Genomic DNA, 54,732 nt, shown 5'->3' on the forward strand with positions numbered 1-54,732 from the left:
CGGGGGGACAAACACAAAAAAATAAAAAGACGAGAACCATGGAGACGGGAGGGTTGGCGCGCCCCCCCTCCCCCCCGGGGGGCCCCCCCCCCCCCCCCCCCCCCCCCCCGCCGCAATCGCTTTCCCCGGGCCCCCGCCCCCGCCCCCTCCCCTCCCTCCACCTCCCCCACCCCCTACCCCTTCCCTGCCCCACCGTGTGGAGGGAGGAGGAGAGCGGGGGTCACCGGGGCGGGGCGCGGGGGCCGGCGGCCGAGTGGGCCTCGCGGGTGGAGTGGGCCGCGTGGCGGCCGTGGGCGGGCTGGGGCTGGACGGCGACCGCCAGGGTGGACGGGGAGTCACCGGTCACGGCGATGTCACCCGCGCGGTCGGTGCGCAGGACGGTGGCGCCCAGTGCGCGAAGCCGGTCGACCGTGCGCGGCGAGGGGTGACCGTAGGCGTTGCCCTCGCCGCAGGAGATCAGGGCCAGGCGGGGCCGCAGGGCGGCGGTCAGGTCCCAGTCCTGGTGGGCCGAGCCGTGGTGGGCCACCTTCAGGACGTCGACCCGGCCAAGCCGGCCCAACAGGGCTGATTGGGCGGGTGGTTCGAGGTCGCCGAGTAGTGCCATCCGCAGTCCGCCCGCCAGCGACACCAGCAGTGCCACACTCGCGTTGTTCGCGCCGGGCGCGTCGACGGCCGCCCCGGGATCCGGCCACACCACGTCCCACACCAACTCCGCACCCGCCGAGCGGCGTTCGCCACGCCCCGCGCGCAGCAGCGGCACCCCGGCCCCGGCCGCCCAGGCGGCCACCCGGGCCGCCTCGCCCGGTGGGTCGTCCAACGCCGTGCCCTCGACCGCACCGACATCGCGCCCCCGCAGCACTCCCGGCACCCCCTCGACATGGTCGGCGTGGAAGTGGGTCAGCAACAGGAGGGGCACCGTGTTGACTCCCAGATCGCGCAGGCACCGGTCGGCGGCGCTCGGGTCCGGTCCCGTGTCGATCACCACCGCACTGTCCGGGTCACCGGTTCGAAGGGCCAACATGTCGCCCTGCCCGACGTCGCACATCACCAGCCGCCACCCGGGCGGGGGCCAGCCGGTGGCGATCCGGGTGAGCTGTGGCGGCCGCAGCAGGACGGCCAGGAGCACCACCAGCAGGGCGCCGGTCACCAGCACCCGGGTGGGGCGGCGACGGCTGTGCGCGGCACCGCCGGGCTCCGTCCGTCGCGGCAGTAGCAGAGGTGCCGCCCAGCAGGCCGCCAGGGAGGCGAGGGCGACCGTCGCCGTTCCGAACCATCCACCCGGCCAGGACAGTTGGCCGCCCGGCAGTTCGGCTCCGCGACGGGCCACGAGGGCCAGCCAGCCGGCCGGCACTCCGGCCGGATCGGCGAGCAGTCGGGCCGCGGAGGGGAGGAACGGCTGCAGGACGAGCACCCCGGAGCCGAGCAAGGTGGCCGGGGCGACGGCGAGTTCGGCCAGCAGGTTGCACGGGATGGCGACCAGACTGATGTGCCCGGACAGCACCACTGTCACCGGCGCGCACAGCGTCTGCGCCGCCGCCGTCGCCGCCAGCGCGCCCGCCAGGTGGTGCGGCCAGCGTCGGGCCCGCAGGGCCTCGGCCCACCGGGGCCCGAGGACCAGCAGCCCCGCGGTGGCGAGCACCGAGAGCAGGAAGCCGAAGGAGCGGGCCAGGAACGGGTCCAGCAGGACCAGGACCAGCACGGCCCCGGCGAGGGCCGGTACGGCCTGGCGGGGGCGGCCGGTGGCCAGGGCCAGCATGCCGATCAGCCCCGTCCCCGCCGCCCGCAGCACGCTGGGCTCGGGTCGGCAGACCGTGACGAAGGCCAGCGTCAGGGCCGCGCCCAGCAGGGCGCTGGTGCGAAGCGAGAGGCCCAGCAGCGCGGCCAGACCGCGCCGTTCGGGCGTGCCGGCCTGCCCGGGCGCGCCGAGCAGCGCCCCCAGGACGATGGCCAGGTTCGCCCCGCTGACGGCCACCAGGTGCACCAGGTCGGTGGCTCGGAAGGCGTCCACGAGGTCGTCGGGCAGCCGGGAGGTGTCCCCGACCACCAGTGCCGGGAGCAGCCCGCGCGCATCGGCGGGCAGCCCGTCGGATGCCGTGCGCAGCCCCTCGCGCAGCCGCCCGGCGATCCGCTGCGGCAGGCTCGGCGGTGCGAGTCGCCGAGGCGGGCCGTGGACGACCAACAGGCCCGCGGACTCGGTGTCGTGGCCCGGCGGCCGGACCTCCGCCTCCGCGGCCAGCCGCTCGGACGGGAGCAGCCGCAGCCAGGGCTCGCTGTCGCGTCCTCGGGCCATGACGGTCACGGGAGTATGGATGCGGGTGGCGTGCCCGTCCGGGAGGACGGTGACGCGGTCGGCGACGGCCTCCACGGTGAGGAGGGCCTGCCCGCCGGTGGTGCCGCCCCGGGAGCTGTGGACCTCCGGATCCCCGGTGACGGTCAACTCCACCTCCGCCGCGGGCGCTTGCGTGCTCGGTGGCTGCGGCACGGCGTGTCCGGCCGCGTGGGCGAGTTCCGGCAGTGGCCCCCGGTGCAGGTCGGCGGTGTGCAGGGGGGTCGCGATCGCGGCCGCCGCTCCGGTGAGCAGGACGGCGGCCAGCGTCACCGCGGCCCCGCGCCGGCGCAGCAGGTTTGGTCGGACGAGCAGGAGGACGGCCGCGAGCGCGGCGGCCCCTGCGAGTGCGAGGAGCAGGGCCGGGGAGCGCGGTTCCAGGGGCAGGAGGGCCGCCGTGACCACCCAGGCCGAGACGGCGGGGAGCAGCAGTCGGAAGTCGGCGTGCGAGGAGCGGGGGCGTGGGAGTGCGGTGGTGGCGGTGGGCATGGCGGTACCTCCCTTCGGGGATGGAGGGGTCAGGGCTCGGGGATGGGGGTGTGTCAGAGCGTCAGCAGTGGGCGGAGTTCGGCGAAGGTCCGGGCCCCGATGCCGCTGACCTGTCGGAGCTGGTCGACCGTGCGGAACGGGCCGTGCGAGGTGCGGTAGGCGAGGATGCGCTGGGCGAGGGTCGGGCCGACGCCCGGCAGGGTGTCGAGCTGTTCGAGGGTGGCGCGGTTGAGGCTGACGGGTGGTCGGGGCATGCCGCCGCCGGGAGGCCCGTTGGCTCCCCCGGAGACCGGGACGGGGGCGGCCTGGGCCGGCTCGCCGACCAGGATCTGCTCACCGTCCGTCAGTACCCGGGCGAGGTTGAGGCCTCTGGTGTCCGTGTCCGGCAGTGGACCGCCGGCCGCCCGCAGGGCGTCGGCCACCCGGGAGCCGCCGGGCAGGGTGTGCAGGCCTGGTAGGTGGACCCGCCCGCCGATGTCGATCACGACGGCGGCGGCCTCGACGCCCTGGCCTCCGGTCGCCCCGGGCGGTCCGGGTACTCCGGGCGGTCCGGGCACTCCGGGCGGTCCGGCTCCGGAGGGGCCCGAAGCAGCGGCGCCGGCTGCGGTGGCAGCTGTGGCGGCGGAGGGCTGGCCGGACTCCGTCGGCGCCGAGGCGACCGCCAGCGCGGGAACGGCCACCGCCTCCGGCCTACCGAGCCAGAAGTGCTGCACGGCGTAGCCCACCGCGAACAGCAGCAGGATCACCAGCCCGGCCACCGCCCGCCGGTCGAGCGCCAGCGCAGCGGCGAACCGCGGCCGGGCTCCGCCGCTCGGCAGCGGCTCGGCGAAATGGACCGCATCCGGCGGCGCCGCCCCGGCAGGCGCGGGCGGCGAGGTGGCCGGGGACGGAGGCGAGGGCGGAGGTACACCCTCGGAGGAGCCGGCCACCCGCTCACCGCCCGCCCGGCCATCGACCACCGGCTCGCCGGGCACCCACTCCCGACGCACCGACTCGTCGCGCGCCCACTCGCCGCGCACCGGCTCGTCGCCCGTCGGCAGCAGCGCCGCCATCCGCAGCCGTACCGCCTCGTTGATCGTCTGGCGCTTCGCCGCGCCCAGGTTCAAGGTCGTCATGGCGAGCACGCTAGGAGTCCGACGGCCGGCGCGCGGAAATGAGCGAAACCCTGTGGATAACCCGGGGGTTGTGGATAAAAAACGTCACTCACACGAGTGGCGGGCACCCACGGAAATTGATCACCCCGCCAGCCGCGTCAGCGCGGCGAGACCACCACCGCGAGCAGCCCCGGCCCGACATGCGCGCCGATCACCGCCCCCACCTCGCCGACGTACAGCTCCCGCAGCCCCGGTACCCGCGCCCGCAGCCGCTCGGCGAGCGGCTCGGCCCGGTCCTCGGCCGCCAGGTGGTGGACGGTGATGTCCACCTCGCCCTCCCCCGACCGCTCGACCGCGATCTCCTCCAGCCGCGCGATCGCCCGCGAGGCCGTGCGCACCTTCTCCAGCGGCTGGATCCGCCCCCCGTCCAGGTGCAGCAACGGCTTGACCGCCAGCGCCGACCCGAGCAGCGCCCGGGCCGCCCCGATCCGGCCGCCCCGGCGCAGGTGCTCCAGGGTGTCCACGTAGAAGAAGCCGCTGGTCCCGGCCGCCCGCCGCTCCGCCGCCCCGGCCGCCTCGGCCAAGCCCTGACCGGCCGCGATCGCCCCGGCGGCCGCCAGCACCCCGTACCCGAGCGCCATGCCGACCAGCCGGCTGTCCACCACCCGCACCGGTACGGGCGCCTCGGCGGCCGCCAGCCGGGCGGCCTCGACCGTGCCGGACAGTTCACCGGAGATGTGCACCGAGACGATCCCCTTGGCCCCGGCTTCGGCGGCCGCCCGGTAGGTGGCGGCGAAGGTCTCCGGGTTGGGCCGGGACGTGGTCACCCGCTGCTTGGCGCGCAGCGCCTCGGCGACGTCCTTCGGGGAGATCTCCACGCCCTCGCTGAGGACCGAGTCACCGACCGCGACGCTCAGCGGGACCACCGTGATCCCGTGCCGGTCGAGGGCCTCCTGCGGCAGATAGGCCGTCGAATCGGTGACAAGTGCGAGGTCGGAGGGCATGAGCCGGAGGTTACTCCCCACGCGTCCGGGAGAACAGCGCGCTCCTCGGCGCACCGGGGAGGACGCGGTGCGCCACCGGAGGAGACACGGTGGGTCCACCGGGAAGGAGCGGTGGGTCAGCTCGCCGAGGGCCCCGTCGAGGGCCCGGCCGACGGCCTCCGCCACCGCTGCGCCAGCTTCACCAGCGGATCGGCCAGCCCGAGCAGTTCCTCCGCGCTCGGGCGCCCCTTCCCGTCCGTCAGCCCGGGCCTGGCCGCACCGGCGCCCGCGCCCGCGCCCGCACTCGGAGCGCCGGCACCCGCACCCGAACCGGCACCCGCACCGGCGGAGTCCCAGTGCCGCAGCGCCCCCGCCTCGCTCTCGCACTCCTGGCTCAGCCGGCTCAGCTCGTCGTCCGCGAACCGCTGCATCCGGTCCTGCGCCGCCCAGCGCATGGTCTCCGCCGAGTGGGTGATCCGCTCGGCCCGCTCCCGCAGTTCCGGCAGCTTGGCCGCGATCCGCGCGGTGTCCGGCTCGCGCTCCAGCATCCGCAGTTCGCCGTCCAGCTCTGCCGCATGGGCGTCGAGCCGGGTGAGCAACGCCAGGGCCTCGCTGAGCTGACCGTCCTGCGACAGCCCGGTCTCCAACACCTGTCGGGTGCCGTCCAGCGAGGTCCGCAGCTTGAGCCGGACGTTGGCGATCTGCGCCGGCGGGCCGACCTTGGTGTACGTCCTGGCCTTGAGGGCTGCGGTCTCGACGGCGCGCCGGGCGTTGGCCTCGTGCTTCCCCACCTTCACGGTGACGGCCTTGGCCGCCTTGACCGTGCCGACCACGGCCAGGGCGAGCACCGCGATCCCGAAGAGCAGGACCAAGCCGATCACCACGCCGAACACGTCCATCACGCGCCACCTTCCGCCGCCGTTCCGGCCCCCACCGGGCCCCACCGGGCTTCCGCCGGGCCCCAAGGGGACCGCACTGCCCAGGGTTCCACCGTAGCCGCCGCATCCGGGCCGGGAACGGTCCGGAAGGACCGGCGAGCGGAGATCAGGGACAGATCCGGGATCTCCCCGAGTGCCGGCAGGACGCCGGCAGCACCCCACGGACGAGGAAAGCACCGGGCGGACGCCCCGAAGGACGCCCGCCCGATCAAGTCGGCCTCAGCCAGTCGCCTCAGCTTCGAAAACCGAAACCTCGGCCAGCCAGCCTCAACCTCGAAAGCCGGAAACTCAGTCAGCCGGCCTCAGCCTCGAAAACCGAAGCCTCAGCCGGTCACGATGTTCACCAGCTTCGGCGCCCGCGCGATCACCTTCCGCACCGCCGCGTCGCCGATCGCCGCGACCACCGCCGGGTCCGCCAGCGCCAGCGCCTCCAGCTCGGCGTCCGTGATGGTGGGGGCGACCTCCAGCCGGGCCTTCACCTTGCCCTTGATCTGCACGACGCAGGTCACCGACTCGTCGACGACGTACGCCGGGTCCGCGACCGGGTAGTCGGCGTGCGCCAGCGACTCGGTGTGGCCCAGGCGGCGCCACAGCTCCTCGGCGATGTGCGGGGCCAGCGGCGCGACCATCAGCACCAGCTGTTCGGCCACCACCCGCGGCGTGGAGCCGCGCTTGACCAGGAAGTTGTTCAGCTCGATCGCCTTGGCGACGGCCGTGTTGAAGCGCAGCCCGGCCATGTCGCCGCGGATGCCGTCGATCGCCTTGTGCAGGGCGCGCAGGGTCGCCTCGTCCGGCTCCTCCTCGGTGACGACCAGTTCCCCGGTGGTCTCCGAGACGACGTTGCGCCACAGCCGCTGCAGGAAGCGGTACGAGCCGACGACGGCGCGGGTGTCCCAGGGGCGGGAGACGTCCAGCGGGCCCATGGACATCTCGTACAGGCGCAGGGTGTCCGCGCCGTACTCGTCGGCGATGTCGTCCGGGGCGACGGCGTTCTTCAGGGACTTGCCCATCTTCCCGGCCTCACGCTTGACCGGCTCGCCCTGCCAGAAGTACCTGCCGTCGCGCTCCTCGACCTCGGCGGCGGGCACCGGGAAGCCGCGCTCGTCGCGGTAGACGTCGGCGGTGATCATGCCCTGGTTGAACAGCTTGTGGAACGGCTCGACGGACGAGACGTGCCCCAGGTCGTGCAGCACCTTGTGCCAGAAGCGCGCGTACAGCAGGTGCAGCACCGCGTGCTCGGCGCCGCCGACGTACAGGTCGGCGCCGCCGGCCGGCTTGGCGGCGGTGGGGCCCAGCCAGTACCGCTCGTTGGCCGGGTCGACGACGGCCTCGGCGTTGGTCGGGTCGACGTAGCGCAGGTCGTACCAGCAGGAGCCCGCCCAGTTGGGCATGGTGTTGGTCTCTCGGCGGTACTTCTTGACGCCGTCGCCCAGGTCCAGTTCGACGTTGACCCAGGCTTCGTTGCGCGACAGCGGGGTCTCCGGCGAGGAGTCGGAGTCGTACGGGTCGTAGGTGCGCGGCGAGTAGTCGTCGACCTCGGGGACCTCCACCGGCAGCATCGACTCGGGCAGCGCGTGCATCACGCCGTCCTCGTCGTAGACGATCGGGAAGGGCTCGCCCCAGTACCGCTGGCGGCTGAACAGCCAGTCGCGCAGGCGGTAGTTGACGGTGCCCTCGCCGATGCCGCGCTCGGCCAGCCAGGCGGTGACGGCGGCCTTGGCGTCGACCACGCTCAGCCCGTCCAGGGTCAGCCCGTCGCGGGAGGAGTTGACGATGACGGAGTCGTAGGTGTCGAAGGCGTCGTCCCACTGCGCCGGGTCCTCGCCGCGCCCGTCGGTGGGCTCGACGACGCAGCGCATCGGCAGGCCGAAGGCGCGCGCGAACGCGAAGTCGCGGTGGTCGTGGGCGGGGACGGCCATGATGGCGCCGGTGCCGTAGCCCATCAGCACGTAGTCGGCGATGAACACCGGGACAGACTCGCCGCTGACCGGGTTGACGGCGTAGGCGCCGGTGAAGACACCGGTCTTGACCTTGGCGTCGACCTGCCGCTCGACGTCCGACTTGGCGGCGGCCTCGGCGCGGTAGGCGGCGACGGCCTCGGCGGGGGTGGCGGCGCCGCCGGTCCACTCGGCGGGCACGCCCTCGGGCCAGGCGGCCGGGACGATCGAGTCGACCAGGCCGTGCTCGGGCGCCAGCACCATGTAGGTCGCGCCGAACAGGGTGTCGGGCCGGGTGGTGAAGACGGTGATCGTCCCGGCGTCGACGGCGAAGTCGACCCGGGCGCCCTCGGAGCGGCCGATCCAGTTGCGCTGCTGCAGCTTGATGGCCTCGGGCCAGTCCAGCAGGTCCAGGTCGGCGATCAGGCGGTCGGAGTACGCGGTGATGCGCATCATCCACTGGCGCAGGTTCGACTTGAACACCGGGAAGTTGCCGCGCTCGGAGCGGCCGTCCGCGGTGACCTCCTCGTTGGCCAGCACGGTGCCCAGGCCCGGGCACCAGTTGACCGGCACCTCCTTGGCGTAGGCCAGGCGGTACTCGCCCAGTACCTCGTCGCGCTCGGCGCCGGACAGCTCGGCCCAGGCACGCCCGCCCGGCAGCGCACGCGCGCCGGACTCGAACTGGGCGACCAGCTCGGTGATCGGCCGGGCCCTGCGCGCGTCCTCGTCGTACCAGGAGTTGAAGATCTGCAGGAAGATCCACTGGGTCCAGCGGTAGTAGTCCGGGTCAATCGTGGAGATCGAGCGGCGCGGGTCGTGGCCCAGGCCCAGCCGGCGCAGCTGCTGGCGCATGTTGGCGATGTTGGCCTCGGTGGAGACCCGCGGGTGGGTGCCGGTCTGCACCGCGTACTGCTCGGCGGGCAGGCCGAAGGCGTCGTAGCCCAGCGTGTGCAGCACGTTGTGGCCGGTCATCCGCTGGTAGCGGGCGAAGACGTCGGTGGCGATGTAGCCCAGCGGGTGGCCGACGTGCAGGCCCGCGCCCGAGGGGTACGGGAACATGTCCATGATGAAGCTGTGCGGCTTCGCGGCGACGTCACCGGCGGACGGGTCGGCCAGCGCACCGGTGGGGTTGGGGGCGTGGAAGGTGCCCTCCTTCTCCCAGAGGTCCTGCCAGCGGGACTCGATGTCCGCCGCCAGCGCGGCGCTGTACCGGAACGGCTCGGTCGCGGTCTCGGCCGCGCCGGACGCAGGGGTCGTCTCGCTCATGGTCCTTCAAGCTCCATCGATGTCAGTTGGCGAACCGCGCCACGCGGCGGCCCGTGGACCCGTCCCACGACGCGGGCGGGGGCGGAAAACAAAAAATCCCCTCGCAGGAGGGGACGCCACGCCGACTCCGGCACCGCCCGAGGGCGCAGCCGGTCCTGGTCAGCGCGGCCGGCTAAGGAGCAGGCGCACGGTTCGCATGGGCTCAGGGTACCGCAAGCAGGTCAGGGCACTCCCGGGTGTACCGCCCGTCGGGACCGGGCGCGGCCGGGCCGGAGCGGGCCGGAGCGAGCCGCCGCGCGGCAGCGCCACCGAGCAGCAGTCCGGCCGCCGCCACCCCGGCCCGCCGCCTCACCGCGCGGCGGCCCGCCCCGCCGCGTCGAAGTCCCGCAGTGCCTTCGCCAGCCGCTCCGACTGCATCCCCGCCGCGAGCGCGCGCGCCTGCGCCGCCGTACGGGCCGCCTCCCGCTGGTCGCCGAGCCGCCGGTGGGCCTCCGCGAGCCGGACCATCAGCAGCGCCTTGGAGCGGGCCCGCCCCGGCCCCAGCCCGGCGACGGCCTCGGCCAGCAGCGGCTTGGCCATCCGGCACCGGCCGAGGGCGAGGCGCCCCTCCCCCACCATCCCGGCGAGGTCGGCCCGGGCCTCCTCGGTCCCGGCGACGCCGTCCAGTTCGGCGAAGGCCCGGGCGGCGGCGGCCTCGGCCTGTTCCGCCTCGCCGCGGCGGCCGTGAGCGCGGGAGATCCGGCCGAGCTGGCGCGCCCGGGAGGTGGGGCTGAGCACGGGGCCGTGGGTCTCCAGGGCGGTGCGCAGCGCGGTGACGGCGTCCAGGCCGCGCCCGCCGGTGCCCTGGGTGGCGAGCACCACCAGCGCGCCGAGCCCGGCGACGCCGAGCCGGGGGTCGCCGCTGACGTGGGCGGCGCGCAGTGCGGCGACGAAGGCCCGCTGGGCGGCCGCGTCGTGGCCGAGGTCGTACGCGGCCCAGCCGGCCAGCCGGGCGAGCCTGCTGGCTGTCCCGTACAGTTCGCGGCCCAGCCGTTCGTCGTAGGCGCCGAGCTCCAACAGCTTGGCCAGCATGGCGAGTTCGGCCCGGGTGGGGCCGAGGACGAGACCGCCGCCACAGGAGCGTTCGAGCCGCTGCTTGCTGCGGAAGGAGAGGCCGAGTTCGCCGACCAGGCCAGGGTCGACGCGCAGCGCGCCCTCGCCGCCGCCAACGGGCGGCGGAGCGGAGGCGAGCCGCTCGGCGGCATGGTCGAGGTCGGCGCTGCGGAACAGGTCGGTGAGGCGGACGGGCCCGGCGTCGGTGGCGGCCTCGCGCAGCGCGGTCTGGGCGGTGTCGGCGGTCCACGGGTCGGTCAGCAGCCGGGGGGAGAGGATCTTGGCGCCGCGGTGGCCGCCCATCCGGCCCCAGAGCTGCTCGTAGGTGACGGCGATGCCCAGGGTGCGGCTGAGCACCTCGCAGACGGTCTGGTCGTGCGGGCTGCGCGGCACCATGCCGCGGTCGCGCCACTTGTACGGGGCGGTGGAGCTGATGGCCAGGCCCGGCGGCAGGGCGAGGCTGACCTCGCGGGCCAGCCGCTCCGGACTCCAGCCGAGCTGGTGCAGTATCCGGGCCAGCTCCTCGTTCCGCCTTCGCTGCAGATCGGCCATGCCACGACGGTAGCGGTCTTCCCGGCCCGCCCGCCGGTGGCATGGACACAACGGCGAAGAGCCGCCCCCCGGGAACGGGAGGCGGCTCTGGATCGCTGTGGAGCTATGGGGAATTGAACCCCAGACCTCTTGCATGCCATGCAAGCGCTCTACCAACTGAGCTATAGCCCCTTGACCTGCGATGTCACCGGGTTCCTCGGCCGTTTCCGTCCGTTTCCCTCGGCGACATCGACTACTTTACACGGTCGTGGGCGTGCTCCCGAAATCCGTTTCCCGAGGTACCGCCCGCACCGATGGCCGCGCCCGGGAACGAACCCGGCCGTGCCCCGGCGCACCCGACCGCAGCCGACGCACCCGACCGCGGCCGAGGAACCAAGCCGTGCCCCGACGCGCCCGGCCACGCCCCGGGGCACACCCGACCGTCCGCGCCCGGGCGCACCCGACCGTCCGCGCCCTACCGGGCCACCCGCCGGCTGCGCGCCGCGAAGCCCGCGGCGAGGAGCACCCCGACGGCGTTGACCAGGAGGGTCACCTCCAGCGCGTGCCCGGACGCGCCGGCCGGCGCCGGCAGGTCCACCTGCCCGAGGAACACCGAGCCGAGCACCGCCACCCCGACCACCTGCCCGAGCTGGATGACCGTGACCATCGCCCCGCTGGCATCGGCCGCGTCCCCGGGCGCCACCCCCGCGAGGGCCCGGGCGAACAGCGGCGCGTACGCGCAGCCGGCGATCAGACCGAGGGCGGCCATCTCCGCCAGCGCCACTGCCCCGATCTCGGCGCCGCCGCCGAGCAGCACGCCCAGCAGCAGGTAGCCGCCGCCGAGGGCCACGGAGGCGAGCACCGGCAGCACCCCGTGCAGCCGGCCCGGCAGCCGGTGCCAGTACAGACTGGACAGCCCGAAGCCGACCGCGACGGGAGCCGAGCAGAGGCCGGCCCGCAGCGCGCTGTGGCCGAGCGCGGCCTGCTGGTGCAGGGCGAAGGAGAACATGAAGCCCGCGAAGGCCGCCATGATCGCGAACAGTCCGGCCGCCGCGGGCCGCAGTCCCGGGGCGCGCAGCACCCGCCCGGGGATCAGCGGCTGCCCGCCGCGCCGGGCGACGCCCCGCTCGACCACCGTGAACAGGCCGAACAGCAGCACGCTGCCGGCGATCATCCCCCAGCCCCAGGCCGGCCAGCCGAGTTCGTGCCCGAGCACCAGCGGCACCACCAGCAGGCCGAGCGCCGCGCCCAGCACCACCAGGCCGGGGAGGTCGAAGCCGCGCGAGGGGTCACCGGGCAGCCGCGGCAGCAGCCGGGCCCCGGCCGCCAGCAGCACCACTCCCAGCGGCACGTTCACCAGGAACACCGGCCGCCAGCCGGCGCCGAACAGGTCGGCGCTGACCAGCACCCCGCCGAGCACCTGCCCGAGGGCCATCCCGCCGGCCAGCACCGCCGAGTACAGGCCGAGCGCCCGGGTGCGGGCGGCGCCGGTGAAGGTGCGCTGCAGCAGGCTCATCACCTGCGGCACCATCAGGGCCGAGCCGGCGCCCTGGAGCAGCCGGAAGGCGATCAGCCAGCCGGTGGACGGGGCGAGCCCGCAGGCGAGCGAGGTGGTGGTGAAGGCGGCCAGACCGAGCTGGAAGAGCCGGCTGTAGCCGTAGCGGGCGCCGAGCCGGGCACCGGTGATCAGCAGGACCGCGTAGCTGATGGTGTAGCCGGCGATCACCAGTTGCAGGGCGGCGCCGGAGGCACCCAGGTCGGTGCGGATGGTGGGTACCGCGACGTTGACGATGGAGACGTCGAGCACGGCCATGAACTGCCCGCACAAGACGAGTGCGAGGAGGAGTCCCGGCCGTACGGCCGGGACCCGGGTGGTTCCTCCGGCCGCGTGGGGCCGGATCTGAAGGTCCGTCATGGCCACCATCCTGGGCGGATCCGGGTACTGGTGGTTAGAGCCTGTCGATCCTGGTACCGGCAGCACCTGTATCGCCCGGGCGCTCTGCGGCACGATGGACGGCATGACCGTGCTGGAGGAGCTGCCCGCCGCGGCGGACGGCCGCAACCGCCGTCGCACCGAGCTGGCCCGTTTCCTGAAGGCCTGCCGGGCGCGCGTGACCCCCGAGGACGTCGGCCTGCCGCCGGGGCTGCGCCGCCGTACGCCGGGCCTGCGCCGCGAGGAGGTCGCGCAGCTCGCCGGGGTCGGGGTCACCTGGTACACGTGGCTCGAGCAGGGGCGCCCGATCAACGCGAGCGAGCAGGTGCTGCTGGCGGTGGCCCGGGCACTGCGGCTGGACGGCACCGAGCGCGAGCACCTGTTCCGGCTGGCCGGGATGTCCCCCTCGCCGCTCGGCCGGCCCGCCGCGCCGGAGCTGAGCCAGTCGATCCAGGTGATCCTGGACTCGCTCGCCCCGCTGCCGGCGGCGGTCTCCAACACCCGGTTCGACGTGCTGGGCCACAACGAGCCGTACCGCCTGCTGTTCGGCACCGAGCGGATGCGTGCGTCCCACGGGGTCGCCTTCAACAGCCTGTGGTGCATGCTGACCGCGCCGTCGTGCTGCAACCCCTGCGAGAACCCGGAGGAGACCCTGCCGCGGATGGTGGCGGTGCTGCGCTCGGCGTACGGCAAGCACGTCGGCGAGCCGTCCTGGGAGGCCCACGTGCAGCGGCTGTCGGCGCGCAGCGAGCTGTTCCGGCGGCTGTGGGAGCGCCAGGAGGTGGCGCCGACGGAGACCCTGCTGCGGATCTTCCGCCACCCCCAGGTCGGCGTGCTGAACCTGAACGCCACCTATCTGACGATGCCGGGCGTGCCGGAGTGCTACATCGTGGTCTACGTGCCGGTGGCCGAGCAGGACCGGGAGCGGGTGGAGGCGCTCAACTCGCTGCCGCAGGGCGGCTGGGTGCACACCTGCCTGACCTGATCCGCCGGAGGGGCGGCGCGGGCCGGCCCCACGGGCAGAACGCCGAAGGCCGCCACCCGATGGGTGACGGCCTTCTGAACTGCTGTGGAGCTATGGGGAATTGAACCCCAGACCTCTTGCATGCCATGCAAGCGCTCTACCAACTGAGCTATAGCCCCGCGACACGGACGACCCTGGATTTCCACGACCGCCGATGCGGAGTGGAGCTATGGGGAATTGAACCCCAGACCTCTTGCATGCCATGCAAGCGCTCTACCAACTGAGCTATAGCCCCGCACTCACCGGATCCCCCGCTTCCCTCCCGGGCCGCGTTCCCTCCGTGCGAACGAGGAAGACTCTAGCCGGTCAGGCCCGGAACTGCGAAATCCACCCCCGCCCGGGCCCCCACCGCTGCCCCCACCGCCGTTCCCCCGCCGTTCCCCCGCGACCTCCGGAGCAGGCCCCGAGAGCCTTCCCGGGAAGGCTCTCGGAGTAGCCCGCGAGGACCCGCACCGGCCGGTGCCGCCCCCGGCCGGAGCCGTCGGGTGTCGCTGGGTGCCGTCAGGTGTCGTCGCCGATGACCGGCTGCGGGAGGGTGCCCGCGTTGTGCTCCAGCAGCCGCCAGCCGCGCGCACCCTGGCCGAGGACCGACCAGCAGCAGTTGGACAGCCCGCCGAAGCACTCCCACAGCCCCGGCTCCAGGCCGAGCAGCTGCCCGAGCATCGTGCGGATGGTGCCGCCGTGGCTGACCACGACCAGCGTGCCGTTCTCCGGCAGCTTGGCGACCGCCTCCAGCACCACCGGCACCGAACGGTCGGCGACCTCCGTGGACAGCTCGCCGTCGCCACCGCGCCGCACCGGCTCCCCGGCCGCCCAGGCCGCGTACTCCTCCGGGTAGCGCTCGCGGATCTCGGCGTTCGTCAGGCCCTGCCAGGAGCCCGCGAAGGTCTCCCGCAGGCCCTCGTGGTGCTGCACGTCCAGGCCGGTGACCTTGGCCAGCTCCTCGGCGGTGCGCCGGGCGCGCTTGAGGTCCGAGGAGACCAGCAGGTCAGGGCGCAGGCCGAAGAGCAGCCGGGCGGCGCGCTGGGCCTGCACCACGCCCTGGCCGGTCAGCTCGATGTCCGTGGTGCCCTGGAAACGCGACTCGAGGTTCCAGGAGGTCTGGCCGTGCCGCCAGAAGACGATGCGCGGCCCCCGCGCCCCCCGGCTCAGTGCAGGTCCTCGGGCTTGCCGAAGTCGTCGGCCGGGGCGACGGCGTTGCCGGCCTCGTCGGTGATGGCGTCGGGGCGGTTGCGCGAGGCCATGGCGTCCTCGGGCAGCGGCAGCTCGGGGCAGTCCTTCCAGAGCCGGTCCAGCGAGTAGAAGGAGCGCTCCTCGGAGTGCTGGACGTGCACCACGATGTCCAGGTAGTCGAGGAGGATCCAGCGGCCGTCGCGCTCGCCCTCGCGGCGCACCGGCTTGATGTCCAGCTGCTCGCGCAGCTGGTCCTCGATCTCCTCCGCGATCGAGCGGACCTGGCGGTCGTTGTTCGCGGAGGCGATCAGGAAGGCGTCGGTGATCGACAGCACCTCGCTGACGTCGAAGGCGATGATGTTGTGCGCGAGCTTGTCGGCCGCCGCCTGGGCGGCGACGGTGATGAGCTGCTGGCTGTGGTCGGTGACGGTCACGGTGTTCTTCCGGCTCGGCGGCTTTGGGGCGGCCCCGGCACACGGCCGGGGGTCGCCTTCCAGGATCTCACGCCGCTCCGGTGGGCCCGGAACCGTTTTTCCGGGCCCACCGGCGCCGGGCGGGCTCGGGCCCCGGCCCGGACCGGCCGACGGCTACTGCTTGGGCGGCTGGTAGTCCTTGCCGAGCACGACGACCAGGTCCGCGTTCTGGGCGTCGCCCACCTTCTTCACCGCCGAGTCCGGCAGCCCCAGACTGGTCGCCAGCGACTTCGCCGCGGCCTGCCGGGCGTCGTCGGTGTAGCGGATCTCACTGGTGGCCTGGGCCGCGGTCTTGGCTCCGCCCGGGATGAAGGTCAGGCCCGCGTTGACGATCTGGACCTGCGCCGCGGCTGCGGCCGCGTCGTTGCCGGTGGCGTCCTGCAGCGAGACCCGGGCCGCCGCGCCGCCGGCCGCCGCGGACTTCACGGTGCCGCCGAGCACGTCCTTGACCTGCTTGCCCGCGGTCGCCTCGTCCAGGCTGCCGTCCGGCTTGACGGTCAGCGCCGTGGTGCCCAGGTGGCCGTCCTTCGCCTGCTGGGCGAGCTGGGCGAGCACCCCGGCGAGGGCGTCCTCGGGCAGCGAGGGGTCGAGCACGGCGTTCATCCGGTGCACGTCGTCCTTGGCGTCCTTGAACTCGGTCGGCATGGTGCGCACCACCGCGTCCATCACCTGCCCGAAGCGGGCCAGCTGGGCGTCCCGGTTCTCGCCGGGCCCCTGCAGGGTCGCGTACGCGACCGCCGCCTTGCCGCTGAGCAGGGTGTTCTTGCCCGCCGCGGACAGCAGCTTGCCGTCCGGCTTGCCGCCCTCGTGGGTCTCCGCGTTGGTGTCCACCCGGACACCGCCGAGCTGGGAGACCAGCATCTCCAGGTACGGGGTGTCCAGCCGCCAGGTGCCCGCCACCGGGGCGCCCAGCACGGTGGACAGGCCGTCGCGGGTCGCCGAGGCGCCGACCGCGTCCATGGCCTGGCCGACGGTGGTGACCGGCGGGTCACCCGGGCCGGGCAGCCGCAGGTTGTCGGGCAGCAGCAGGACCGTGCCCTTGTGCCCGGAGGCGTCGTTGACCAGCAGCGCGGTGGACACCTTGCCCTGCAGGTCGCGCAGGTGGACGACGTTGACCTGGCGGCCGCCGGCCGCGGCGGCCGCGGTCGGCTTGTCACCGGTGAACCACAGGTAGCCGCCGACGCCGCCCGCCACGAGCGCCACCGCCACACCGAGCCCGATCAGCCGGTTGCGCAGCTTGCGGCGGCGTTCGGCGCGCACCTCGCTGCGCGACTCGGCGAACTTCAGCCAGTCGATGACGTCCTCGGACTCCTCCGCCTCCTCGTCGACGAAGGTGAACTCGCCCGTGGCGTAGGCGTCCTTGGGCGCCCGGGAACCGGCCTTGCCCGACCGGGCACCGGAGACCTGCTCGGAGGGCGGCTCGGGCTTGGCCGGGGCCGCCTCGGCGGCCGGCCGGGACGTGCGCGGGCGCGGCGGCCGCACGGCGGCGGGCGCGGCGGGCTCCGCCGGGACGGCGGGGGCTGCGGGGGCGGCGGCCCCGGGCTGCGACTGCGGCTCGGCGACCGGCGGCGCGGCGTCCGGGTACGGCTGCAGGTAGCCCTGGTGGTACCCCTGCTGCTGGTAGCCGCCGTACGGGTCCTGGGTGTACACCGGCTGCCCGTACTGGTCGTACTGCGCCGGCTGCGCGTAGCCCTGCTGCTGCGGGTACTCCTGGTACGGCTGCTGGTACGGCTGCTCCTGGTAGCCCTGCTGGTGGCCGGCGTAGGGGCCCTGCCCGTACACCGGCTGCCCGTACTGGTCGTACTGGTCGTACTGGTCGTACTGGTCGTACTGTGCCGGCTGCTCGTGCCCCTGCTGCGGATAGCCCTGGTACGGCTGCTGGTGCTGCCCGGTGGTCCACTCCTCCGGCTGCTGACCGTTACCCCCGCTCACGCTCCCACCTCGCTACGCACGGCAGTCGCTCCGCGAAACGCGCACCTTCCACAGGCTCGCTCGCTGCGCTCGCTCACTGGCACTCCCGGCTCAGGTCCCGTGCGGCGCGTACAGCGCCCGCTTGTCGATGTAGCGGACCACGCCGTCCGGGACGAGGTACCAGACCGGCTCGCCCTTGGCGACCCGGTTGCGGCAGTCCGTGGAGGAGATGGCCAGCGCCGGGACCTCCACCAGGGAGACCCCGCCCACCGGAAGTCCGGCGTCCGACAGAGTGTGCCCCGGGCGGGTGCATCCGATGAAGTGGGCCAGCGAGAAGAGTTCGTCCGAGTCGCGCCAGGACAGGATCTGGGCGAGCGCGTCGGCGCCGGTGATGAAGAAGAGGTCGGCGTCCGGGTGCAGCGCGTGCAGGTCGCGCAGGGTGTCGACGGTGTACGTCGGACCCTCGCGGTCGATGTCGATCCGGCTGACGGAGAACTGCGGGTTCTCGGCGGTGGCGATGACCGTCATCAGGTAGCGGTCCTCGGCGGGGCTGACCTGCCGGTCGCTCTTCTGCCAGGGCTGTCCGGTCGGGACGAAGATCACCTCGTCCAGGTGGAACGCGCTCGCCACCTCACTGGCGGCGACCAGGTGGCCGTGGTGGATCGGGTCGAACGTCCCGCCCATCACGCCGAGGCGCTTCTTCACCGGTTCCGGTCCGCCGGGAATCCCGGCCTGCTCTCCCATGCCGCCACACCTTACGCGACACCCGTTACGGTGCGGGAACGGCCGTGTGGGGGTTGCCCGCAGATGCGTGAGGGAGCGGCCGGCCCGGTGGCCGGACGCTCCCCGAGCGGTCCGTGGACGAGGCTCAGCGGTCCCGGTTGAAGCGGGTGGTGATGAAGAGCAGGAGCAGCAGGATGAACAGCGCGGCGCCACCCGTCAGGGCCGGGTTCAGGCTGTCGTGGTTGCCCCCCTCGCCCTCGGCGAGCAGGTTCAGAACGGGGAGTGCGGCAGCAGTGCTCATGGTCGGCGGGACCTTCTCGGCTCGGTGAACGGACCTGGGGGTGGTTCCGGGCCGGTGAGGGCCCACCCGTCATCGTACGGGGGGTCACGCGGCAACCGCTCGGCGGCCCACTGCCACTGACCGGGCGTGAGCCCGCGGGGGCGGGCGGGCCGGCTACTGGCCGCGGAAGGCGCGGGCCATGGCCCAGACCAGCAGGCCGATCCCGACGAAGGACGCGATCACGATGATCCGCAGGAACAGGCCCGGGCCGGACTCGCCGGAAATGGGGGCGGCCAGGCTGACCAGCGCGTCGGTGGACATCTGAGGGCTCCTCGAACTGCTCGGTACCGCGGCCGGGTCCGGTCTCGGTTCTCCAGGGCATTCAGGGTAAACCCGCCTCACACCGGCGCCGCCCACCGGCCCCTGCGGCGCGGTCCGCCCCCCGTCTACGCTGAGCCCCGGGGGACGAGTACGCAACCGCGGACGTTGCACAGACAGTCGTTGCAGGCGAAGAGCAGCGGGGGGCCGGCGCCGTGCCGGGACCGCCGTTCGACCAGGAGGTACTCAGACCATGACCGACACGTTCGAGAAGACCCCGAGCCGGCGCCGCCAGCGCTTCCCCGAGATCTCCACCCGGGCCTGGGAACACCCCGCCGACCGCTCGGCCCTGGTCGCCCTGCGCAAGCTGTCGGGCTTCGACGACGTCCTGAAGAAGCTCGCCGGGCTGGTCTCCGAGCGCGCGATCCGGCTGATGTTCCTGGCCACCGCCGTGAAGACCTCCGAGCGCCAGTTCCCCGAGCTGTACGACATGGTGCGGGACGCGGCCTACGCGCTCGACCTGGAGCAGGTGCCGGACCTGTACGTGACCCAGGACCCGACGGCCAACGCGTACACCATCGGCATCGACACCCCGATCATCGTGATCACCAGCGGCCTGGTCGAGCTGATGGACGAGGAGGAGCTGCGCTTCGCCATCGGCCACGAGGTCGGCCACGCGATGTCCGGCCACGCCGTCTACCGGACGATGCTGATGATCCTCACCAACATCGCCACCCGGATCGCCTGGGTGCCGCTCGGCAACCTGGCGATCATGGCCCTGGTCACGGCGCTCAAGGAGTGGTTCCGCAAGGCGGAGCTGTCCAGCGACCGGGCCGGCCTGCTCGCCGGGCAGGACCTCCACGCGTCGATGCGGGCCCTGATGAAGCTGGCCGGCGGGCACGACCTCGCCGAGATGAACGTCGACGCCTTCCTGGAGCAGGCGGAGGAGTACGAGAAGGCCGGGGACCTGCGCGACGGCGTCCTCAAGCTGCTCCAGCTGCTGCCGCAGACCCACCCGTTCGCGGTGGTCCGGGTCGCCCAGCTGAAGAAGTGGGCGGAGAGCGACGAGTACCGCTCGATCCTGGCCGGCGCCTACCCGCGCCGCTCGGACGACCGGGACGCCTCGGTCGGCGAGCAGTGGAAGGCCGCCGCCGAGCACTACACGACCTCGGTGAAGGAGAGCAAGGACCCCCTGATGGGCCTGCTGCGGGACGTGGCCGGCGGCGCCGCGACCGTCGGCGGCAAGCTGCGCGACACCTTCACGGGCGGCACCTTCACCAACGGCAACCGCGGCTCGGCCGCGGACCGCGACGGCAGCTGAGCCCGCACGGCGACCGCGGCCCGGCGATCGGGCTGCGGTCGCCACCCGTCGCGGTCGCCACCCGTCGCGGTCGCCACCCCGGGCGGTCGCCACCCGGCCGCGGCCGCCGCGCCGTCACGGCCGCTCAGCCTCCTCCCAGCACCCCGCACACCTGCCAGGCCGGCCGCGCGTGGTTGCCCGGGTCGACCGGTGGCGGCGGCGCCACCACGGTGCCCTGCGCGGTGGCCAGCACCGGCTGCAGGAAGCCCGCCATCGAGGCGGTGCACGGCGCCGGCCCGGCCTGCACCACCGAGTCCACCAGCCGCAGTTGCGCCGAGGCCAGGTCCACCCGGTCGAACTGGAAGGTCAGCTCCCGCCGCACCGTCTCCAGGGTGACCGGCGCCCCGGCCGGGGCCCCGGCCGCCTTCAGCGCGTAGACGAAGGTGTGGTCGGTGGTGATCTGGAGCGTTCCGCTGTCCGCCTCGTCGATCCGCATGGCACCGACCACCTTCACGGTGTCCGAGGCCAGGGCGACCTGCGCCGGGTCGAAGCGGACCAGCCAGCCCGTCACGGCGTGGTGCCGGTCGTCCACCGGCTGGGCCACGCTCGCGTCGAACGCCGCCTGCTCACCCGGCGTGACGAAGGCCCGGACGTTCGCGGTGTCCCCCTGCACCACCGTCGCCGGCGACAGCGAGGAGGCGGCCAGGTAGCGCTGCACGGTGTCCAGCGCCTTGGTCACCTCGACCCGGCTGAAGTGCTCGGTGGCGGCACCGGCCGGGGTGTTCAGCCCGATCGTCCCGTCGCCGTAGCCAGCCGGCAGCGCGGCGAACGGGTTCGCCGGGTCGGCCACCGGGTGGACGGCCGAAGCGGGGCTCAACGCGACCAGGCTGACGGTCAGTTGACTGCCCTCCGGCCGTGCCGGAACGCCCTTCGGCGAGTTCACCCCGAAGTACACCGCCGCCCCGAAGGCCAGCAGGACGAGCAGCAGCAGGGCCAGCGCCTGGCGCGGGACGGTGCCCAGCGGGCCGAGCCGGACCCGCGCCCGGGTGGCCTTGCCGAAGGACCCCCCGAGTCGCTCGCGGGCGGACAGCTCCTGGATTCGGGCAGCCCGCACGAACGATTCGTCGAACACGACGGACCGGAATTCGTCCTCGTTGCCGGAACCGCCCTCGGGCGTACCCTCAGGAGGCTCGCGCGGGTCACCCATGACACCAGGGTAGGCGCACACCGGCCCCGCTACGAGGGCCCCTGCGCAGATTGCCGGGGGCATCGCGTGACCACCCGCCCCGGGCGTACGCCCCCCGGCTCCGGACCCGGCGGCGCGGTCCGACGCCCCTATCCGGCCGGCGCGGTGACCACCGGTGGCGGCTCCGCCGGGACGGGCCGCGGGCCCAGCCCCGCACTGCTGCTGCCGGAGCCCGGACGCCGGGGCGCACCCGGCGAGCCGCCCACACCCTGGGAGATCGCCGCGACCGCCACCGCCACCAGGCTCACGCCCATGATCACGGCGAGCACCCAGGCCACCGGCCGGTGCCAGCGCTGCTGGGCCACGTACCGCCCGCGGGGGCGCACCGGATCGTCACTGCGCCACCGGCTCCGGGACCAGCGGCCGCCCGCCCGACCCGGGCCCGACCACGGATCCGGGTAGAGGTGGTCCTCGTCGAGTCCGCTCGGGTAGGGGCGCAGCTCCAGCGGCAGCCCGTCGCCGGCCGGGACGTCGTAGCCCCAGCCCGGTCCCGCGGTGTCCAGCTCGAACCGCGCCTCGGCCGCGGCGAGCTGCCGCTCCTTGGCGGTCGGCTCGTGCACGGCGGCGGACCGGACGAAGGCCTCATCGAAGACCACGGTGGCGAACTCGTCGTCCGCACCACCGTGGTCGGCGCCGTCGGGGTACGGCAAGCCCCCCACATCGTCAGCCACGGGGTTCAGCGTATTACCGGCCGGGCGATTTGTCTGTGGCTCACGGCAGTTGGTCCGGCACACGTGTGACGGACGCCCCGCGCACCCCGGTCAGCGGGCCTCCGCGCCCCCGCCCACGGTCTGCGTCGCCTCGCCGCGGACGTGCCCGTCACCAGTGACGATGTACTTGGTGCTGGTCAGCTCGGGCAGGCCCATCGGACCGCGGGCGTGCAGCTTCTGGGTGGAGATGCCGATCTCCGCGCCGAAGCCGAACTCACTGCCGTCGGTGAACCGGGTGGAGGCGTTGACGGCCACCGTCGTCGAGTCGACCAGCTGCGTGAAGCGGCGGGCGGCGGCCTGCGAGGTGGTGACGATCGCCTCGGTGTGGCCGGAGGACCAGCGGCGGATGTGCTCGACCGCGGCGTCCAGCGAGGGCACCACGGCCGCCGCCAGGTCGTACGAGAGGTACTCCGCGCCCCAGTCCTCCTCGGTGGCCGGCACCACGGTGGCGGCGCCGCCCTCGGCGGCCTTGAGCACCGTCTCGTCGCCGTGCACCGTCACACCGGCCTCGGCCAGGGCGGCCAGCGCCAACGGCAGGAAGGCGTCCGCGACGTCCTGGTGCACCAGCAGCGTCTCGGCCGAGTTGCAGACGCTGACCCGCTGCGCCTTGGAGTTCAGCAGGATGCCGACGGCCATCGCCAGGTCGGTCTGCGCGTCCACGTACACGTGGCAGTTGCCGGTGCCGGTCTCGATCACCGGGACGGTCGAGCCCTCGACCACGGCGCGGATGAGCGAGGCGCCGCCGCGCGGGATCAGCACGTCGACGAGGCCGCGGGCACGCATCAGCTCCTGCACCGAGTCCCGGCTCTCCCCCGGGACCAGCTGGACGACGTCGGCCGGCAGCCCGGCCGCGGCGACGGCGTCCCGCAGCACCGCGACCATCGCCGTGTTGGAGCGGTAGGCCGAGGCGGAACCGCGCAGCAGCACCGCGTTGCCGGACTTCAGGCAGAGCGCGGCGGCGTCCGCCGTGACGTTCGGCCGGGCCTCGTAGATGATGCCGACCACGCCCAGCGGCACCCGCACCTGGCGCACGTCCAGGCCGTTCGGCAGCGTGTAGCCGCGCACCACCTCGCCGACCGGGTCGGGCAGGCCGGCCACGTCGCGCACGTCGGAGGCGATCGCGGCGATCCGCTCCTCGTTCAGCGTCAGCCGGTCGATCACCGACTCCGCGGTGCCCTCCGCGCGGGCCCGGGCCACGTCCTCGGCGTTGGCCTCGATGATCTCGGCGCCGCGGGCGACCAGCGCGTCCGCCATCGACAGCAGCGCGGCGTCCTTGGTGCCGCGCGGCAGCGGGGCGAGCACGGCGGCCGCCTCCCGGGCACGGCGCGCTACGGCGAGGACGGGGCTGTCGGCGGTGGCGAGGTCGCTGGTCATGCCGCCAAGGGTAGCGACTGCGCCCGCCCCGCCCGCGGTCGTTTCGCCATCCGAACAGCCGCGCCGGGACGACCTCGGTAGCCGGCCCCCGACGCCGGTAGCCGCAGCCCAGCGGACGCGCCGGGCCTCAGTACGGGTGCACGCCGCCCAGCTGCGGCGGCGGATCGCCGAAGCCCTCCGCCACCCGTTTGTGGTACGTCGCCCGGTCGACCACTTCCAGCCCGACGATCTCCCACGGCGGCAGTTGCGCGGTCACCTTGTGCTCGCCCCACAGCCGCAGCGCGATCGCCGCCGCGTCGTGCAGGTCCCTGGCCTGCTCCCAGTACCGGATCTCGGCGTGGTCGGCCGCGTAGCGGGCGGTCAGGAAGAACGAGTGGTCGTGCGCCAGCCGCTCCAGCGAGGCCCGCAGTGCGGACAGCGGGGTGGCCTGCCCGGCCACGCTCAGCACCACGTGCCACAGCCGCGCCTGCTCGGGCACGCTGGGCGGCTCCGCCGACTCCGCACGCCGCGGTCGCACCCCGCGCACCCCGCCGGGCCCCTGCGGCGGCGGACCGGCCTGCTCGGCGGGGCCGTCTGCGCGCCCGCCGTCGATACTGGTCAGCCGCCGGCCCGCCGTCCCTCCGGTCAGCGCTGCCTCGCGCCTGCGTTCCACCGGCGGCCTCCTGTTCGGCGATGTCGTGTCGTCCCCCACCGGCCCGTCGGCCCACCGCCGACCGGTACGGCTGCGCCCCACCTCGCCGCGGCCGGGCCGCTCCCGGTACGGAGCGGCCCGCCGGCCGCGCTCCGCCGAACGGCCGGTGCCGGTCGATCGGCCGATCAGCCGCGCAGAACGACCAGGTCGTCGCGGTGGACGACCTCGCGCTCGTACGCGGCGCCGAACTCCTGGGCCAGGTCACGCGTGGACCGGCCGAGCAGGCGGGGCAACTCCCTCGCATCAAAGTTGACCAGTCCGCGGGCCACGATGTGGCCGTTTTCGGCAAGAAGGTCCACCGGATCACCCGCGGCGAAGTCCCCGTCGACCTTGGTGACCCCGGCCGGCAGCAGCGAGGCTCCGCCGGAGACGACGGCCTCCACGGCGCCCGCGTCCAGGTGCAGGGCGCCGCGCGGGCTGCTCGCGTGGGCCAGCCAGAGCATCCGGTCGGAGGTGCGGCTGCCGGTGCGCCGGAAGAGCGTTCCGGTGGGCCGTCCGGCCAGCGCGTCGGCGGCGTGGCTGGCCGCGGTGAGCACCACGGGGATGCCCGCGCCGGTCGCGATCCGGGCCGCCTCCACCTTGGTGACCATGCCGCCGGTGCCGACGCCGGCCTTGCCCGCGCTGCCGATCTCGATGCCGTCCAGGTCGTGCGGGCCGCGTACCTCGGCGATCCGGCTGGTGCCGGGCTTGGCCGGGTCGCCGTCGTAGAGGCCGTCCACGTCGGAGAGCAGCACCAGCAGGTCGGCCCGGACCAGGTGGGCGACCAGGGCGGCCAGCCGGTCGTTGTCCCCGAACTTGATTTCGGCGGTGGCGACGGTGTCGTTCTCGTTGACGACCGGCATCGCGCCCATCGCCAGCAGCTGGTCCAGGGTGCGGTACGCGTTGCGGTAGTGGGCGCGCCGGCTGGCGTCCTCGGCAGTGAGCAGCACCTGGCCGACCCGGAGGCCGTACCGGGCGAAGGAGGCGGTGTACCGGGCGACCAGCAGCCCCTGGCCGACGCTGGCCGCGGCCTGCTGGCGGGCCAGGTCCTTGGGGCGCTTGTCGAGGCCGAGCGGGGCGAGCCCGGCGGCGATGGCGCCGGAGGAGACGAGGACGACCTCGGGGGCGGCCGGGCGCGCGCGCACCCTGGCGAGCGCGTCCACCAGGGCGTCGACCCGGTCGGCGTCCAGGCCACCGGCCGCCGTGGTGAGTGAGGAGGAGCCGACCTTGACCACGATCCGGCGTGCGGTCAGCACCTCCTCCCGCAGTGAGTCCTCGCTCATCTCGCTGTACGCCCTTCCGGTGTGGTGCGGGTGCGGCGGGCCGGGCCCGGCCGTCAATCCCGAAATCTACGCGATCCGCGCAGGTCGCCCGCGGCGCGTTCCACCGGCTGGACCCGGCCCGGCCCCGGCCTCGCCACCACCGGGCCACCAAATCCGTTGAATTCCAAGGTCGCTGACCAAACATCAGATCGTAAGGTGCGTCACCCACCAACGGCCGGGACGCCGAACGACGCGGACGGCCCCGCCACCCTTGTCAGGTGGCGGGGCCGTCCGCGTAAGCACTCGGCTCAGTGGTGCTCGCCGGCTCGCGCCGGTCCTCGTCACTCCTCGTCGTCGCCCTCGATGGCGGCCTGGCGGCCGCTGGAGAGCGCCTCGAAGGCGAGGAACTCGGCCTCGGCGGCGTCCCGGCCCTTCTGCTTATCGCGGCGGCGGTCGACCGCCGGGCGCGGGTTCTCGAACCGGTGGTCCTCACCGCGACGGCCGAGCATCTCGGCGCCGGCGGCCATGGTCGGCTCCCAGTCGAAGACGACGGCGTTCTCCTCGGGACCGATGATGACGGTGTCGCCCTCCTGCGCCCCGACCTTCCACAGCTGCTCCTCGACGCCGAGGCGGGCCAGCCGGTCGGCGAGGTAGCCGACGGCCTCGTCGTTCGAGAAGTCGGTCTGGCGGACCCAGCGCTCCGGCTTGACGCCGCGGATGTGGAAGGCGCCGTCCTCCTCGGTGATGGTGAAGCCCGCGTCGTCCACGGCCTTGGGCCGCAGCACGATCCGGGTGGACTCCTCGGCCGGCTTGGCGGCCCGCGCCTCGGCGACGATCTTCGCCACGGCGAAGCTCAGCTCGCGCAGGCCCTTGCGGGAGGCGGCGGAGACCTCGAACACCTGGTAGCCGCGCTCCTCCAGCGAGGCCCGGGTGAGGTCGGCGATGTCCTGGCCGTCCGGCACGTCCACCTTGTTGAGCGCGACCAGGCGCGGACGGTCCTCCAGGCCCCCGTACTCGGCGAGCTCGGACTCGATGGTCTCCAGGTCGCTCAGCGGGTCGCGGCCGGGCTCGAGGGTGGCGCAGTCCAGGACGTGCACCAGCACCGAGCAGCGCTCGACGTGCCGCAGGAACTCCAGGCCCAGGCCGCGGCCCTGGCTGGCACCCGGGATCAGGCCCGGCACGTCGGCGATGGTGTAGACGGTGTCGCCGGCGGTGACCACCCCGAGGTTGGGGACCAGGGTGGTGAACGGGTAGTCCGCGATCTTCGGCTTGGCGGCGGAGAGCACCGAGATCAGCGAGGACTTGCCGGCGCTCGGGTAGCCCACCAGGGCCACGTCGGCGACGGACTTGAGCTCCATCACGATGTCGCGGGCCTCGCCGGGCTCGCCGAGCAGCGCGAAGCCGGGGGCCTTGCGGCGCGCCGAGGCGAGCGCGGCGTTGCCGAGGCCGCCGCGGCCGCCCTGGGCGGCCACGAAGCTGGTGCCGTGGCCGACGAGGTCCGCCAGCACGTTGCCCTTGCGGTCCAGGACGACGGTGCCGTCCGGCACCAGCAGGACGAGGTCCTCGCCGTCCGCGCCGGTGCGGTTGCCGCCCGCGCCCGGCTTGCCGTTGGTGGCCTTGCGCTTCGGCGAGTGGTGGTACTCGAGCAGGGTGGTGACCTGCGAGTCCACGGTGAGGATGACGCTGCCGCCCTCACCGCCGTTGCCGCCGTCCGGGCCGCCGAGCGGCTTGAACTTCTCCCGGTGCACGGAGGCGCAGCCGTGGCCCCCGTTACCCGCGGCGACATGAAGTTCGACGCGGTCCACGAAGGTGGTCATGGGTGTGCCTCCAGTACGGATGAGTCTGCTTGTCTGCTGGGTAAAGCGCGAAGGGCGGACCGGAACATTCCGGCCCACCCTTCGCTGTGAGTCCCCTAGGCGACTCGGGAGTCCGCGTGGACTCAGGCCTCGACGGCCACGACGTTGACGACCTTGCGGCCGCGGCGGTTGCCGAACTGCACGGCACCGGCGGTCAGCGCGAAGAGGGTGTCGTCGCCACCGCGACCGACGCCCGCACCCGGGTGGAAGTGGGTGCCACGCTGGCGGACGAGGATCTCGCCGGCCGAGACGACCTGGCCGCCGAAGCGCTTCACGCCGAGGCGCTGGGCGTTCGAGTCACGGCCGTTACGGGTAGAGCTTGCGCCCTTCTTGTGTGCCATATCTCGCTATCCCCTTACTTGCTGACCGAGTCGATGCTGGTGATGCGCACCGCGGTGTGCTTCTGACGGTGACCCTGACGACGGCGGTAGCCGGTCTTGTTCTTGTAGCGCAGGATGACGATCTTGTCGCCCTTGGTCTGGTCGACCACCTCGGCGTGAGCCTTCACGCCGGCCAGGACCCACGGGTCGGAGGTGACGGCGTCACCGTCGACGACCAGGATGGTCGAGAGCTCGACCGAGTCACCCGCCTTGGCCTCGATACGGTCAATCTCCAGCACGTCGCCGACGGCGACCTTGTGCTGGCGGCCGCCTGCGCGAACGATCGCGTACATGCGGTACCCACTTTCCTAACTCGGTCGGAACCCCCGACGCCAGCCACCTGGGTACGGACACAGGGGCCTCTTCCCGATCGCCGCGCGCGTGCGCGCTGCCCTCGGGAAGGTGATGTGCTCGGGAGCGTGGCGTAGACACGCCGAAGGTCAAGAATACGGACCGACCGCCCATGGGGCAAACCGGCCCGTACGGCCCGGGGTGGAAGGGCTCCCACCCCGGGCTCGGGCACTACTCGGACGCCGTATCACCCTCGGCGGCCGCGGCCTTCTTGGCCGCCGCGCTGGTCCGCTTGGTCGCGGTCTTGCGGGCGGTGGTCTTCTTGGCCGCCGTGGCCGTCTTCTTGGCGGCGGTCTTCTTCGCGGCGGTCTTGCGGGCGGCCCGCTTCTTCGGCGCCGGGGCCTCCTCGGCGGGCGCCTCCTCCGCGGCCGGGGCCTCGGCGGGCTCGGCGGGCTCGGCGGCCGGAGCCTCGGCGGCCGGGGTCTCGACGACCACGGTCTCCTCGACGACGACCTGCTCGGCGCCCTCGGGCCCGGTCTCGGCGACGGCTTCCGCGACCGCCTCGGCGGCGGTCTCCGCGGCGGCCTCGACCGTCGGCGCGGCGGCGGCCAGGGCCGCCTCCAGCGCCGCATCGGCCTTCGCCTGAAGCACCACGATCTCGGCGGCCTGCGGCGAGCCGGCCGGAGCCGTCGCCTTGCGCACCGCGCGGCGGCGGGTACGGCCCGCCGGAGCGGCGGCCGGGGCCTCCGCCACCGGGGCCTCCTCGGCCTTCGGGGCCACCACCGGGGCGGCCTCGGTCACCGCGGGCTCCGCCACCGGGGTCTCGACGCCCGGGACCTCCAGGGCCAGCTGGCCCTCGATCTCCTCGCGCACCGGCTCGGCGGCCTCTTCCACGTCCTCGGCGGCCTCCACGACCGTCTCGGCCACGGCGGCCTCGACGGCCTGCGGCTCCTCGTGAACGGCCCCGCCCTTGCCCCGGCGACGGCGCTTGCCGCTGCCCGAGGTCTCGCCCGAGGCCGCGGCCGGGGCGTGGACGTGGGCGCTCGGCTGCTCCATGTGGACGATCACGCCGCGGCCGTTGCAGTGCACGCAGGGCTCGGAGAAGGACTCCAGCAAGCCCTGGCCGACCCGCTTGCGGGTCATCTGGACCAGGCCCAGCGAGGTGACCTCGGCCACCTGGTGCTTGGTCCGGTCCCGGCCCAGGCACTCCAGCAGGCGGCGCAGCACCAGGTCGCGGTTGGACTCCAGGACCATGTCGATGAAGTCGATCACGATGATGCCGCCGAGGTCGCGCAGCCGCAGCTGGCGCACGATCTCCTCGGCCGCCTCGATGTTGTTCCGGGTGACCGTCTCCTCCAGGTTCCCGCCCTGGCCGACGAACTTGCCGGTGTTGACGTCGATGACGACCATCGCCTCGGTGCGGTCGATCACCAGCGAGCCGCCACTGGGCAGCCAGACCTTGCGGTCCAGCGCCTTCATCAGCTGCTCGTCGATCCGGTAGGTGGCGAACACGTCCACCTCGGAGGTCCACCGCTGGAGCCGCTCGGCGAGGTCCGGGGCCACGTTGGTGACGTACTCGTGGATGGTCTTCCACGCCTCGTCACCGGAGACGATGACCTTGGTGAAGTCCTCGTTGAAGATGTCGCGGACGACCCGGACGGTCATGTCCGGCTCGCCGTACAGCAGCGCCGGGGCGTTGCCGGTCGCGGCCTTCTTCTGGATGTCCTCCCACTGCTGCTGGAGGCGCTGGACGTCGCGGGTCAGCTCGTCCTCGGAGGCGCCCTCGGCGGCGGTGCGCACGATCACGCCCGCGTCGTCCGGAACGATCTTCTTGAGGATCTGCTTCAGGCGCGCGCGCTCGTTCTCGGGCAGCTTGCGCGAGATGCCGGTCATCGAGCCCTCGGGCACGTACACCAGGTAGCGGCCGGGCAGCGAGATCTGGCTGGTCAGGCGGGCGCCCTTGTGGCCGATCGGGTCCTTGGAGACCTGCACCAGCACGGACTGGCCGGACTTCAGCACCGACTCGATCCGGCGCGGGCCGCCGTGGCCGCCCAGCGAGCCGAAGTTGACCTCACCGGCGTACAGCACCGCGTTGCGGCCCTTGCCGATGTCGACGAACGCGGCCTCCATCGACGGCAGCACGTTCTGGACCTTGCCCAGGTAGACGTTGCCGACGTACGAGGTGGCCTGCTCCTTGTTGACGTAGTGCTCGACCAGCACGCCGTCCTCGAGGACGCCGATCTGGGTCCGCTGGCCGTTCTGGCGCACCACCATGACGCGCTCGACCGACTCCCGGCGGGCCAGGAACTCGGCCTCGGTGATGATCGGCACCCGGCGGCGGCCCAGCTCGCGGCCCTCCCGGCGGCGCTGCTTCTTCGCCTCCAGACGGGTCGAGCCCTTGATGGACTGCACCTCGTCCGGGTCGAAGGACGGCTCGGTGGAGCGGCGGCGCGGCTCGCGCACCTTCACCACCGTGCGGATGCCGTCCTCGGTGGTCTCGGCGACCTCCACGTCGCCGGCCTCACCGCTGCGGCGGCGACGGCGGCGACGGCGGCGCGACGAGGACAGGCCCGCGGCCAGGTCGTCGTCCTCGTCCTCCTCCTCCTCGGCGATGGCCTCGGCCGGCTCCCCGACGGTGGGCTGCTCGGTCTCGACGGCGGCCTCGGACTCCTCGGCCTCGCCACGACGGCGGCGACGGCCACCTCGACGGCGACGGCGGGACGGACGGCCGTCGTCCTCCCAGTCGCCCTCGGTCTCCGGACCGGCGGCGGGAGCCTCGACTGCGGGCGCCTCGACGACGGCGGGGGCCTGGACGACCGGAGCCGCCTGGACCGGAGCCGGCTGGACCGGCGCCTGGACCCGCGTCTGGGCCGACGCCTGGGCGGCCGCCTTGCGGCGGTTCGGCTCCACCCGGGTGCGGACCCGGCGGCGGCGGCCGACGCCGCTGTACTCGTACTCGTCCTCCTCGCGCTCGGCGGCGGCCGGGGCCACCGCCTGCGCCGGGGCGGCGGCGGACTGCTGCGGCGCGGTGGGCGCGACGTAGGGGGCGGGCTCCTGGAAGACCGGAGCCTGGAAGACCGCGGTGGCCGGGCGGACGGCGCGGCGGCGCACCCGGTGGTGCGGCTCGGCCTCGGCGGCCGGGGCGGGCGCGGCGGCCGGCTCGGCGGCGGGGGCCTCGACGGCCTCCTCCTCCGCGGGCTCCTCCTCCGCGGCGGGCTCCTCGACCACCGGCTCCTCGACCGGGGCCTCGACCACCGGCGCGGCCTCGACCACACGACGGCGGCGGGGGCGGCGGGCCGGAGCCGCAGGGGCCTCCTCGGCCACCGGCTCGGCGACGGCCGGCTCCTCGACGGCGGCGGGGGCCTCGGCAGCGGCAGAGACCTCGGCGGCAGCGGGCGCCTCGACGGCGGGCGCGCCGGCCGGAGCCTCGGCCCGCTTGCGGGCACGGCGGGCCCGAGCGGGCTTCTCCGCCTGCTCCGGCTTCTCGACCTTCGTAGTCTTCTCGGCCTTCGTAGTCTTCTCGACCTGCTCAGCCTGCTCGGCCGGCTGGTCCTTCTCCTCCGCCGGGGCCGCTCCGGCCTCCGACCGGGTGACCGCGGCCGCCTCCGGGGCACCAGCCGGCGCCTCGGCACGCTTGCGGGTACGGCGGGCCCGAGCGGGCTTCTCGGCCACCGGGGCCGGCTCGGCCTCCGGGGACGCCGCAGCGGGCACCTCGTGCGCCTCGGCCGGGACGACCGTCTCGGCCACCTCGGCGGCCGCACCCTGCGGGGTGCCCGCCGGGCGGGACACCGCCCGGCGACGACGGCGCGGCGGCGCGGCGGACGCGCCCTCACCGCCGGTCGCGGCGGATTCGTTCTGTTCCGTGACCGCAGTCTGCTGCGGATCGGTGTTATCGAGCATGCGGGTGGATCTCCCGTCAGGCCCCCGGGCTCCACATCCGGGCACGGCTCGACACCGGTGGGCGGCCGGCATCACGACGATGCTCGGGCCGGACCCTTTCACGGTGCCGCCGCGCGGACGCGAGGCCGCACAGGGGCTCGTAGTCTCGCTCGGCGCCCCGCGCTCGGCGGGGTGTCGAAAGTCTTCTGGTCTGACCAGTCTTCTGAGGTTTTCCCAAGCTGTGCCGTCCCCCAACCCCGGGTGGCTCCCGGAAGGGGTCCCGGGCCACCGACCGTCCTGGTCGGCGGCCCCGAGTGGCCGGCCTGTGCTGCGACGACGCTCGCTCCCCTGGGGAGCCGCGGGAACCCTGGAGGACCATCGGGTCCAGTGAGGCACTGGACCCGGCCTCCGCCCGCTAGGCGGACGCGGTGCGCGCGGCCCGGCGGCCGTTTCTCAGCCAGTCGGGGCCGCGGCGCGGTCGAGCGCCAGCGGGTCGGTCACCGTGCCGGACTCCTCGTCGAGCGGCCCCTGCGCCAGCCTGGTCACCTCTGCGGGGACCGGCGGCGCCAGGTCGGCCGTCGCACGGAGACCGGACAATACGTCGTCGGGTCGTACGGCGGGTGTGGCGTGTCGTACTACCAGGCGCAGTATCGCACAGGGACGGCCGGTCCGAACATCGTGGTCGGTTCCGGAGGCCGTGTCCGCACCGCCGTCGACCTGCGACTCGACGACTCCGAGCGCGGCCACCGCGGCCCGCGCGTCGAAGACCCGCACGCCGTTCTTGGTCCGGCGCTCGACCTCGACCCGCTCCTCGGCGAGGAACTTCTCCGCGGCCCGGGCCGCCTGGTCCGGCTCGACGCCGTCCAGCCGGACCAGCCACTCGGAGGCTTCCAGGCGCTCCACGAAGTTCGACGTCCGCACCTCGACCGCGTCGATCACGTCCAGGCCCGCCGGCAATGACTCGTCCAGTTGCGCCCGCAGCTGCTCCGGGTCACGGAGGGCAGCCAGACCGATCTCCAGGTACTCCGCCTCACTCGCCACCCCGGTCGGGGCCGCGTTGGCGTAGGAGACCTTCGGGTGCGGGGTGAAGCCGGCCGAGTAGGCCATCGGAACGGCGGACCGGCGCAGGGCGCGCTCGAAGGCGCGCTGGAAGTCGCGGTGGCTGGTGAAGCGGAGCCGGCCCCGCTTGGTGTAGCGGAGACGAATCCGCTGCACCGTCGGCGCGGGCGGCGGACCGTCGGGCGTACGGCGTGCCAGGGTCGCTCAGTCCTTTAGTCAAGTTTCCCCGTCCGGCGCGGCAGGTTTCCCTCCACTGCCCGGACGCTGTCACCTCAAAGGGTACGCGCCCCACCGCACCCCTCGCTCCGCCCCTGGTCACCCCACACCCCGGCCCCCGCCCGGATCACACCGAACGGGGGCCGACGGCACGGGCGACGCTACTTGTTGACGACCGTCAGCGGCAGCAGCTTCTTGCCGGTGGGGCCGATCTGGATGTGGGTGTCCATCTGCGGACACACGCCGCAGTCGAAGCACGGGGTCCAGCGGCAGTCGTCGACCTCGACCTCCTCCAGGGCGTCCTGCCAGTCCTCCCACAGCCAGTCCTTGTCGAGGCCGCTGTCCAGGTGGTCCCAGGGCAGCACCTCCTCGTAGGAGCGTTCGCGGGTGGTGTACCAGTCGACGTCGACGCCGGTGCCGGCCAGGCCCTTCTCGGCGCAGGCCATCCAGCGGTCGTAGGAGAAGTACTCGCGCCAGCCGTCGAAGCGGCCGCCGTCCTCGTAGACGGCCCGGATGACGGCGCCGACCCGACGGTCGCCGCGGGAGAGCAGGCCCTCGATGATGCCCGGCTTGCCGTCGTGGTAGCGGTAGCCGATGTTCTTGCCGTACTTGCGGTCGCCGCGGATCGAGTCGCGCAGCTTGGCCAGGCGGGCGTCGGTGGCCTCGGCGGACAGCTGGGGGGCCCACTGGAACGGGGTGTGCGGCTTGGGCACGAACCCGCCGATGGAGACGGTGCAGCGGATGTCGTTCTGGCCGGTGACCTCGCGGCCCTTCTGGATGACGTTCTTCGCCATCTCGCCGATCTGGAGCACGTCCTCGTCGGTCTCGGTGGGCAGGCCGCACATGAAGTACAGCTTCACCTGGCGCCAGCCGTTGCCGTAGGCGGTGGCGACGGTGCGGATCAGGTCCTCCTCCGACACCATCTTGTTGATCACCTTGCGCATGCGCTCGCTGCCGCCCTCGGGGGCGAAGGTGAGGCCGGAGCGGCGGCCGTTGCGGGACAGCTCGTTGGCGAGGTCGATGTTGAAGGCGTCCACGCGGGTGGACGGCAGCGACAGGCCGATCTTGTCCTCGGTGTAGCGGTCGGCCAGGCCCTTGGCGATCTCGCCGATCTCGGTGTGGTCAGCGCTGGACAGCGACAGCAGGCCGACCTCCTCGAAGCCGGTCGCCTTCAACCCGCGCTCGACCATGTCGCCGATGCCGGTGATGCTTCGCTCCCGCACGGGGCGCGTGATCATGCCTGCCTGGCAGAAGCGGCAGCCGCGGGTGCAGCCGCGGAAGATCTCCACGGACATCCGCTCGTGCACCGTCTCCGCGAGCGGGACCAGCGGCTGCTTGGGGTACGGCCACTCGTCCAGGTCCATCACGGTGTGCTTGGACACCCGCCACGGCACGCCCGGGGCGTTCGGCACGACGCGGCCGATCCGGCCGTCGGCCAGGTACTCCACGTCGTAGAACTTCGGCACGTACACGCCGCCGGTACGGGCCAGGCGCAGCAGCAGCTCGTCGCGGCCGCCGGGGCGGCCCTCGGCCTTCCAGGCGCGGATGATCTCCGTGATGTCGAGGACGGCCTGCTCGCCGTCGCCGATCACCGCGCAGTCCAGGAAGTCCGCGATCGGCTCCGGGTTGAAGGCCGCGTGGCCGCCGGCGAGGACGATCGGGTCCTCGTCGGTGCGGTCCTTGGCCTCCAGCGGGATGCCGGCCAGGTCGAGCGCGGTCAGCATGTTGGTGTAGCCGAGCTCGGTGGAGAACGAGAGGCCGAAGACGTCGAAGGCCTTCACCGGGCGGTGGGCGTCCACGGTGAACTGCGGGACGCCGTGCTCCCGCATCAGCGCCTCCAGGTCCGGCCAGACGCTGTAGGTGCGCTCGGCCAGCACACCCTCGCGCTCGTTGAGCACCTCGTAGAGGATCATGACGCCCTGGTTGGGCAGGCCGACCTCGTAGGCGTCGGGGTACATCAACGCCCAGCGGACGTCGCAGGCGTCCCAGTCCTTGACGGTCGAGTTGAGCTCGCCGCCGACGTACTGGATCGGCTTCTGGACGTGCGGGAGGAGGGCCTCCAGGCGTGGGAAGACCGATTCGACAGTCATGTACTAGGAACCCTTACGACGTGATTCGGTGCCGCGATCCGGCACGGGAGGGGTGACCCTCAAGGGTAGCCCAATCCGGGGAACGACCCGTCGGCCCGGGAGCCGCACCGGCGGCCGCCGGGCCCGTGGTGCGCCCGGGCGCGAGCCGCGCCGCCGCACCCGCTGGTGCCCGCCCGCGTCCGCTCCGGCACGCACGGTGCGCCGAGCGCCGACCGGCGCCGTCCGCCGTTGACAGGCCCGGCGGGGCGTGCGGTACTGGCAGGGCCCTGCCCAAGGCCCTGCACCCCCTTCCGGAGACGGGAGTTGGGTCGTACGCTCGGCCCGCGCCGACTCCCCGGCGGCCCGTCCCCCGCCCCGCGAGGCCCCCTCCCCCGGCCGCGCAGAGCCCGTCCCCGGCCCGCAGGCCGCGTCCGGTGGCGCAGCACGCCCGCGCCCCGGCGGCCGTACGGCCGGTCGCAAGGAGAACCATGACCGACACCGGTCGGCGGGTCCGGCCCCTGCGGACCCGCGACACCGGGCCGGCCCGCTACCCCACGCAGGCCCAGGCCGAGGCCGCGGCCCGACGGCTCGCTCTGCGCCGCCCGGACCGCTGCCGGCTGCGCGAGGTCGGCCGCTCCCGGGCCGGGCGCCCGCTGCTGCTGCTCTCGGTGGACCGCGGGCCGCGGGCCGTCCTGGTGGTGGGCGGCCCGCACCCCAACGAGCCGGTCGGCACGGCCGCCGCGGTCCGGCTGGCCGAGGTGCTGTTGGAGCGTCCCGCGCGGCCCGGCCTGTCCTGGCACCTGCTGCTGTGCCTGGATCCGGACGGCGCCGCGCTCAACGCGGGCTGGCTGGACGGTCCGCTCACCATGGGCCGCCACTACGAGCACTTCTTCCGCCCGGCCTTCGAGGAGCAGCCGGAGCTGCTGCCCGCGCCCGGCTCCGGTCGGCCGCCGATGCCGGAGAGCCTGGCGCTGACCGGGCTGATCGACGAGCTGCGCCCGTTCCTGCAGTGCTCGCTGCACGGCGTGGACTTCGGCGGCGCCTTCGTCCAGCTGACCAACCCGGTGCCGGGCCTGTCCGAGCGTTTCGCCCGCTCCGCCGAGCGGGCCGGGCTGCCGCTCGACGTGGATTCCTACGACGCCGTCGGCTGGGCCAGCCCCGCCCCCGGCACCTATCTGATGCCGCGGCCCGGCAGCGGGGGCACCTCCCGGGCGCTGCCGGACGAGCCCGAGCTGTCGACCTGGTCCTACGCGGCCAGGTACGGCGGGGTCACCGCCGTGCTGGAGGTCCCGATGTGGGCGGTGGACGCCGTCGGCGACGCCGGCCCGCATCCGGCCGGGCCGCAGGCCGTCGGCGGGGCGGCCCGGGCGCTGACCGCGCGCACCGGGGAGCTGGCCGAGTTGCTCGCCCAGGTCCCGGCGCGGGCACGGGAGAGCCACGGCGCGCTGGTGCGCACCGCCGAGTTCAACCTGGCGGTCGCTCCACGGGTCGCCGAGGAGTGGCTGGAGCTGTGGTGTCCGGGGCCGTTGAGCGTCTCCCGGGCGACCACCGCGGGGCTGGTCGCCGCCCGGCTGCCGCTGCGGGTCGCCTCGGTCCTGCTGCGCCTGCTCTCCGATGCCCGCGGCCCGGGAGCGGAGGCGGCCCGGGAGCGCGCCCGGGCGGTGGTCGCCGACAGTCTGGACCGGCTGCGGCACCGATTCGGCGCCCGCTGGGTCCCGGTGCAGGAGCAGCTGGCCCACCAGACCCGCGCGGTGCTCGCCGCCGCCGACTGCCTGCTGCTCTTGCCCTGATGCATCGTCAACTTACTACCGTCGCACGGAAAAGGGCCGGTCCGGAGGATCCCGGACCGGCCCCGCTACCGCGTGGGCTCAGGCCGCTATCGGCCGCTGGCTGCGCACCGCCTGGAGCAGCCCGACGCCCATCCAGACCGCGAACATCGAGGAACCGCCGTAGGAGACGAAGGGCAGCGGGATGCCCGCGACGGGCATGATGCCCAGGCACATCCCGATGTTCTCGAAGGCCTGGAAGGAGAACCAGGCGATGACCCCGGCCGCCACGATCGTCCCGTACAGGTCGGTCGCCTGGCGGGCGATCCGGCAGGCGCGCCAGAGGATCACGCCGACCAGGGCGATTATCGCCAGCGCGCCGACGAAGCCGAGTTCCTCACCGGCGACGGTGAACACGAAGTCGGTCTGCTGCTCCGGTACGAACTGTCCGACGGTCTGGGTGCCGTGGAACAGGCCCTTGCCGGTCAGTCCGCCCGAGCCGATCGCGATCCGGGCCTGCGCGGTGTTGTAGCCGACGCCGTTGGGGTCGAGCTGCGGGTTGGCGAAGGCCGCGAAGCGGTCGATCTGGTACTGGCTCAGCAGTCCGAGCTTCCAGATCGCGATGCTGCCGCCGACGCCGGCCGCGAGGATGCCGAGCACCCAGCGGTTGGGGGAGCCGGAGCCGAGCAGGATGCCCAGCACGATCGCGGACATCACCATGGTCGATCCGGCGTCCGGCATCAGCAGCACCAGGCCCATCGGCACACAGGCCCAGATGAGGCCCCGGAACACCGCCCGGTGCGAGGGGAAGTCGCGCTCTCCGGCGTCGACCTGGTCGGACAGCACGACCGCCATCGCCAGCACGATCGCGAGCTTCGCGAACTCGGCGGGCTGGATCGAGAAGCCGGCGCCGAGCTGGATCCACGAGTGGGCGCCGTTGACGGTCGAGCCGAGCGGGCTGAGCGTCGCCAGCAGCAGCACCATCACGGCGACGTAGATGAACGGCACCAGGGTGCGGACCCGCCGGGCTCCTATCGCTATCACCACGGCGCACAGCAGCAGGCCGATCACGAAGTTGGTGAGGTGCCGGTAGAGGAAGTACTGCGGGTCCCCGTGGGTGAGGTTGTCGCGCCCGCGGGTGGCCGACCAGACCAGCAGCGAGCTGCCGAGCGAGAGGGCCAGCGCGGCCAGCAGCAGTATCCAGTCCAGGCGCCACAGCGGCGAGTCCTTGGAGAGGGCCTTGGAGACGCCGGTGCGCTGCGGGGTCAGCCGCAGTTGCCGGTAGGAGCCGTAGGAGCTCATGCCCGTCCCCTTCCCGGGCGGTTCGGTTCGAGCGCGGCGTCGGTCGCGGTGTACGGCGCCGGGCTGTCGGCCGGCGGCGCCGGGTCGAGCCAGGCGGTCGCCGCAGCCGGGTCCGGTCCGGCGGACTGAGCGGACTGAGCGAGTTGCGCGGACTGGGTGTACTGCGCGAGCTGAGCCGGCTGAACAACCGGGACGGCCCGGTCTGCCTGGGCTGCCTGGGAGGCCCCGGCGGGCTGGACCGGCTGGACCACCGCGCCGGACGCCGGGTCGATCGTGTAGGCGGCCGGCTTGATGACCGCGGTGCCGTCCGGGTTGAACTTCGGCAGGTCGCCCTGCGGCGTCGGCAGCAGCGCCTTGCTGTTGTCGATGTTGCCCTTGTCGTCCACGCCGTACAGCGCCTGGTAGATCCGGCGGACGGAGTCACCGGAGCCGCCGGAGCCGGTGCCGCCCTGGCTGATCGTCATGATGATCGCGTAGTCCTTGCTGTACGTGGCCAGCCAGGAGGTGGTCTGCTTGCCCTCGACCTCGGCGGTGCCGGTCTTGGCGTGCAGCGCGATCTTGTCCTGCGGCCAGCCGGCCTGCGTGAACTTCCAGGCGGCGGTACCGCTCTTGACGACGCCCTCGGTGGCCTGGTTGATGTAGCTCAGCAACTTCTGGTCGCCGGGGAACTTGGCGTCCGCCTGCGGGGCGATCTCGCGGACGAGGTCCCCGCCGGGGCTTATCACGGCCTTGGCGACGGTCGGCCGGTAGAAGGTGCCGCCGTTGGCCAGCGCCGAGTAGATCCGGGCCATCTGTACCGGGGTGACGAGGGTGTCGCCCTGGCCGATCGCGAAGTTGACGGCGTCACCGGCGCGCATCTGGTAGCCGTCGACGCAGTTCTCCTTGGCGATCTGGTCGGAGAAGCTGTTGCCGCCCTTCTGCGCCTGCGCGCACCAGGCGTCCTTGTTGTTGTCGTAGAAGGACTGCTTCCACTGCCGGTCCGGCACCCGGCCGGCCACCTCGGAGGGCAGGTCGATGCCGGTCTTGGTGCCGAGGCCGAACTCGTGGGCGGTCTTGAAGAACCAGTCCGACGCGTCCTTCTTCGGCTTGATGCCACCGTCCTTCATCCACTGGTCGTACGCCAGGCCGTAGAAGACGGTGTCGCAGGAGACCTCCAGCGCCTTCTCCAGGGAGATGGCGCCGAAGTTCTCGCTCTCGAAGTTCTTGAACTCGCGGCCGCCGATGGTCATGCTCTTCGGGCACTGGTAGCTGCCGTCCAGCGAGTAGCCGGCCTGCACCGCGGCGGTGGTGGAGATGACCTTGAAGGTCGAGCCGGGGGCGGACTGACCCTGTATGGCGCGGTTCAGCAGCGGGAAGTTGGAGTCCTTGCTGGTCAGCGACTGGTAGTCCTTGCCGCTGATGCCGCCCACCCACAGGTTGGGGTCGTAGGTCGGGGCGCTCGCCATGGCGACGATCCGCCCGGTGTGCACGTCCATCACGACGGCGGCGCCGGAGTCGGCCTCGTAGTTGCGGTTGGTGACCTTGTCGAAGGTGTTCCGGGCGTCGGCCATGGCCTGCGCGAGGTTGTCCTCAACCACCTTCTGCACCCGGGCGTCGATGCTGGTGACCAGGTTGTTGCCGGTCTGCGGGGCGACCGTGCCGGCGGTGCCGATCACCCGGCCGAGGTTGTCCACCTCCAGCTTGGTGATGCCGGCGGTGCCGCGCAGGTCGCGGTCGTAGACCGACTCCAGGCCGGCCCGGCCGATCTGGTCGGCCGGCAGGTAGCGGTCCAGGCCGCTCTTGTCGGCGGTCTTGCTGACCTCGTCGTCGGTGACGGGCGAGAGGTAGCCGAGCACCTGGGCCAGGTTGGCGCCCTCCACACCGGTGTAGCGGCGCAGGGCGGTGGGCTGCGCGGTGACCCCGGGGAAGTCCTCGCGGCGCTCCATTATCTGCATCGCCTGCTGGGTGGTCGCCTCCTTGGTGACCGGGATCGGCTGGTACGGCGAACCGTTCCAGCAGGGCTGCGAGGTCTTGGCGTCGCAGAGGCGGACCTTCTCCTGCACGTCCTTGGCGGGCATGCCCAGCACGTCGGCGAGGCGGCCCAGCACCGCCTTGCCGCCGTCCTTCTGCTGCATCAGCGACGTCCGGCTGACGGACACCACCAGCCGGGTCTCGTTGCCGGCCAGGACGCGACCGGAGGCGTCCAGGATCTCGCCGCGGACGGACGGTTCGACCACTTCGCGGATGTGATTGCCGGTCGCCTTGGCGGTGTACTCCTTGGCGTTGCGGATCTGCAGGTACCACAGCCGTCCGCCGAGGGTGGCGAGCAGCGACAGCACCAGGATCTGCAGCACCACCAGACGGATCGTCACCCGCCGGGTTCGGCCGGTCTCGGGGATGTTGCTCACGTCTCGTGCGCTCCAGGATGCGGGGAGGTCGGGAGTTCTGGGGCGGCCCGGACGGGCCGGTTACGGGCGCCGGGCGAAGCCGGGAACGCGCCGCTTCTTGTACTTCGGGCCGGAGGAGACCTCACGCGTGGTGCGGTAGCGGGCCAGCGTGCCGAGGCCCGGGCCGCCCTCGTCGTCGTCACTGGCGGCGGTCATCGGATCGCGGCCGAAGCGGCGGCCGAGCAGCATCACCAGCGGCACCACGAACGGGGCCAGCAGCAGGTCGTACAGCAGGGCGCTGAGCACCAGGCCGACGAGGCCGACGTGCCGGGCCGCGGTGTCGCCGACCAGGGCGCCGACCATCGCGTACAGCAGGGTGGAGGCGATCGCCGCGGCGCCGACGACCAGCAGCGCGCTGGAGACGGACCGCTGGCGGCCGTGGTCCGGGCGCAGCAGCCCGGCGACGTAGCCCATCAGGCAGAGCACCAGGGCGTAGCGGCCGATGGCGTGGTCGGAGGGCGGGGCGAGGTCGGCGAGCAGGCCGGCCGCGAAGCCGACCAGGCAGCCGCCGGTGGGCCCGTAGACCATGGCCAGGCCGACCACGACGAGCAGCAGTATGTCCGGGGTCGCCCCGGGGAGCTGGAGCCGGCCGAACACGCTGACCTGGAGGACCAGTCCGACCAGGATGAGGACGGCGGAGACGGGGATGCGGGCGAGGCGCATGGCTCAGTTCCCCCCATTGGGCTTGGCGGGCGGGGCGGCGGGCCCGGAGGCCTGCGGCTGGGCGGGCGCGGCCGGGGCCTGGCTCTGGCCCGGGGTGGGGGCGGGCGGCAGGACGGCGTCGCGCGGGTCGCTGCGCGGCGGCACGACCACGACGCCGACCAGGTCCAGCCGGGTGAACTGGACGAACGGCTCGACCAGGACGGTCTTGGTCAGCTGGCCCGCGTTGGCCTGCACCTCGGTGACCTTGCCGACGGGGACGCCGGGTACGAACGGGCGGCCGCTCTGCGAGCCGAAGGTGACCAGCCGGTCGCCGGCCTTGACCTGCGCCTTGCCGTTGAGCAGGGAGACCTTCATCGGGCTGTCGCCGCCGCCGGAGGCGAAGCCGATCTCGCCGCTGCCCTCCAGCCGGGTGCCGGCCGAGAAGCCGGGGTCGGAGGCGAGCAGCACGGTGGCGGTGGTCGGCGCGACGGTGGTGATCCGGCCGACCAGGCCCTGGCCGTTGATCACGGTCATGTCGCGCGTGAGGCCGTCGTCGCTGCCGGCGTCGATGGTGATGGTCCAGGAGAAGCCCTGGGCCGGGCCGATCGCGATGACCTGGGCGGCCTTGACGGTGTAACCGCCGGCTCCGGCGGTGCGCAGCAGGTCGTCCAGCTGCTTGGTGCGCCCGGTGGCCATGTCGGAGGAGGCGAGCTTCTGTCGCAGTTCGGTGTTCTCGCGGGCGAGCTGATCGGTGCGGCCGCTGTTGGTGGCGGTGTCGCGGAAGGCGCGGACGGTGTCGGCGACGGGGTCGACGACGGTGGCGGCGCCGCGCTCGACCGGACCGAGGAGGTCGGCGGCCGCGTGCCGGGCCGGGCCGAGCGGTGAGTCCTCACCGCCCTTGATGTCCACGGTGATCAGCGCGAAGGCGACGGCCACCAGCAGGATGAGCAGCAGCCGGCTCTCTCGTGTGTCCCTCACGGTGCTGGTACTGCCCCTTCGTACCTGGCGACCGCCCGGGGCTGTGGGGCCCGGGCGGTCGCCCGTTCAGTCGAGTGTCGGATTGTCTCGTCGTGGTGCTAACGGCGCGGCTGGGCGTCCAGTACCTGCTGGAGCGCCTCGAACTCCTCGACGCACTTGCCGGAGCCGAGCGCGACGGAGTCGAGCGGGTTCTCGGCGATGTGGATCGGCATGCCGGTCTCGCGGCGCAGCCGCTCGTCCAGGCCGCGGAGCAGGGCGCCGCCGCCGGTGAGCACGATGCCGCGGTCCATGACGTCGCCGGCCAGTTCGGGCGGGCACTGGTCGAGGGTGGTCTTGACCGCGTCGATGATCGAGTTGACCGGTTCGTCGATGGCTTCGCGGACCTCGGCGGCGGAGATGACGACGGTCTTCGGCAGGCCGCTGACGAGGTCGCGGCCGCGGATCTCGGCGTGTTCGTCCTTCTCGCCTTCGAGGCCGTAGGCGCTGCCGATGCTCATCTTGATCTGCTCGGCGCTGCGCTCGCCGAGGAGGAGGGAGTACTCCTTCTTGATGTGCTGGACGATGGCGTTGTCCAGTTCGTCGCCGGCGACCCGGATGGACTGGGCGGTGACGATGCCGCCGAGGGAGATCACGGCGACCTCGGTGGTGCCGCCGCCGATGTCGACGACCATGTTGCCGGTGGCCTCGTGGACCGGCAGGCCGGCGCCGATCGCGGCGGCCATCGGCTCCTCGATGATGTGCACCTGGCGCGCGCCGGCCTGCGAGGAGGCCTCGATGACGGCGCGGCGCTCGACGCCGGTGATGCCGGAGGGCACGCAGACGACGACGCGGGGGCGGGCGAGGTAGCGGCGGCGGTGGATCTTGAGGATGAAGTAGCGCAGCATCCGCTCGGTGATCTCGAAGTCGGCGATCACGCCGTCCTTGAGCGGGCGGATGGCGACGATGTTGCCGGGCGTGCGGCCGATCATCTTCTTGGCCTCGGCGCCGACCGCCAGGATGCCGCCGGTGTTGGTGTTCACCGCGACGACTGACGGCTCATTGAGGACGATCCCCTTGCCCCTGACGTACACCAGCGTGTTGGCAGTTCCGAGGTCGATCGCCAAGTCGCGGCCGATGAACGACAGGTTGCTCGCCATGGGGTGTGGGTGCCTTCCCGGGCTCGGAGTTCATGGAGGGTGGACGAAACGCGCGCCCACGCTTGGGCGGAGACCAGCTGAGCTGCCTTACCGGGCCCTTGAGTCGCGTCCATCGTAGTCACGCCGCGCGGAACGGACATCGACGTGGGGCATACCGTCCATTGTCCGGAGGGTGATCGCTTCTCCGAGCATTGGGACGCCGTGTCGGCATCCTCAGTTCCCTATTTCCCGATAAGAATGCCCCGGCCGGGCCAATGGTCCCGACCGGGGCGGTGCCGAGGTCCTCCGGGTGCCCGGAAGGGCTCAGGCGTGCGCCGGGAAGAAGATCTTGATCTCGCGCTCGGCGGACTCCGGGGAGTCGGAGGCGTGGATCAGGTTCTCGCGGGTGATGGTCGCGTAGTCGCCGCGGATGGTGCCGGCCCCGGCGTCCAGCGGGTTGGTGGCACCGGCCAGCATGCGGATGCCCTTCACGACCTCCTCGCCCTCGACGATCATCGCGATCGACGGGCCGGAGGTCATGAACTCCAGCAGCGGCTCGTAGAACGGGCGGCCGACGTGCTCCTCGTAGTGCCGCTCCAGCGTCGCCCGGTCGAAGGTGCGCAGTTCCATGGCGGCGAGCTGCCACCCGGCCTTGCGCTCGATGCGGCTGATGATCTCGCCGGCCAGGCCGCGGCGGACGGCGTCGGGCTTGAGCAGGACGAGAGTGCGCTGGGACACGGTGCGTCTCCTGGGGAGTCGGTTCGGCAGACAGTCGGGTCGCGAGGCGGGAGCCGACAGGGCAGAGATTACCTTGCGTACACGGCGTGTCGGTGCGCCGGTCCGGTCCCGTGGCCGGTAGGGCCGCGGCCTCAGGCCCGGGCGGCCACCCGGGCCTCGGCGGCCGCGCGGGCGGCCTTGAAGGCGTCCACCTTGCGGCCGTAGTGCACCGAGCACCACCACAGGCCGGCGAAGACCACGCCGAGGCCGAACATGGTCGGCAGGATGAAGCCGGCGGCGATCAGACCGGCCTGCAGCACCCAGCCGATCTGCACCGCGCCGGGGCGGTTGATCATGCCGCAGAGCGCGAGGCACAGCGCCATCGCGATGCCGCTGACGATCCACACCGTGGCGGTGGAGACGCTGGAGAGCCGCATCGCGACCAGCGCCGCGAACATGATCAGCAGCGCCTCGCCGATCAGCGTCGAGGAGCAGAGCGTCCTCATGTCACTTCCTCCCGAGCAGCAGGCGGGCCTCGCCCACCGTGATGACCGAACCGGTGACCAGCACCCCGGCACCGCCGAGGTCGCCCCCCTCCTCGGCCAGGGTGACGGCGGCGGCGATGGCGTCGTCGAGCCGCGGCTCGACCTGGACGCGGTCCTCGCCGAAGACCTCGACGGCCAGGGCCGCGAGCGCGTCCACGTCCATCGCGCGGTGGGTGGAGTTCTGGGTGATGACGACATCGGCCAGGATCGGCTCGAAGGCCTCCAGCAGGCCCGCCACGTCCTTGTCCCCGGAGGTGGCGATCACGCCGACCAGGCGGGTGAAGCCGAAGGACTCGGAGAGCGCGGCGACGGTGGCCCGGGCGCCGTGCGGGTTGTGCGCGGCGTCCAGGACGATCGTGGGGCTGCGGCGGACGACCTCCAGGCGGCCCGGCGAGGAGACGCCGGAGAAGGCCTGGCGGACCTTGTCGACGTCGAGCTGCCCGCCGCGGGCGCCGCCGACGCCGAAGAAGGCCTCGACCGCGCCCAGCGCGAGCGCCGCGTTGTGCGCCTGGTGCTCGCCGTGCAGCGGGATGAAGAGGTCCTCGTACTCCTCGCCGCCGAGCCCGCGCAGCGTCACCAGCTGGCCGCCGACCGCGAGCTCACGGCGCATCACGCCGAACTCCATGCCCTCGCGGGCGACGGTGGCGTCCACCTCGACGGCACGGCGCAGGATGGTCTCGGCGGCGTCCAGCGGCTGCTGGGCGACCACGGCGACGGCACCGGACTTGATGATCCCGGACTTCTCGACCGCGATCTCCCCGGTGGTCTCGCCGAGCTTGTCGGTGTGGTCCAGCCCGATCGGGGTGATCACGGAGACCACGGCGTCGATGACGTTGGTGGCGTCCCAGGAGCCGCCCATGCCGACCTCGACCACGGCGACGTCCACCGGCGCGTCCGCGAAGGCCGCGTAGGCCATGCCGGTCAGCACCTCGAAGAAGGACATCGGCACCGGCTGCGCCGCGTCGACCATCCGCACGTAGGGCTCGATGTCGCGGTAGACCTCGACGAAGCGCTCCGGGCTGATCGGGGCGCCGTCCAGGCTGATCCGCTCGGTGACGGTCTCCACGTGCGGGCTGGTGTAGCGGCCGGTGCGCAGCTCGAAGGCGTTGAGCAGCTGCTCGATCATCCGGGCGGTGGAGGTCTTGCCGTTGGTGCCGGTGATGTGGATGGACGGGAAGGACCGCTGGGGCTGGCCCAGGATGTCCATCAGCGCCTCGATCCGGTCGAGCGAGGGCTCCAGCTTGTTCTCCGGCCAGCGCTTGGAGAGTTCCAGCTCGACGTCGCGCAGGGCGTCGCCGGGGCCGGCGTCGGCGTCGGCGTCGGCGGGGCGGAGGGTGTACGGATTCGGGTCGGCCTTGTCGCTCACGACCACAGTCTACGGAGCTGCGGCGGCCCGTCCTCACAGGACGAGAGCGGGGGCGGCGGCCCGGGTGGCAGCCCGGGTGGCGACCAGGGTGGCGGCGGGGGTGAGAACGGCCACTTTGTCCGCCTTGGCCCCATGAAGCCGGTTTACTCCCTTTACCATTCCTTTAGCGATCTGAACGGCAATGAAGCATCGATTCGCATCCCCCAGGAGCCGAGAGCCTTTGATCATGAGGAGTACCGCGCCATGTCCGACCTCCTGCACGACTGGATCGTGCTCCGCCAGGAGGAGATCGTCTGGTTCGCCGGACTGATCTCGCTGGCCCTCGTCGGCTACATGACCCTCGTCTTCGGACGCTTCCTCGTGTACTGGGCCGGGTCCCGCCACGCCTTCCGGCACAACGAGCCCGCCGAACCCGGCGACCCGTCCCTCTTCCAGTGGCACCTGGTCATCCCGTGCCGCGACGAGGAGGCCGTCGTCACCCAGACCCTGGACGGCCTGCGGGCCGCCGCGCCCGAGGCCCACCTGTGGGTGATCGACGACGACAGCGAGGACGCCACCCGGGACCTCGTGCTCGCCGCCGCGGCCCGCGACCCGCGCGTCCACCTCGTCCAGCGCCGCCGCCCGCACGCCCGGATCGGCAAGGGCGCCGCCCTCAACGCCGCCTACCGCGAGATCTCCGCCTGGCTGCCCGAGTCCACCGACCGCTCCCGCGTGGTGATCGGCGTGGTCGACGCCGACGGCCGGCTCGACCCGGGCACCCTCGGCCAGGTCTGCAACCCCAAGGCGCTCGCCCGCCCCGACACCGGCGCGGTCCAGATCGGCGTGCGGATGCGCAACGCCGACGACGAACGCCCGCTGCCCGGCCGTGGCCGCACCGCCAACGCCCTCGCCCGCGCCCTGGTCCGGATGCAGGACATCGAGTTCCAGGCCAACAACGCCGGGATGCAGCTGCTCCGCCGCCGCACCGGCAGCGTCGGCCTCGGCGGCAACGGCCAGTTCGTCCGGCTGACCGCCCTCGACTCGCTCACCGCCGAGGAGGGCCGGGCCGGCCGCCCCTGGCCCGAACGCGCCCTGCTGGAGGACTACGAGTCCGGCCTCGACCTGCGGCTGGCCGGCTGGCGGCTCACCCACGTCACCGAGGCCCAGGTCTCCCAGGAGGGCCTGATCTCGCTGCGCCGCTTCCTCACCCAGCGCACCCGCTGGGCCCAGGGCAACATGCAGTGCCTGCGCTACACCGGCCGGGTGCTGCGCTCTCCGCACTACACCCGGGCCGGCAAGGCCGAGGTGATGTACACCTTCCTCCAGCCCGTGGTCTGCGTGCTGCTGGTGCTGCTCTTCCCGCTCTCGCTCGGGATCACCGCCGCCGGGCTGGTGCTCTTCCCCGCCGAGACCGCCGAGTTCCAGCTCCGCTTCGGCCCCTGGATGCTGCTCGCCTTCGTGCTCGCCACCCTGCCGATGGTGTTCTGGGGCCTCGCCTACCGCAAGCACGTCCACGGCGACCGCACCCGGCTCACCGGACTGCTGTGGGGCGTCCTGGTCTGGCTCTACGCCTACCACCTCTTCGTGGTCGCCACCCGGGCCGCCGTCCGGATCCTGCTGGGCCGCAACGGCTGGGCCAAGACCCGGCGCAACGCCGAGAAGGTCGCCGTCGGCGCCCCCACCGCACTCGAGTCCTGAGCCGCCGCGCTTCCCCCCTCTCCCCCCTCCCTCCCCGCGCCCCTGCCCCGCCCCTTCGGAGCCCGCCATGAGCATGTGCCTGCCCCCGTCCAGCGTCGCCGTCGTCCTCGGCACCCGCCCCGAGCTCGTCAAGCTCGCCCCGCTGATCCACGAACTCGGCGACGCCACCCGACTGGTGCACACCGGCCAGCACTGGGACGAGGCGATGTCGGGCCGGTTCCTGCGCGACCTCGACCTGCCCCGGCCGGAGCTGCTCACGGGCGTCGGCGGCCGCCCCCGGGCCGGCCAGATCGCCCAGTCCCTCGGCCAGCTGGACGCCGCCTTCGCCGAGGACCGCCCCGCCGCCGTCGTCGTCCAGGGCGACACCAACGCCACCCTCGCCGGGGCCCTGGCCGCCAACGCCCGGGAGATCCCGCTGGTGCACGTCGAAGCCGGGCTGCGCAGCTACGACCGGGCGATGCCCGAGGAGCACAACCGGGTGATGGTCGACCACGTCTCCGACCTGCTCTGCGCCGCCACCGAGGACAACGTCGCCAACCTGCGCACCGAGTCGCTCGACCCGGACCGGATCGCGCTCACCGGCAACACCGTGGTCGAGGTGGTCCGCCGCCAGCTGCCGGACCGGGCCACCCGCGCCGCGCTGCTCGCCGCCCACGGGCTGCGCCCGGACGCGTACGTGCTGGCCACCGTGCACCGCCCGGAGAACACCGACACCGCCGAGGCGCTCGGCGCCGTGCTCGCCGAGCTGGACCGGATCGCCCGGTCCGGCACTCCGGTGCTGTTCCCGATGCACCCGCGCACCCGCGCGGCCGTCGAGCGCTTCGGCCTGGACGGCCTGCTGGAGCGCCTGGCCGTCACCGGACCGGTCGGCTACGGCGACTTCCTGGGCCTGGCGAGCCACGCGGCGCTGCTGGTCTCCGACTCCGGCGGCGTGCAGGAGGAGTGCACCGTGCTCGGGCGCCCGCTGCTGGTGGTGCGCCGCTCCACCGAACGCCCGGAGGCGATGGCCGCGGGCTTCGCGGCGCTGGTGCGGCCGGACGCGGAGCTCGGTGAACTGGCCCGCGCCTGGCTGTCCGACACTCCCGAGCGGCTGGCCCGGCTGGCCGCCACCCCCAGCCCGTACGGCGACGGGCTCGCCTCGGCCCGGATCGCCGCGCTGACCGCCGCGCTCGCCGGCCGCGGCGCGGAAGCGGCGGCGCCGCGGGCCGCGTAGGCCGTCCGGCGGCCGGAGCGGATCAGACCCCCGCCCGGGCCTCCGGGACGTGCACGGCATGGCCGTGCCGGCGGCGCAACTCGGCGGTGATCTCGGCGAGTTCGCCCTCCGGAAGGAGCGGCAGCATCATCGCCACGCCCTGCAGCAGACCGCCCAGCAGGTAGGTGGTGTCCGCCGTCGCGGCGACCAGGCCGCGGACCTCGGCCACCGCGCCGGCCGCGACCGCCTCGATCAGCTGGGCGGCGTTCGCGGACTCCTCGTCCACCTGGACGGCGCCGGTGTCCTCCGGGGCCCGCCGGGCCATCGCCCGGAGCACCCGGTCCCCGACCTCGGGGGCGTACGCCTTGCGGACGGCCTCGGCGGCGATCCAGGCGAGCAGGGTGGTCACCTCCCGCTCGACGTTCTCCTCGAACAGCAGGTCCAGTTCGTGGTCGAACGCGATCTGGTTCCCGTGCCGGAAGGCGAGCAGCAGCGTCGCCGCCCTGGCCTTGGCCTCCTCGACCGCCGCGGCAGGCAGTTCCTCGGCCAACTCCTGGGTCACCACCACGCCATGCCCTCCCGTCCGTCGTTCAGCATGAACGCTCAGCAGAAACGCCCTTCGGAAACTCCGTGCACACCGTACACATCCGAACCTGCAAACTTCCGCGAACGCGCGCGGGCAAGACCGGAATCAATTCGCTCGGAATAGGACGTCACCCGGTCCAGGATGAATATTCGTCAGAAGGGAGCAAGGTTGCTGCTCTGTTAGGCGTAGCGCAGGGGCGTCCCGGCGAGCGCCCGGAAAACGGCCGAGGGGCCGCACCCCGCGTGTCGCGGAGTGCGGCCCCTCGGCGGGAGCGTCCGACTCAGCCCTGCGGCAGTGCCGCGAGCTGGGCGGTGATCCGGGCGATGTCCGCCTCGGCGGCCTCCTGGCGGATCCGGATCTTGGCGACCACCTCGTCCGGCGCCTTGGCCAGGAAGGCCTCATTGCCGAGCTTGGCGGTGGTCTGCGCCTTCTCCTTCTCGGCGGCCGCGAGGTCCTTGGCGAGGCGCTTGCGCTCCGCCGCGACGTCGATGGTGCCGGAGAGGTCCAGCGAGACGGTGGCGCCGGCGACCGGCAGCGAGGCGGTGGCCGCGAAGCCCTCCTCGGGGACGGTCAGGCGCAGCAGCGAGCGGATCGCGTCCTCGTGGGCGGCCAGCGCCGTGCCGTCCAGTTCCAGCTTGGCCGGGACGCGCTGACCCGGCTTGAGGCCCTGGTCCGTGCGGAACCGGCGGACCTCGGTGACGACCTGCTGCAGCGTGGCGATCTCCGCCTCGGCTTCGGCGTCGCGGTAGCCGCTGTCGGCCGGCCAGTCGGCGATGACCACCGACTCGGCGCCGGTGAGCGTCGTCCACAGCGTCTCGGTGACGAAGGGGACGATCGGGTGCAGCAGCCGCAGGGTGACGTCCAGGACCTCGCCGAGCACCCGGCGCGCGGCGTCGGCCTGCGGGCCGCCCTTGGCCAGGGTGGTCTTGGAGAGCTCGACGTACCAGTCGAAGACCTCGTCCCAGGCGAAGTGGTACAGCGCCTCGGAGAGCTTGGAGAACTGGTAGTCCTCGTACAGCCCGTCCACCTCGGCGACGGTGCTGTTCAGGCGGGACAGGATCCAGCGGTCGCTCGCGGTCAGCTCCTCCGGCGCGGGGAGCGGGCCCTCGACGGTGGCGCCGTTCATCAGCGCGAAGCGGGTGGCGTTCCAGATCTTGTTGGCGAAGTTGCGGGCCGCCTGGACCCAGTCCTCGCCGATCGGCACGTCGACGCCCGGGTTGGCGCCGCGCGCGAGCGTGAAGCGCAGCGCGTCGGAGCCGTACTTGTCCATCCAGTCCAGCGGATTGACCACGTTTCCGAAGGACTTCGACATCTTCTTGCCGTTCTGGTCACGGACCATGCCGTGCAGCGCGATGGTGTGGAACGGCGGGGTGCCGTCCATCGCGTAGAGGCCGAACATCATCATCCGGGCGACCCAGAAGAACAGGATGTCGTAGCCGGTGACCAGGACGGAGTTCGGGTAGAACTTCGCGAGGCTCTCGGTCCGCTCCGGCCAGCCGAGCGTGGAGAACGGCCACAGGCCGGAGGAGAACCAGGTGTCCAGGACGTCGGTGTCCTGGTGCCAGCCCTCGCCGGCGGGGGGCTGCTCGTCCGGGCCGACGCAGACGACCTCGCCGTTCGGGCCGTACCAGACCGGGATGCGGTGGCCCCACCACAGCTGGCGCGAGATGCACCAGTCGTGCAGGTTGTCGACCCAGTCGAAGTACCGCTTCTCCATCTCCTGCGGGTGGATCTTGACCTTGCCGTCGCGGACGGCGTCCCCGGCGGCCTTCGCCAGCGGGCCGACCTTGACCCACCACTGCATGGACAGCCGCGGCTCGATGGTGGTCTTGCAGCGCGAGCAGTGGCCCACCGAGTGGACGTACGGGCGCTTCTCGGCGACGATCCGGCCCTCGGCGCGCAGCGCGGCGACGATCGCCGAACGGGCCTCCAGGCGGTCCAGCCCGAGGAAGGGGCCGTGCGCGGTGATGACGGCGTGCTCGTCCATCACGGCGATGTTCGGCAGGTTGTGCCGCTGGCCGATCTCGAAGTCGTTCGGGTCGTGCGCGGGCGTCACCTTGACCGCGCCGGTACCGAACTCCGGGTCGACGTGGGCGTCGGCGACGACCGGGATGCGGCGACCGGTCAGCGGAAGCTCGATCTCGGTGCCGACCAGGTGCTTGTAGCGCTCGTCCTCCGGGTGGACGGCGACCGCGGTGTCACCCAGCATCGTCTCGGCGCGGGTGGTGGCGACGACGATCGAGTTCTCGCCCTCGCCGTAGCGGATCGAGACCAGCTCGCCGTCGTCGTCCTGGTACTCCACCTCGATGTCCGAGATGGCGGTCAGGCAGCGCGGGCACCAGTTGATGATGCGCTCGGCGCGGTAGATCAGCTCGTCGTCGAAGAGCTTCTTGAAGATGGTCTGGACGGCCTGGGAGAGGCCCTCGTCCATGGTGAACCGCTCGCGGGACCAGTCCACGCCGTCGCCGAGGCGGCGCATCTGGCCGGAGATCTGACCGCCGGACTCCGCCTTCCACTTCCAGACGCGCTCGACGAAGGCCTCGCGGCCCAGGTCGTGGCGGGACTTGCCTTCCTTGGCGAGCTCACGCTCGACCACGTTCTGGGTGGCGATGCCGGCGTGGTCCATGCCCGGCTGCCACAGCGCCTCGAAGCCCTGCATCCGCTTGCGGCGGACCAGCGCGTCGATCAGCGTGTGCTCGAAGGCGTGGCCCAGGTGCAGGCTGCCGGTGACGTTCGGCGGGGGGATGACGATGGTGAACGGGGGCTTGTCGCTCTTCGCGTCCGCGGTGAAGTAGCCACGCTCTACCCAGCGCTCGTACAGCTCGCCCTCTACGTCCGCGGGGGTGTAGGTCGTCGGGAGGGTTGCCGCATCGTCCCCGGTGGTGCTCACGGGGCGCTGGTTCGTCGTGTCGGTCACGACGCACAGTTTACGTAACCCCGGTCCTGGTCACGAACCGCTTTCGGCGCCCGTACCCGCCCCGCCCGGACGCCCCGTCCGCGGGCGCGTGCGGTAGCGTGCCCGGACACTCGTCCGGGCGACGGACGGGCACGGAACTGGTACCCACACCACGATCGGCCGCGGGTGCGGCGGGGGAGCACGAGGACAGATGTACGGCCAGGGACAGCAGGATCCGCAGGGCCGGCCCTACGGCGGCCAGCCCCACGGCGGTCAGCCCTACGGCGGCCAGCCCTACGGTGGTCAGCCCTACGGCGCGCCACCGCCGCAGCAGCCCTACGGCCCTCCGCAGCCGCAGTACGGCTACCCTCCGCAGCAGCCGCCCTACGGCGCACCGCAGCAGCCGTACGGCGTGCCCCCGCAGGCGCCGTACGGGCAGCCGGGCTACCCGACGCAGCCGCAGAAGGGCAAGGGCGGTCTGGTGATCGGCCTGGTGATCGGCGCGCTGGTGCTGGGCGGCGGCGGTTTCGCGGCCTGGAAGTTCCTCGGCGGCAGTGACGCGGGCGGCCAGTACAAGCTGACCGCCCCGCAGACGCTGCTGGACGGCTACGTCCAGAAGTCGGCGAAGGAGGAGGCCGCCGACATGAGCAAGCCCGACGTGGCGAAGGTCGGCAAGGACCTGCACGCGTTGGGCGCCAGCTACAGCAAGGGCACCGACGTCAAGAACCTGGACTCGCTGTCGGTGCTCGGCATCTACGGGAACCTCAACGACCCGGACCAGATCATCGCCGACTCGAAGAGCACCAGCGGCGGGGTGACCTGGACGACGCCGATGACCGACTACCCGGCGAAGGACAGCCACGCCTCCTCGGGCAGGCTCAGCTGCGGCGTCATGACCCTCATCGCCGGCAAGACCGGCTCCGCGGTCTGCGTGTGGGCGGACAAGTCCACCTACGGCCGGGTCACCTTCACCAAGATGAGCCTGACCGCCACCGGCGACAACGGCTCCCAGCCCATCACCCCGGAGCAGGCCGCGGAGAAGACCCGGGCGATCCGCGACGCCATGAAGGTCGCCCGGTAACCCGGTAACCCGCGCACCCGACGCGCAGGGGCCCCGCACCGGTCCGGTGCGGGGCCCCTCGCGTGACGGCCGTGGGTCAGGCGCTCTTCTCGCGGCGCTCGCGCTTGATCATGTCGCGCGGGACGAGGGTGGGGATGGCGTGCTTGGAGACCACGTCCCCGGTGACCACCACGCGGGCGACGTCCTGGCGCGAGGGGACCTCGTACATCACGGACATCAGCACCTCCTCCATGATGGCCCGCAGACCGCGCGCTCCGGTGCCGCGCAGGATCGCCTGGTCGGCGATCGCCTCCAGCGCGTCCCGGGAGAACTCCAGCTCGACGCCGTCCAGTTCGAAGAGCTTGCGGTACTGCTTGACCAGCGCGTTCTTCGGCTCGGTGAGGATCTGCAGCAGCGCCTCGCGGTCGAGGTTGTGCACGCTGGTGATCACCGGCAGACGGCCGATGAACTCGGGGATCATGCCGAACTTCACCAGGTCCTCCGGCATCACCTGGCGGAAGTGGTCGCTGGCGTCCGACTCGCGCTTGGAGCGGATGTTGGCGCCGAAGCCGATGCCCTTGGCGCCCGCGCGGCCCTCGATGATCCGCTCCAGGCCGGCGAACGCGCCGCCGACGATGAACAGCACGTTGGTGGTGTCGATCTGGATGAACTCCTGGTGCGGGTGTTTGCGCCCGCCCTGCGGCGGCACCGAGGCGGTGGTGCCCTCCAGGATCTTCAGCAGCGCCTGCTGCACGCCCTCGCCGGAGACGTCCCGGGTGATCGACGGGTTCTCGCTCTTGCGCGCGACCTTGTCGATCTCGTCGATGTAGATGATCCCGGTCTCGGCCTTCTTGACGTCGTAGTCGGCCGCCTGGATCAGCTTGAGCAGGATGTTCTCGACGTCCTCGCCGACGTAGCCGGCCTCGGTCAGCGCGGTGGCGTCCGCGATCGCGAACGGCACGTTCAGCATCCGGGCGAGGGTCTGCGCCAGCAGCGTCTTGCCGGAGCCGGTGGGGCCCAGCAGCAGGATGTTGGACTTGGCCAGCTCGATGGCGTCGTCGCGGCCGTTGCCGCCGCTGCGGCCCGCCTCGCCGGCCTGGACGCGCTTGTAGTGGTTGTAGACCGCCACCGACAGCGCCTTCTTGGCGAGGTCCTGGCCCACCACGTACTGGTCGAGGAACTCGTAGATCTCGCGCGGCTTCGGCAGCTCCTCGAAGCGGACCTCGGAGGTCTCGGCGAGTTCCTCCTCGATGATCTCGTTGCACAGGTCGATGCACTCGTCGCAGATGTACACGCCTGGGCCGGCGATCAGCTTCTTCACCTGCTTCTGCGACTTGCCGCAGAACGAGCACTTGAGCAGGTCGCCACCGTCTCCGATGCGTGCCACGAGGTGCTTCCCCTTCGCCAGGGGCCCCGCGGGGGTCCGGGGCCTGGTGCTGTGGACCGTCCGCGCCGACGGCGCTCGGTCTCGCTATCCGACGGTACTCTGCCGGGCCCGTGATTCCGTCCTCTTCGCCGGGTCTGCCCTACGCCCTGGGCGAATTGATACCGAACAGATGCCGTGACAGGAGCCGCCGACGGGTCGGGGGGGGGGGGGGGGGGGGGGGGGGGGGGGGGGGGGGCAAGTGTGGTGCGCCCCCTTCGCACGCGGGAGTGTGATA

The 54,732-nt window shown here is 73.1% G+C and carries 41 protein-coding genes and 3 tRNA genes; 6 read left to right on the plus strand and 38 right to left on the minus strand.

Features of this window, described 5'->3' with window-relative positions; translation table 11 throughout:
- Positions 1-220: 220 nt before the first annotated feature.
- From ACZ4WV_RS30255 to ACZ4WV_RS30290, 8 genes are all read right to left on the minus strand, one after another.
- Positions 221-2,815 carry a ComEC/Rec2 family competence protein gene (locus tag ACZ4WV_RS30255; RefSeq protein ID WP_465751827.1) on the minus strand — a complete coding sequence of 865 codons (2,595 nt, stop codon included), beginning with the start codon at positions 2,813-2,815 and terminating at the stop codon, positions 221-223.
- A gap of 53 nt (positions 2,816-2,868) precedes the next feature.
- Entirely contained in the window at positions 2,869-3,930 is a 1,062-nt protein-coding gene (locus ACZ4WV_RS30260) for a ComEA family DNA-binding protein (RefSeq protein WP_465751828.1), read from the minus strand.
- Positions 3,931-4,067: 137 nt separating this feature from the next.
- Positions 4,068-4,913: a DegV family protein gene (locus ACZ4WV_RS30265; RefSeq protein WP_465751829.1), complete on the minus strand. Its 846-nt coding sequence runs from the start codon at positions 4,911-4,913 to the stop codon at positions 4,068-4,070.
- 116 nt (positions 4,914-5,029) lie between these two features.
- A complete protein-coding gene (locus ACZ4WV_RS30270; RefSeq protein ID WP_465751830.1) occupies positions 5,030-5,791 on the minus strand; it encodes a hypothetical protein in 762 nt (253 codons plus the stop codon).
- A 362-nt stretch (positions 5,792-6,153) separates the two neighbouring features.
- Positions 6,154-9,033, minus strand: coding sequence for a leucine--tRNA ligase (gene leuS, locus ACZ4WV_RS30275; protein ID WP_465751831.1), 2,880 nt, complete (start codon positions 9,031-9,033; stop codon positions 6,154-6,156).
- Positions 9,034-9,381: 348 nt separating this feature from the next.
- Positions 9,382-10,677, minus strand: a complete 1,296-nt coding sequence (locus ACZ4WV_RS30280; protein WP_465751832.1) for a hypothetical protein — start codon at positions 10,675-10,677, stop codon at positions 9,382-9,384.
- 98 nt (positions 10,678-10,775) lie between these two features.
- Positions 10,776-10,848, minus strand: a tRNA-Ala gene (locus ACZ4WV_RS30285).
- A 283-nt stretch (positions 10,849-11,131) separates the two neighbouring features.
- On the minus strand, positions 11,132-12,571 hold the full coding sequence (locus ACZ4WV_RS30290) for an MFS transporter (protein WP_465751833.1): 1,440 nt from the start codon (positions 12,569-12,571) through the stop codon (positions 11,132-11,134).
- Here ACZ4WV_RS30290 and ACZ4WV_RS30295 point away from each other — a divergent pair.
- Positions 12,570-13,574, plus strand: coding sequence for a helix-turn-helix transcriptional regulator (locus tag ACZ4WV_RS30295; protein WP_465751834.1), 1,005 nt, complete (start codon positions 12,570-12,572; stop codon positions 13,572-13,574). The two genes, ACZ4WV_RS30290 and ACZ4WV_RS30295, sit on opposite strands and share 2 nt — an antisense overlap.
- An 85-nt stretch (positions 13,575-13,659) precedes the next feature.
- On the opposite strand, the gene ACZ4WV_RS30300 is transcribed toward ACZ4WV_RS30295, so the two are convergent.
- From ACZ4WV_RS30300 to ACZ4WV_RS30335, 8 genes are all read right to left on the minus strand, one after another.
- Positions 13,660-13,732, minus strand: a tRNA-Ala gene (locus ACZ4WV_RS30300).
- Between the two features lie 43 nt (positions 13,733-13,775).
- Positions 13,776-13,848 (minus strand) — tRNA-Ala (locus ACZ4WV_RS30305).
- 266 nt (positions 13,849-14,114) lie between these two features.
- Positions 14,115-14,765: a histidine phosphatase family protein gene (locus ACZ4WV_RS30310; protein ID WP_465751862.1), complete on the minus strand. Its 651-nt coding sequence runs from the start codon at positions 14,763-14,765 to the stop codon at positions 14,115-14,117.
- Positions 14,762-15,220, minus strand: coding sequence for a ribosome silencing factor (gene rsfS, locus ACZ4WV_RS30315; protein WP_465751835.1), 459 nt, complete (start codon positions 15,218-15,220; stop codon positions 14,762-14,764). The genes ACZ4WV_RS30310 and rsfS overlap by 4 nt, the downstream gene beginning before the upstream one ends.
- A 153-nt stretch (positions 15,221-15,373) precedes the next feature.
- Entirely contained in the window at positions 15,374-17,191 is a 1,818-nt protein-coding gene (locus ACZ4WV_RS30320; protein WP_465751836.1) for an LCP family protein, read from the minus strand.
- Between the two features lie 90 nt (positions 17,192-17,281).
- Entirely contained in the window at positions 17,282-17,914 is a 633-nt protein-coding gene (gene nadD, locus ACZ4WV_RS30325) for a nicotinate-nucleotide adenylyltransferase (RefSeq protein ID WP_465751837.1), read from the minus strand.
- Between the two features lie 124 nt (positions 17,915-18,038).
- Positions 18,039-18,194 carry a hypothetical protein gene (locus tag ACZ4WV_RS30330; RefSeq protein WP_355669510.1) on the minus strand — a complete coding sequence of 52 codons (156 nt, stop codon included), beginning with the start codon at positions 18,192-18,194 and terminating at the stop codon, positions 18,039-18,041.
- Positions 18,195-18,347: 153 nt separating this feature from the next.
- Positions 18,348-18,494 (minus strand): hypothetical protein, encoded by a 147-nt coding sequence (locus ACZ4WV_RS30335; RefSeq protein ID WP_465751838.1) that lies wholly within the window; start codon positions 18,492-18,494, stop codon positions 18,348-18,350.
- Positions 18,495-18,744: 250 nt separating this feature from the next.
- Between ACZ4WV_RS30335 and ACZ4WV_RS30340 the strand changes: the two genes are divergently transcribed.
- The gene (locus tag ACZ4WV_RS30340) at positions 18,745-19,812 is read left to right on the plus strand and encodes a M48 family metallopeptidase (RefSeq protein WP_465751839.1); all 1,068 of its coding nucleotides are present in this window, start codon (positions 18,745-18,747) and stop codon (positions 19,810-19,812) included.
- 124 nt (positions 19,813-19,936) lie between these two features.
- Here the strand turns inward: ACZ4WV_RS30340 and ACZ4WV_RS30345 are convergent, their stop codons facing one another.
- The 11 genes from ACZ4WV_RS30345 to ACZ4WV_RS30395 form a co-directional block, all read right to left on the minus strand.
- Positions 19,937-20,998 (minus strand): SCO2583 family membrane protein, encoded by a 1,062-nt coding sequence (locus tag ACZ4WV_RS30345; protein WP_465751840.1) that lies wholly within the window; start codon positions 20,996-20,998, stop codon positions 19,937-19,939.
- 128 nt (positions 20,999-21,126) lie between these two features.
- Positions 21,127-21,708, minus strand: a complete 582-nt coding sequence (locus ACZ4WV_RS30350) for an SCO2584 family spore wall biosynthesis protein (protein ID WP_465751841.1) — start codon at positions 21,706-21,708, stop codon at positions 21,127-21,129.
- 90 nt (positions 21,709-21,798) lie between these two features.
- Entirely contained in the window at positions 21,799-23,121 is a 1,323-nt protein-coding gene (locus tag ACZ4WV_RS30355; protein ID WP_465751842.1) for a glutamate-5-semialdehyde dehydrogenase, read from the minus strand.
- A gap of 127 nt (positions 23,122-23,248) precedes the next feature.
- A complete protein-coding gene (locus ACZ4WV_RS30360) occupies positions 23,249-23,773 on the minus strand; it encodes a hypothetical protein (protein WP_465751843.1) in 525 nt (174 codons plus the stop codon).
- Positions 23,774-23,937: 164 nt separating this feature from the next.
- Positions 23,938-25,074: a glutamate 5-kinase gene (proB, locus tag ACZ4WV_RS30365; RefSeq protein WP_465751844.1), complete on the minus strand. Its 1,137-nt coding sequence runs from the start codon at positions 25,072-25,074 to the stop codon at positions 23,938-23,940.
- Between the two features lie 320 nt (positions 25,075-25,394).
- On the minus strand, positions 25,395-26,870 hold the full coding sequence (obgE, locus tag ACZ4WV_RS30370) for a GTPase ObgE (RefSeq protein ID WP_465751845.1): 1,476 nt from the start codon (positions 26,868-26,870) through the stop codon (positions 25,395-25,397).
- 122 nt (positions 26,871-26,992) lie between these two features.
- Complete coding sequence (gene rpmA / locus ACZ4WV_RS30375; RefSeq protein ID WP_391489834.1) at positions 26,993-27,250, minus strand: 50S ribosomal protein L27; 258 nt, start codon at positions 27,248-27,250, stop codon at positions 26,993-26,995.
- Positions 27,251-27,264: 14 nt separating this feature from the next.
- Complete coding sequence (rplU, locus tag ACZ4WV_RS30380) at positions 27,265-27,582, minus strand: 50S ribosomal protein L21 (protein WP_465751846.1); 318 nt, start codon at positions 27,580-27,582, stop codon at positions 27,265-27,267.
- Positions 27,583-27,811: 229 nt separating this feature from the next.
- A complete protein-coding gene (locus ACZ4WV_RS30385; RefSeq protein WP_465751847.1) occupies positions 27,812-31,480 on the minus strand; it encodes an Rne/Rng family ribonuclease in 3,669 nt (1,222 codons plus the stop codon).
- Positions 31,481-31,912: 432 nt separating this feature from the next.
- Positions 31,913-32,674 (minus strand): TIGR03936 family radical SAM-associated protein, encoded by a 762-nt coding sequence (locus tag ACZ4WV_RS30390; protein WP_465751848.1) that lies wholly within the window; start codon positions 32,672-32,674, stop codon positions 31,913-31,915.
- A gap of 221 nt (positions 32,675-32,895) precedes the next feature.
- Complete coding sequence (locus ACZ4WV_RS30395) at positions 32,896-34,824, minus strand: TIGR03960 family B12-binding radical SAM protein (RefSeq protein WP_465751849.1); 1,929 nt, start codon at positions 34,822-34,824, stop codon at positions 32,896-32,898.
- 467 nt (positions 34,825-35,291) lie between these two features.
- Between ACZ4WV_RS30395 and ACZ4WV_RS30400 the strand changes: the two genes are divergently transcribed.
- Positions 35,292-36,593 (plus strand): M14 family zinc carboxypeptidase, encoded by a 1,302-nt coding sequence (locus ACZ4WV_RS30400; RefSeq protein ID WP_465751850.1) that lies wholly within the window; start codon positions 35,292-35,294, stop codon positions 36,591-36,593.
- A gap of 78 nt (positions 36,594-36,671) precedes the next feature.
- On the opposite strand, the gene rodA is transcribed toward ACZ4WV_RS30400, so the two are convergent.
- The 8 genes from rodA to folC all read right to left on the minus strand — a co-directional run bounded on the left by rodA (position 36,672) and on the right by folC (position 45,660).
- A complete protein-coding gene (rodA, locus tag ACZ4WV_RS30405; RefSeq protein ID WP_465751851.1) occupies positions 36,672-37,871 on the minus strand; it encodes a rod shape-determining protein RodA in 1,200 nt (399 codons plus the stop codon).
- A complete protein-coding gene (mrdA, locus tag ACZ4WV_RS30410; protein WP_465751852.1) occupies positions 37,868-40,258 on the minus strand; it encodes a penicillin-binding protein 2 in 2,391 nt (796 codons plus the stop codon). The genes rodA and mrdA overlap by 4 nt, the downstream gene beginning before the upstream one ends.
- A gap of 60 nt (positions 40,259-40,318) precedes the next feature.
- Positions 40,319-40,960 (minus strand): rod shape-determining protein MreD, encoded by a 642-nt coding sequence (mreD, locus tag ACZ4WV_RS30415; protein WP_465751853.1) that lies wholly within the window; start codon positions 40,958-40,960, stop codon positions 40,319-40,321.
- Between the two features lie 3 nt (positions 40,961-40,963).
- On the minus strand, positions 40,964-41,917 hold the full coding sequence (mreC, locus tag ACZ4WV_RS30420; RefSeq protein WP_465751854.1) for a rod shape-determining protein MreC: 954 nt from the start codon (positions 41,915-41,917) through the stop codon (positions 40,964-40,966).
- A 98-nt stretch (positions 41,918-42,015) separates the two neighbouring features.
- Positions 42,016-43,041, minus strand: coding sequence for a rod shape-determining protein (locus tag ACZ4WV_RS30425; RefSeq protein ID WP_329931217.1), 1,026 nt, complete (start codon positions 43,039-43,041; stop codon positions 42,016-42,018).
- Positions 43,042-43,356: 315 nt separating this feature from the next.
- Positions 43,357-43,770, minus strand: a complete 414-nt coding sequence (gene ndk / locus ACZ4WV_RS30430; protein WP_465751855.1) for a nucleoside-diphosphate kinase — start codon at positions 43,768-43,770, stop codon at positions 43,357-43,359.
- A 131-nt stretch (positions 43,771-43,901) separates the two neighbouring features.
- Positions 43,902-44,255: a DUF4233 domain-containing protein gene (locus ACZ4WV_RS30435; RefSeq protein ID WP_465751856.1), complete on the minus strand. Its 354-nt coding sequence runs from the start codon at positions 44,253-44,255 to the stop codon at positions 43,902-43,904.
- Position 44,256: 1 nt separating this feature from the next.
- Positions 44,257-45,660 carry a bifunctional tetrahydrofolate synthase/dihydrofolate synthase gene (gene folC, locus ACZ4WV_RS30440; RefSeq protein ID WP_465751857.1) on the minus strand — a complete coding sequence of 468 codons (1,404 nt, stop codon included), beginning with the start codon at positions 45,658-45,660 and terminating at the stop codon, positions 44,257-44,259.
- 243 nt (positions 45,661-45,903) lie between these two features.
- Here folC and ACZ4WV_RS30445 point away from each other — a divergent pair, with 243 nt between their 5' ends.
- Both ACZ4WV_RS30445 and wecB read left to right on the plus strand, forming a co-directional pair.
- Positions 45,904-47,337, plus strand: a complete 1,434-nt coding sequence (locus tag ACZ4WV_RS30445) for a glycosyltransferase family 2 protein (protein WP_465751858.1) — start codon at positions 45,904-45,906, stop codon at positions 47,335-47,337.
- Between the two features lie 73 nt (positions 47,338-47,410).
- Positions 47,411-48,550 (plus strand): non-hydrolyzing UDP-N-acetylglucosamine 2-epimerase, encoded by a 1,140-nt coding sequence (gene wecB, locus ACZ4WV_RS30450; protein WP_465751863.1) that lies wholly within the window; start codon positions 47,411-47,413, stop codon positions 48,548-48,550.
- Positions 48,551-48,572: 22 nt separating this feature from the next.
- Here the strand turns inward: wecB and ACZ4WV_RS30455 are convergent, their stop codons facing one another.
- Positions 48,573-49,097 (minus strand): hypothetical protein, encoded by a 525-nt coding sequence (locus ACZ4WV_RS30455; protein ID WP_465751859.1) that lies wholly within the window; start codon positions 49,095-49,097, stop codon positions 48,573-48,575.
- Between the two features lie 298 nt (positions 49,098-49,395).
- Positions 49,396-52,032 carry a valine--tRNA ligase gene (locus ACZ4WV_RS30460; protein ID WP_465751860.1) on the minus strand — a complete coding sequence of 879 codons (2,637 nt, stop codon included), beginning with the start codon at positions 52,030-52,032 and terminating at the stop codon, positions 49,396-49,398.
- Positions 52,033-52,222: 190 nt separating this feature from the next.
- Here ACZ4WV_RS30460 and ACZ4WV_RS30465 point away from each other — a divergent pair, with 190 nt between their 5' ends.
- Positions 52,223-53,092 carry a hypothetical protein gene (locus ACZ4WV_RS30465; protein ID WP_465751861.1) on the plus strand — a complete coding sequence of 290 codons (870 nt, stop codon included), beginning with the start codon at positions 52,223-52,225 and terminating at the stop codon, positions 53,090-53,092.
- A gap of 76 nt (positions 53,093-53,168) precedes the next feature.
- Here ACZ4WV_RS30465 and clpX read toward each other — a convergent pair whose 3' ends face one another.
- Entirely contained in the window at positions 53,169-54,458 is a 1,290-nt protein-coding gene (gene clpX, locus ACZ4WV_RS30470) for an ATP-dependent Clp protease ATP-binding subunit ClpX (RefSeq protein ID WP_196950255.1), read from the minus strand.
- Positions 54,459-54,732 lie beyond the last annotated feature (274 nt).

It is taken from the genome of Kitasatospora sp. NPDC029312 (assembly GCF_055569215.1).

Excerpts from the sequence above, each read along its gene's own strand:
- ACZ4WV_RS30270 (WP_465751830.1), bottom strand. The coding sequence starts at position 5,791 with ATGGACGTGTTCGGCGTGGTGATCGGCTTGGTCCTGCTCTTCGGGATC.
- ACZ4WV_RS30395 (WP_465751849.1), bottom strand. The coding sequence starts at position 34,824 with ATGACTGTCGAATCGGTCTTCCCACGCCTGGAGGCCCTCCTCCCGCAC.
- ACZ4WV_RS30400 (WP_465751850.1), top strand. The coding sequence starts at position 35,292 with ATGACCGACACCGGTCGGCGGGTCCGGCCCCTGCGGACCCGCGACACC.
- ACZ4WV_RS30255 (WP_465751827.1), bottom strand. The coding sequence starts at position 2,815 with ATGCCCACCGCCACCACCGCACTCCCACGCCCCCGCTCCTCGCACGCC.
- ACZ4WV_RS30280 (WP_465751832.1), bottom strand. The coding sequence starts at position 10,677 with ATGGCCGATCTGCAGCGAAGGCGGAACGAGGAGCTGGCCCGGATACTG.
- rodA (WP_465751851.1), bottom strand. The coding sequence starts at position 37,871 with ATGAGCTCCTACGGCTCCTACCGGCAACTGCGGCTGACCCCGCAGCGC.
- ACZ4WV_RS30435 (WP_465751856.1), bottom strand. The coding sequence starts at position 44,255 with ATGAGGACGCTCTGCTCCTCGACGCTGATCGGCGAGGCGCTGCTGATC.
- rplU (WP_465751846.1), bottom strand. The coding sequence starts at position 27,582 with ATGTACGCGATCGTTCGCGCAGGCGGCCGCCAGCACAAGGTCGCCGTC.
- ACZ4WV_RS30265 (WP_465751829.1), bottom strand. The coding sequence starts at position 4,913 with ATGCCCTCCGACCTCGCACTTGTCACCGATTCGACGGCCTATCTGCCG.
- obgE (WP_465751845.1), bottom strand. The coding sequence starts at position 26,870 with ATGACCACCTTCGTGGACCGCGTCGAACTTCATGTCGCCGCGGGTAAC.
- ACZ4WV_RS30465 (WP_465751861.1), top strand. The coding sequence starts at position 52,223 with ATGTACGGCCAGGGACAGCAGGATCCGCAGGGCCGGCCCTACGGCGGC.
- leuS (WP_465751831.1), bottom strand. The coding sequence starts at position 9,033 with ATGAGCGAGACGACCCCTGCGTCCGGCGCGGCCGAGACCGCGACCGAG.
- ACZ4WV_RS30260 (WP_465751828.1), bottom strand. The coding sequence starts at position 3,930 with ATGACGACCTTGAACCTGGGCGCGGCGAAGCGCCAGACGATCAACGAG.
- ACZ4WV_RS30290 (WP_465751833.1), bottom strand. The coding sequence starts at position 12,571 with ATGACGGACCTTCAGATCCGGCCCCACGCGGCCGGAGGAACCACCCGG.
- ACZ4WV_RS30345 (WP_465751840.1), bottom strand. The coding sequence starts at position 20,998 with ATGGGTGACCCGCGCGAGCCTCCTGAGGGTACGCCCGAGGGCGGTTCC.
- ACZ4WV_RS30385 (WP_465751847.1), bottom strand. The coding sequence starts at position 31,480 with ATGCTCGATAACACCGATCCGCAGCAGACTGCGGTCACGGAACAGAAC.
- ACZ4WV_RS30355 (WP_465751842.1), bottom strand. The coding sequence starts at position 23,121 with ATGACCAGCGACCTCGCCACCGCCGACAGCCCCGTCCTCGCCGTAGCG.
- ACZ4WV_RS30295 (WP_465751834.1), top strand. The coding sequence starts at position 12,570 with ATGGCCACCATCCTGGGCGGATCCGGGTACTGGTGGTTAGAGCCTGTC.
- mreD (WP_465751853.1), bottom strand. The coding sequence starts at position 40,960 with ATGCGCCTCGCCCGCATCCCCGTCTCCGCCGTCCTCATCCTGGTCGGA.
- wecB (WP_465751863.1), top strand. The coding sequence starts at position 47,411 with ATGTGCCTGCCCCCGTCCAGCGTCGCCGTCGTCCTCGGCACCCGCCCC.
- ACZ4WV_RS30335 (WP_465751838.1), bottom strand. The coding sequence starts at position 18,494 with ATGTCCACCGACGCGCTGGTCAGCCTGGCCGCCCCCATTTCCGGCGAG.
- ACZ4WV_RS30330 (WP_355669510.1), bottom strand. The coding sequence starts at position 18,194 with ATGAGCACTGCTGCCGCACTCCCCGTTCTGAACCTGCTCGCCGAGGGC.
- rpmA (WP_391489834.1), bottom strand. The coding sequence starts at position 27,250 with ATGGCACACAAGAAGGGCGCAAGCTCTACCCGTAACGGCCGTGACTCG.
- nadD (WP_465751837.1), bottom strand. The coding sequence starts at position 17,914 with ATGGGAGAGCAGGCCGGGATTCCCGGCGGACCGGAACCGGTGAAGAAG.
- ACZ4WV_RS30340 (WP_465751839.1), top strand. The coding sequence starts at position 18,745 with ATGACCGACACGTTCGAGAAGACCCCGAGCCGGCGCCGCCAGCGCTTC.
- ACZ4WV_RS30445 (WP_465751858.1), top strand. The coding sequence starts at position 45,904 with ATGTCCGACCTCCTGCACGACTGGATCGTGCTCCGCCAGGAGGAGATC.
- proB (WP_465751844.1), bottom strand. The coding sequence starts at position 25,074 with ATGAGCGAGGACTCACTGCGGGAGGAGGTGCTGACCGCACGCCGGATC.